Raw genomic sequence first — 57,671 nt, forward strand, 5'->3', positions numbered from 1 at the left:
AATCAATAAAGTCCACTTGTCACCAATAATATCTAACGCATTGGCTATTGGGCAGGGGGAGCGCATTTTTTCTGATACTAATAAATGATTAGGCATAGTGTTTAATCCTGTTTGTTACATAACCTGAATTCGGGATAAGCCGAGCCTCTCGATAACGCTCTTTTTTTGCCTAGCGGCGTTGGATTGTCTAGCAATAACACGTTATTACGTACGAAAATTCGCCTTGCTATACACGAAAATTTTCGTCATCGAGTCATCCTAACCCCAACCATAACTAGAGTAATATTTTTAAGCGATTGAATTCTTTTTAAAACTCAATTTAAAACGACACTCATTATCCCGAGTTCAGGTTACATAGTAATCTAAAAATATAGTGACTTGCAATTTTAAAGTTACTTATTTATAGTGACTTTAAATTTTAAAGTCACTATAAGAAAAAGGATATATTTTCTATGAACGAACCGATTTTCACTTTCTCCCTGATTATTTTAGAAGTCATATTTTCAGGCATATTGTTAACAACACTTTTAAGGGCAGGGTTAAGTAAAGCCATAGCGAGGGTCTGCGCTTTTATATTTGCCCTTTGGTTAATCGCAATCTATTTAGTCCTGAGCCGTGAAGGTTTCTCTGTAATGGGAGTGCAACAAGTCAGTTTTACTCTGGCGATTGTTATCCCTGTAGCCTTGGGGTATGTCGTATCCGTTAACAATCAAAGCTTACGTCAGGCAATAAGTCGTTTTTCCATAAATGAGTTTTTATTTTTACAGTATTGGCGCTCTGTATTTGGTGTGATGTTCTTTTTTACCGCTGAACTACCTATGTGGTTTAAATACCTTGGTGGTATAGGTGATATCGCTGCGGGCATCGGTGCTTTCTTGGCCCACCAAGCATTGCGTAAAGGAAAAATAAATGAACGCCAAGCGATTATTCGCGGTAATGCCGCTGGGATATTAGATTTTATCCTGGTATTGGGTTTTGGCGCGGGAGTGGTGCTCCAACATCAATCTGCAGATATTATGTTTAACCTTATCCCGTTATATGTGGTCCCTTTGTTTATACTACTGCATATTTTTTCATTGCAGCGTTTGGCCGTTTTGCCAAGCTCTAGGTATTGATGTTTTAGTGGTTGGGGAAACCTAAAAGTAGAAAAATTTAAAAAATAGGTGGATTTTGTGACTGCGGCGCATTATTTTACCTAACAAATTTATTGCCTACGATCGGGCGTTTTACACTTAAGGATATAAAGTGAAGAAAGTTTTATTAGTACCATTAATGTTTTTTACATTGTCAGCGCCAACTTTGGCTAATGAATCGCCAATTGATAAATTGTTTAAAGTGATGTCGATGGAAAAACAAATGGAAGGTGGTTTTGAGGCTATGTTGCCTATGATAGAGCAGATGACCGCAAAACTTAAATTGGATGGTGCTGCTAAGGAAGAGTTGAAGGGGATTTTTCGGGCTTGGTTTACTGAAGATCTAGATCGCTCAAAGATTACCAATGAAATTAAAAAACATTATTCAGAGTCTTTTAGTGACGAGGAAATTACTGAAATTACCAAGTTTTATCAAACACCTGTAGGTCAAAAGTTTCTAGAAAAATCGACTCAGCTAATGAAACTAGGTGCACAAATAGGCATGCAAGAAGCGCAAGCTAAACAAGCTCAACTTATGCAAAGACTTTCACCATTCATGATGAAACATGGTGTTAATAAGCCATAAAAAAATGGGTTAATTTAAATGACGTAAACCTATTGAACAGAGCCCATATTTTTTATGGGCTTTTTTTGGGGGGAATAGTTTATTAATCCAGAGTTACGTGTATTCAGAGGTAAGCGCGTTTATTCTATTTTAGAGCTGAGTCGCTTTACTTCATTTAACAATAAAGGCACTGCTGGCTGAATAATGCCGTGGCCATAACCATCAAGCTCCATAATTCTAGTATCTTTGTGGCCATCTACTCGCATCATACGCATCATGTAAGCATTTTCTTCGTACCTGCCAAGTAATTCTAATTCTCTATCACCTGTAATCAACAAAAGGGGAGGGGCATCTTTACGCACATGATATAGCGGCGCCAAGTTGTCAACGACGGCTTGTGTACCTTCGATACCACGTTCTTTGCGCACGGTAAAATGAGTAATGGTGTGGCCACTAAAAGGTATTAATCCAGCTAATTGATTGGCGTCTATCTGATGGGCAGCTAAATAAGATTTGTCTAAACCCACCATGCTAGCCAAATAACCGCCTGCAGAGTGGCCAGACAGAAATATTTTGTTTTTGTCTCCCCCATAACTTTCAATATTCTGAAACACCCAGGCGACTGCCGCAGCTGAATCCTGTATATAAACAGGTGCTTTAACTTTAGGATATAAGCGATAATTCACCGAGATAATGGCGATGTCTTGTTCTAATAACCCTTTAGGGAAATGTTTTCCACCACCGGTTAAGCCACCACCATGAAACCAGACGACAGTAGCAAAACTTTGAGTATTTTTAGGGTAATAAATATCTAACTTACAACGACTTTTTAAGTATTCGTTACTTCGAGTTGTAGCTTCATCGTAATAAGCAATATCACTTTGGGTGACATATTGTTTGTCATTTGCTTGCGCTAAACCGGTGATTAAAAATACCAATATAAATAGTGGTAACTTAAGGTGCCAAATCGATTGTTCACAACGCATAATTCTTCCGTTTAACTAAAGTGCAACAAGCCTTAATATAACGTAGAGAAATAAACTTTGCTTGGGGTTAGAGAGGTTAAAATTTTCTTTGGTAAGTTAGATTTATATTTCGCCCTCTATCTACTACTCCGCCTATTATGTCTGCCCTAGATGCAGTCCCATAATAGGTTTGATCAAATACATTCGATACACCTACTTTGACATTGGATTTTTGCGTTAGGCTCCACTGGGCATGTATTTCAAAACAGGTGCGTGGCTTAAGCACAGAATAAGAAATGATAGAGGCATCTGCGTCTAATTTTTTTGATTGATGATGCGCCAATAACGAATACGCTACATTGTCTGCACTATAACTGAGTATTATGTTGGCGGCTGTTTTTGAGTCCGTATAAAACTCCTCATCGTAATCCGCTAGCGTCATTAGGTTAAACTTAACTTGCCATTGTTCATTAAAAGTATGGGCTAATTCTAGCTCTACACCCGTTGAGCTTCCTGTTCCATCGTTAGTAAATTGAATAGGTGTGGTTTGTAGTTGACGAACTCCGTCGTCTACTTCGTTATAAAACACGTCGATAGAAAATAGAGTGTTATTGGCACTGTATTGCCAGATAAGGTCGAAGGTAGAGAATATTTCAGGTTGAAGATTAGGGTTAGCTGTAAATGCATTACTATTCATTACGCCTGTTTCTAAGCGGTTGGGAGCTCTAAAGGAGTTTCCATATAACACTTTGACAACCTGTTGTGGGTTTACTTGCCAATTTATTCCGATCCTTGGACTGAAATGAGTACCAAAATCATTATAGTTGTCTTGTCTTACGCCCAATATATATTCAATGTTTTCAAACAAGGTATTCTGATATTGAAAAAATACCCCTTTAACTTTTCGTCCCGTTGTTAATGCTTGAGGTAAATATAAATTCAGCGCCCCACTAGTATTTGCATCTGTATTAGTTAGCTTTGGTTGCCGGTATTCTATCCCAATTAAAATGTTCTCTTGTGTCGACACTGAATAACTAGCACTTATTTCAAACCCTTGATCTTGTTCAAGTACTTGCCCTGTAATATAGGTTTCAATAGGCGTTGGAGCAATTTTACCTGTGACTTCATATTTGTGTTTTGACATAAATAACTGAGTTTTTATTTTCCAGTGATCAAACATAACGGTTTGGTGTTTTAATCTAATAAACTCTTGAGTCATGGATAGATAATTATTGGGGTTTGATACAAATCCCACCGCATAAAATTGTTCACTTTGGTTTTTTTGGTGACTAATGTTCAGTTCAATATTTTTCCAGCTGCCTTTAATGTAGAAAAGGTTAGACTGAAAAGGATCTCTGGTATCTTCTAACTGAGTGGTAAAGGGATCGTAAATTTTTACTTCTTCGCCATGATATGTATCGACCGAGGCGAAAGCTGAAATATAACCTTCTTCTAATAAGTGGTTGAATTGTCCATTTATCCTGGCACCACCGTGTTGACTAATAGAAACACTCGTTTCGTTTTGTATGGCTGTAACTATGTTTATGACCCCAGCATAAGCATTTGAACCATACAAAGCAGAGCCTGCTCCTTTAATCACTTCAACACGTTCGACGTGATTTAGAGGAAACTTAGCAAGTAAATGTGTTGCCCCTCCTGTCCAGTCATCATTTAAGCGTTGGCCATCGACTAGTACCAGAATTTCTCTAGCGGAACTGTTCGCTTTTAAACTGCGACTAGAAATAGTTTGACCAAAAGAGCTGACATCAGAACGCTGAACTTGGTAACCCGAAACATAATTAAGTAACGAGCTTAGATCGGAGAATCCATATAAATTAATTTGCTTTTTGGTAATGACAGTAACAGCAGCGGGTACTTTTTGTAGTGTTGAACGTTGTAAGGTAGCCCCTGTAATTTCGACCGATAATAATTCAGCTAAAGAAAGATCAAACAAGCTCATTTGAGCAGGAATGTTTGATGCAAGCGCAGAATTCATGCAAATAAAAAAAGTGACACCAAACAGTTTATGTTGAAAAGAGTTCTTCATAAAAAATACAATTTGCTTGTTATAAGCAAAGTGTAGACTATTTTTCTGACTGATGATTCTTATCAATATTTCTCTTTTTAACCACACAAAAAGAAGAGGTAATAAACGTCAAGACTAGTGCCTCTGCCAACCAAGGGTATTGACTCACTAGAATTATTACGTGGGCTAAATTGATATGGTGTAAAGCTCATAGTATGAATAAAGCCACTGAGGCTTTATTCATACAAAGTGTCTATTAAGACCCCGCTTTTAAGGTGATAGTGATTGCATCGTTAGCTGACAATGTCACTTTTTCCTTTAGATTGATGGTGACTTTATTGCTAGATTGCTCAATCTGGTAGTCAAGTTCTTGACCATTGAAACTGAACGATGAAGTTTCAAGCTTTGCTGGAAATTCAAAGGCAAGTTGCTTAAGTGTTAAAGAACCATACTTCAATTCAATAGTTTCAATCTGCTGATTGGTTGTTTGAATTTGAGCAAAGCTGCCCCAACCTTGGGCCACAGTAAAGGCTGATTTAAAATTATCTTTGGTGATTTTAGGTGCAAAGGCTAAGTAGCCTTTCGGGCCATGATATTCATAACCACTCACCGCGGTAAAATGTCCGTAACTGGCCATCGAGCGGGCATAATGCCCTCCCCATTCAACTTCACACCAAGGATTACGTTTTTCACCATGATAGCGGTCATTATGCATATACCAAATATGGGCCAATGATTGATATGGCATGTCGTGCCACATCATAAGCGATGTGGCCGCGTACTCGTAACCGTTCTGACTTTCATTATTGTAGGCGGCAAAACGTTGGTTACCTTTGCCTAATACATCTTGTCCTCCGTTTGGCCAAGTGCAGGCTAACATACCACCTTCTCCGGGCATGGCATACCAACGGCCAGCGGTAAACTTCTCTCTAAATGGGCCCACGTCAGTAGTGAAGTTATAGCGCCACATAGATTCAAGTGCCGTTTTTACTTTATTCGAATCTAATATCTCTCCTAACCCAACATGATAAGCCCAGCTTTGCCCTAATAATTGGCTGTATTCCAAGCCACTATAAGTGCCTGGTGATTCAGGATGTTCAGGATCTGCTTCATGAATAAAGTACTCTCCATTGAACAAGTTATTTTCAATATAATCACGGCCTTTATTGGCTAATGTCAAACAAAACTCTGCGTATTCATGATCGCCCACTTCTTTGGCCATTTCAGCTGTTGCCCGCAAAGCGGCGGTATAATGCAAACTAAGCCAGGTGACTTTTCCGTACCAGATACCGTCTAAGGTATTATGTTGCGGCCCGGTCAATATGCCATCATGGTCTGCATCATTATGGGCGGTTAAGCCTTGCATGGCTTTTTTAACACCAGGGTAAACACGCTGTAAAAAGGCATCGTTTTTTGACATTTGATGTGACATAAAGGTCCGTAAAATTACACCTGCCTGGCCATCAACAGCCTCTTCAAGTTTATCGGCTAACCAACGATAGCGGATCATGCCGTTGTCATTTAACGACCCACCTTTTGATACGGGGACATAATCTACTTGTTCCCGAAGACTTTTCTCTAAGCGCGGAAACAAGCGACCCATTGCTTTGGCATAACCCCAAACATGAGTAACCGTGCCCGACCCCTGATTATTCCCCTCAGTGCCATAAAATAAAAAGTCATCAATGATAGTAGAGGTAGTACTGGCTAATATAGATGCGTTTAAAAATGTTCTGTCTAAAAACCAATAGGGTAAAGTGGAGTCATACCAAGTATCACGCCATTGTCGTGTTTGGCTGCTCAGTTGAGCGTAATTTTTTAGAATATGATCGGCTACATCGGCCGAATCTTTATACATACGGGCGTAAGTGTTTTCGCTTTTCTTCATCAACACTTTTTTATCGGCCATATTGTATGGCAGGAGATGTACTTTGTGAGTGTTTTTAAAATGCCAAGATAAAATAAAGCTGGCCGTTTTCTGCTCACCGGGCTGTATAGTAAATGCTTGTGACAAGGTACTGGTCAATTGTGTTTTAGTCTGTAAATCAACTTCTTGGTAGGCTTTATCAACAGAGACTTCTCCTCCAAAAGCCGTTAGAGACAATGTACCGTAGTCTAATAAGTCTTTGATTTGGGTTTGACCTTGACTAAGTTCAGCACTGTAAGTAATACGAGCGGCTTCGTTATTGATTATCTCGGCTTGGTTTTTAAGCTTACCGGCTATGTTTAACTTGTTAGAGCTTAAACGTGATTGATGTAAAATCGTGTTTTCTAACCAGCCATTCAGTTCAACTTCAATCGGTTTATCCGAAGTGTTACTTAACGTGTAGTTAAGTACGGTAGCTGGATACATTGATTTTTCTAATGCGAGTGGCACAAACGGCGAAAAAGCTTCTAAATCAATATCAACAGGTAAATCCTGAGCGCGATAACTAACTTCGCCAATAGGGTATTGGCCTAAAAAGGTAATGTCATCAAAACCATCACGATTCAGTGTTTTTTCAACCCACTCCCCATTTTGTTTAACGCGCACAGCAAAGCCTTGTTCGGGTGTATAAACGCCTTTTTGATTAGCGTCACTTCGATTATAAGGAAACTCATAAGCCTCTTCTCCTTTGTGGGAGCCGTGATAATAGTTAAGCCCGAAAATATCCCAAAACCAAAGTTGTCCATCGCCCCCGAGATACAATTGACCTGCACCTATACCACCGATAGGCATGCCAATGTATTCAAAATTTGATGAGTTTTGTTTGTTATATGTGAGTGGCTCCCCCCGTTTGGTTAACACCTGAGGAAAAGAAGCCGGGAAATTTTTAACGGTTTCGGTTTTTCCATTAGGATCTAAGGTTAACTGCGTCATAATTTGGTCGTTAGTTTGTGCCGGTATCAAAAGGTTTGTGTCTTTTTTTTGGCAAGCACTTACCCCCAGTAAAATGACTAAACCTCCAAAGAGGTGAGATACATTGGTGCGCATCTTTGTTAATCCTTATTATATTTTCGTATAGTATTAATACAGGTGAGCTTATTGTTTACCAAAGAAATATCACTCACAAATTTAATTTGTAATGATGTGTCGCAATTTAACAAAGCACCATAACCCACAGGTAAGTCATGGCGGTTTTCGTTATTTTAAGTATGTGTTTGAGGAATAGGGGAGATCATGAAAAAGGTTGTATTTTTAAGTGGAACATATTCAAGCGCTAGATCATTGTACAGCGTTTTAATGACGTAAATATTAGTTGATATAACTATTTACCCCAGTAATTTCGTGATGGCTTCATCCATGGCGTTTGCCCAAACCCAATATTGCTCACTGGTTAAATGGAGATAATCGGGCATGACTGTATCTAGTACCATGCCATCTTCAGTTAAAAACTCTTGGCCTATATCTAACCAAAATATTCGTTGTTCATCGGCAAAGGTTTGGGTCATGGCGTTGGCTGCATTGACACGTTTACGCATGGGGGCGTGAAGGCTTTTGCTGCGAGGGAAGGTGGCTAATAACAATATTTTACTAGTAGGCAGTCGTTGTTCTAGTTCTTGCAAAATAGCTTTTACACCAGCGGAGGTGTCTTCAGGCTCTTCTACTCGGTGACCCGCATTGTTGGTTCCGATTAAAAGCACTATGAGTTTAGGCTTTAAATCGTCTATTTCGCCGTTTTGAATACGCCATAACAGGTGCTCTGTTCGATCCCCAGAATAACCTAAATTAAAGGGTTTTTTATCTGCATAGTATTGTAGCCAAGCGTCTTTGCCTGTGTCTTCCCACGAGTGGGTGATGGAGTCACCTAAAAATAATAAATCTACATCATTATTTAAGGTTTGTTTTTCAGTTAACTTTTGCTGGTGGCGTGTTTGCCACCAGTCTTCATTACGCTCTACAGGTGTTGTCGATAAAAGCTGTTTTGCTGGTGTTTCTGTCATTTTTATTGATTCTATCTTTGAGTGTTGATCCAGTCGTTTACGACATCTTCGAGAACCGCCATAGGTAACGAACCTTGACCAATAACTGTGTCATGAAACGCACGGATATCAAACTTGTTACCAAGTTGCTCTTCTGCTTTTTGTCTTAATTGACGTACTTTTATTTCGCCCATTTTATAAGACAAAGCTTGGCCTGGCCAAGAGATGTATCGATCGATTTGGTCTTGTACAGACTTTTCAGTTAAAGCGGTATGCTCTGCCAAATAGTCAATGGCCCGTTGACGACTCCAACCAAAGGCGTGAATGCCAGTATCCACTACTAAGCGCACTGCACGCCACATTTCAAACCCTAAACGGCCAAAATCGCTATAAGGATCTTGATAAAAACCTGCTTCTTTACCTAGTCGTTCACTGTACAAAGCCCAGCCTTCTCCGAATGCAGAATGACTTAATGTACGACGAAATTCAGGTACATCTAATTCCATGGCAATGGCATTTTGTAGATGATGGCCGGGTACTGCTTCATGTAAGCTCAGTGCTTCTAAGTTGTATAAAGGTTGCTGTGACGGAACCGAGGTTAAAAAATAAGTACCTGGTGTACGGTTATCTGGTGGCGGCATATAAAACGCACCGCGAGTCGCAGAACCTTTAATGGTAAAAGTATTACGGGGTAAATGATTAAAGTAAGTTGGAAGTTTGCCGTACATCTTTTGAGTGATGAAAGCGGTTTTTTCTAATACGTCTTGTTTATCTTGCGCATAAAACTGCGGGTCGGTGGCTAAAAATTGTAAAAAGTCGGCATAACTGCCAGTAAACCCTACTTGGTCAATGATGGCTTGCATTTCTTGTTTAATGCGTTTGACTTCACTTAAACCTAAATCATGAATTTGTTTTGGCGTTGCATCGGTTGTGGTGTAGTAATTGGCGGTGTAGGTGTAATAATCTAGGCCGCCTTTTACGCTACTAATCCCCGGTTCTTTGCGACAATTAGGCATATATTCTTGAGTGAAAAAGTCGTAAAGGTTTTGGTAGGCAGGCACAATACTTTTGCTAATCAAGCTTTTAGCTTTTTGGGTGTAATTTTGTTTTTGCTGTTGACTAAATTGAGCTGGGAAACGAGTAAAAGGTTCAAAAATTGCGCTGTCTTCAGCCTGTTTCACTATGTGTTTTTGCATGGTGAGGTGATAGTGACTAAAACTCTCACAAGCATGCACATAACCCTCTTTTAACCCTGCCTTCATTAGGTCTATTTTTTCTTGGTTAAACCTAGGGTAGTCGGCCAAACTGATTAAAAACTTGTCGTAATCTTGGGTCGTTAAAAAAGCCATGTTTGCAGGGGCTTCAGCAAAATACGTATGCCAACCACTTAAAAAGTTAACCGGGAAATACTTATCTTGAAATAGATGACTTTGTTGTTCAGTCTCTCGTTCGTATTTAAACAAACGGAAATTCATTAACTGTTGTTTATTCAGTTTATTTGGGTTGATATTCTCAAGTTTTTCTAACACTCGGTTATTGTACATTTGTCTGCGTTTAATGGCATCTAAGGTAAATTCCGCTAGTTTTCCGTCCGGTTTCCAGCCATCAGGATCGGTTCGAAAAAAAACTTTTTCAGCGGTTGCATGCTGCCAATGTTGGTCGATAATATTTTTGAGGTCGGCGTTTTCATCAGCCATTAAAGAAAATGAAAGGCTAGCGGCTGTCATCGTTACAGCCAATAAAATTAGTTTGCGCATAAGGATTCTCTTTTAATAGGTGGCCAACAGGCCTAACTCTCTAAGCTTACCAATTTACCAATAGGAGATGCTAGAGATTCTGGAGGATGGGTGAACCATTTCACGCCTGTTTTGTGCATGTAAACACAGTCTTCTAAGCGCACGCCAAACTCTTCGGGTAAATAAATACCGGGCTCATTTGAAAAACACATGCCAGGTTTTAGTGTTTCAAGTTCTCCACGAACAAAGTTAACAGGTTCATGACCTTGCATGCCTATTCCATGTCCAGTGCGGTGGGATAAACCAGGTAATTTGTAATCAGGTCCAAACCCTTGTGTTTGGTAATATTTACGCACTGCATCATCTACTTTACCAGCGGGTTGTCCCAGTTCGGCTGCTTCAAAAGCAACATTTTGACCTTCTCGCACAATGTCCCATATTTTTTGTTGTTTTTTAGTGGGCTCACCAAATACAAAAGTACGACTAATGTCTGACTGATATCCAAGCACACTGCAACCACAGTCCATTAAAATGGTTGAGCCTTCACGTAATTCTTGTTTTTGTTTGGTGCCATGGGGATAAGCACTTGCTTCGTTTAACAACACCATATTCCATGCGCCGCTGCCTCCTAGTTGTTTTTGTGCATGAGACATTTTGGCTTTAATTAATCTTTGGTCTAATCCTGTGGTGCGATGCGGGGCAAGGTAATTCATCCGATTTTGCAGGTGAGACCAGACATATTCGTAGGCTTTTAAAGTGATTTCGTTGGCTTTGTGCATGAGTTGTAACTCATGCTGACTTTTGAACATGCGACAACCACGGGTAATAGGATCGGCACTGATATCTTGCATGCCAGGTAATAAAGTCATAACACCTTGTTGCACAAAATAACGAACAGAACTCTCAAAGGCCACATAACCTTTGGCCGTATTGATTTTACGATCGGCTAAAACTTGTTTGACTCTAACAAAAGGACTTTCGTGCTCTTGCCATACTCTTACATCGTTACCTACGGCTAAGGTTTCGCGAATACTTGGTTCTTCAAAGAAGGGACATACAACTGCAATCTCGCCTTGTTGTGGAATAATTACCGCAGTTAGACGTTCGCTGAGCCACCATTGGATACCAGTGAAATAATCCATACTTGCACCGGGCTCTAGGACCATGGCGGCAATATTATGTCGTTGCATTAAGTTTTGCGCTTTTAATATTCTGCTTTTTCGTTCTTCAATTGATATCGGTTTAATATCTTTGGTGATAGTGGTTAGTCTTTTTTCACGTTCTTCAACCAAAGGTTTCAGTTGATCAACTACAGAATTAGACTGGCTGGCCGCTGTGAATGGCAGGCTGGCTAACATGGCTGCACTGGCTTTTAAAAATGTCCTTTTACTATTGCTCATCAATTAAACCATTTATCAGTATTTGAAAAATTGACTATACAATAATATGTACTTCAACAACTTAGATAATAGTTATAGAAAATTAGGCTTTTATAACCTTAATTATTAAAGGATAAAAAGTTACCTACCGGTTATGCTATTTGTTCTGGGGTTAATTGATGGTGTCTTTTGGATACTCGCCAAATAAAGTAAAATAATCTTGAGAGAATCTTCCTGCATTTACAATGCCGTAGGTGTCTAATAACGGGCCTATTTTATGTGTTCCTTTTTGTAATAGAGCTTTACGTATTTGATGAAGTCGGTAAACCGTAATACAGCGTTTAGGACTAATACCAAGTAAGTTTTTGAAAGTATATTCAAGAGTTCGAACACTGCAAAAACTAGCGACACAAAGCTCCGCAATGGTGATTGGGTGTGGAGTGTGTTGTTCAATATATTCAAGTGAACGCAGTAGAATATTTTGACGAGTTGAAAACGCTCTTTCTTTGAATGATTCTAATTCAGTGAGTGGTTGAATTAGTTGTGACAATAAAATGCCGACTTGGTCACATACATCTTTACTAACACATGATTTTTTCAACGGAACTGCATGCCTAAATAATGTGGAAATATACGATAACAATTGAGATTTTATCTGAATGGTTTGTGGAAACATGATTTGCTTTAGTGACACTTCTTGGCAAATATCTAGCGTCGAAATCCCAATATATTGATGTAGTAAATTTTTCTCAATGGAGACTGCTATTCCACTATAGTTTTGGTGAGTAAGAGCAGAAATATTTCGTGTGTTATCAGAAACAATGATGTGTTGTTCTAACATATCCAAACCACAAAAGTTCAAGGTGCTTCCTGTGTTCGGGAACATAAAGTAATAGTGGTTATTAGCCATTGTGCCGTGATGATGCACCTCCCCAAATATATCTACATGTACAATAGATAAATTCGCAGTACAAAGCGCTTTACGAAACATATCAAAAGAACCGGTAGTAAGCTGAATCGCTTCCATACTGGCTTCTTTTGTAGCTTCTTTGTAACCTTCAATTGTAGAGATAAACTCTTCTGAATAGTGCATATTTAATCACAATGTAAATAAATTCATAGTTGTGTCATATATTGTTATAGCTGTAGTTCGTTATTTTTGAAATTGTGCGACTAAACTTTGTTGTTCTTTCAGCCTATCCAGTAAGGAGCTACTTAACAATACCGCTTCTCGTCCTTGTTTTTCACTTTCTGTGGACATATTTGAAATCGAAATCACGTTTTGATTAACTTGTTTAGCTACAACGGACTGCTCTTCAATCGCTGCTGATATCTGAATATTAATATCAGCAATAGAAGAAACTTCTTCGGTTATTTGCGTGAGTGAAGCGCCTGTTTTTTCAGCAAGTGTCACACAAGAAGATGACAAATTGTTGCCTTTTTCCATCGCTTTTGTTGCATTATCTGATTCAAATTGAAGCTGGCCGAGTAAGCTGCTTATTTCTTCAGTCGATTGCTGTGACCGAAGGGCGAGTGCTCTCACTTCTTCAGCAACCACCGCAAACCCTCGTCCTTGCTCTCCGGCTCTAGCCGCTTCAATCGCTGCATTTAAAGCCAATAAGTTTGTTTGATCGGCAATGCTACTAATTTCCTCTAAGACAGTTTCAATTGATTTTGTGCCTTGAACCAGCTTATTAATGGCCTTATCGACTTCCTGTAATTGGCAAGACAGCTCGTTAATTGATTCAACGGTAGTACCGACTATCGATTGCCCGTTGATACTAATATCTAACCCTTGTTGTGATGCTTTAGACGCTTTTGTAACTACCTGTGCAATTTCTTGAACTGTTGCCGACATTTGGTTGATTGCCGATGCGACTTGGTTGGTTTCGTCTTTCTGCGCAGATAAAACATTAGCAACGTTTGTTCCGCGCTGGGCTGATTGTTGGGCCGTATCCGTAATGGAAATAGAATCGTCATTCACTCTTCCAACTACTGCTTTGAGTTCAGCATCTCTCATTTTTAACGCTAACAATATATTACCAATATCGTCGTTATTACCAGAATACAGGTAGCTCATCAATGGGTTATTAAAAATGCTTTTAGCCTGATTAACTACAACTTTATAACTTCTTCTCCATGTAAAACAAATATAGGAAGCCGTTAAACCGCTTATAAAAAGTGGGATACTAAGCAGTCGATTATCAGCAAAATATATATTGGCTGCCGAGAGTAAAGTGAACATTATAAATAATGATTGGATCCATAAGGTTTTGTCAGTTCGGAATTTGAGTACTCTCGGGGTAGAGCCTGCTGCTAATTGCGGGTAGATTTCGTTGGCTCTTGCAATAACTCTTCTATCGGGATTCGTGCGCACAGATTGATATTCAACCGTATTTCCCGAATCGTCTTTTATGGGGGTAACAAATGCATTTACCCAATAAAAGTCTCCATTTTTACACCTGTTTTTAACAGGCCCCATCCAAGACTTTCCTGATTGAATATATGACCACAGATCTCTGAATGCGTCCTTAGGCATATCTTCATGGCGTACCATGTTGTGGGGTTTCCCTAACATTTCTTCTTGAGTGAACCCCGCTATTTTACAAAAATTTGTATTAACGTATTTGATCCGGCTTTCAAGATCTGTCGTGGATAATAATATTTCTGAATCTAAAAACGTTTGTTCTTTGTTCATGCTGGCCTGTTGCTTAAGAGTGATAGATAGCGGATCTCATATTACCAATTTTGATATTAAAGCCGAGGGGGCTAGGTAAACTTTGCGTTTTTTGTACAAAGCTGAAATTACTGAATAAATTAATGAAATTTATAGGTTTTTTATTTATATAGAATGATAGGAGTGTACAAAATACGCAAATTGATAATCTGCACCTTTCTAAGCATTAACGCCTTAGTTAACCTCGCTTTAATTTTTCAGCTAAACAGAGGTAAATACGTGGTTAAGAGTGAAGAAACAAATATCGGCACTACAAAATTTACAATCAGTGGCCGTTTTGATTTGAAGAGCGGTTTATTATTTAGGGAAGAATATAAAAAGTTACAAACAACAATGTTTAATTATGTTGTGGATTTATCAAATGTGTCTGAAATAGAAATATACGCTGTATGCACGCTTCTTAAGTTGCAAGAATATACTGAGCAAATAAATGGTAATCTCATTGTGATCCGTCCAGTAAATCAAGAAAGTAATTACTTTCTTGAAGCCTGTGACGTGAATAGAGTGTTAACCCTTATTCATTAAGTTTTAGTTTGTTACTCGGCTTGTTTTTAATTGAAGATTTCTATTTTTACTAAAAGCTGGATCAAAGTTTAACAAGCTTTGAAATAGCTAAAATAGTCTTGCTTTACATAACCTTCTGATTGATAAAGACTTTGTGCTTTTACATTAGATGCAGCTGTTACCAAATTAATCCCTTTAGAGTAGGTGTGTTTAGCATGCATTTTAGCTGCTTGTAACAAAGATTTGGCAATGCCTTGTTGCCTATTCTCGGGTAACACGTACAAATCATTTAAGATCCAACTGTGCTGAGCTGATACCGACGAAAAGCTTGGGTATAGTTGTGTAAAACCCAATAATTGTTGGTTTTTTTTTGCCACAAATATCACAGAGTCTTGTTTATCAAGTCTGGCTTCTATAAACCGTTGAGCTAATTTTTTATCACTAACTTGTTTATAAAACACCCGGTAGTCATCAAACAAATGACTTAATTGTGTGATGTCTTGATGACTTGGCTTACATATGATGACAGACATAAATATCTCCTCTAAAATTATTAGTGTTACTTATGGTTTGATAAACCTTGCGTGTTTAATAACTGGCCAATTTTTTGTAACCAATCTTCAAATTTATTCGCTAAGTTTTGATTGGTTTTTTGCTTAACCTTTGTATTTTCTTTAGGTGAATTTAACGTTAAGGTGTTCATGGTTTATTCCTTTCAATTGGAGTAAACAAATTATTCATGTTATTTGTTGAATAAACGAACGATCAATTTTTGTTATTAATATAAGTTAAACTTATGGATAAAAGATTAAGACATATCGCACTATTACGTTGTTTTGACGCGGCGGCTCGCCATCAAAGTTATAGCCAAGCAGCCCAAGAACTGGCAATTACCCAAGCGGCAGTTAGTCAACAGATACGTAACTTGGAGCAACACCTTGGTGTAAGCTTATTCACTCGACAAGGCAGGGGCATGTTACTGACTAAACATGGGAAAACCTTGGCAGATTCGGTGACAAAAGCGTTTATTCAACTATCAGCAGGGTTTGATCGTATACAAGTTGAACCCGAAGCAGGCACATTAACCGTGACGGCGTCTCCGTCCTTTTGTTCTAGGTGGTTAGTGCCTAGGTTGTGGAAGTTTTCCCAGATCTATCCTGATATTCAAGTACGAGCATTAGCGTCGGCACAATATGAAGATGTACGTCATTCAGATATCGATGTTGCTATTCGCCAAGGAGAAGTGCTGACGAGTGAAGTTCATCAAGAAGTCTTAGTGCGTGACCCCGTGTTTGCCGTGTGTTCACCTAGAGTGCTAGAGGAGCATCAACTTACCACTCCTGCACAAGTTAGTAGTTGTTGGTTGGTTGAAGCTATTGGAGTCGGTCGCTCAGGGTTTAGTTGGAAAGATTGGTTTAAGTTAGCCAAGGTGCCCATGCAAGAAGGAAAAATGAGTTGGATGGAAGTCACCACATGGGAAATGGGGATAAATGCAGTGCTAAGTGGGCATGGCATCTTCTTAACATCAGCCTGTATGGTGCAAGACATTTTAGATTCAGGATCCTTAGTTAAACCCTTTGATATTCAAATAGAACCTGGATTATGTTTTTCGCTACTGTATGACGATGAATCTCCCAGAATAGCAAGAATAAAGGTATTCGCAGAGTGGCTAAGACAGGAACTGCGCCAATCCTGATTCAATAAATAAGCTCTTATTCTTTGTGTTGGGACAGTTATTTATGCTTGTCGATATAAAAAGTAAAACTTCGCATAATTACTTGTTTTGCTTCATAATTACCAATATGTTTTCAAATTTTTTGATAATTAAATTGTTAATGAGAGTACTGTTAGCTTTATTGTTATGTGTAAATGTCTGTTCGGCTAAAGAATACCATTTTGTCTCGATTCAAAATTTAGTTGAACAAGAAGTTGGAAGATTAGTATTACCTCAAATCTATCGCAAATTAGGCATTGATATAACCATCACTCCTTTACCAGGAAAGAGAGCGCAAGCGCACGCAACGTCAGGAAAAAGTGATGGAGAAATTATGCGTATCTATAATTATGGTATTGAAAACCCTACAACGCTCCGTGTACCTACTCCCTATTACAGCCTCGAAACAATGGCCTTTGTTAAGGTTGGTAATGGTGTTCGTATTAGCAATAAAGAAGATCTTAGCCGATTTAGATTGGGGAAGGTCAGGGGAGTAAAACATACTAATTACATTACTCAAGGTTTGGATAATGTGACAGATCATGATTCGACTGAACAGATCATGAGGTTGGTTGATAGGGGCATGTTAGACGTGGCGTTAACCAATACCACTGATGGCTTAATGGCGTTGAAAATGTTAAGCATTAGCACTGTGAAACCTATGGAAAAACCTTTAAGAAAGCTAGCTTTATATCATTACATTCATGAAGATCATAAGGCCTTAATACCTTTACTGGATGCCATGATAAAAGAAATGACGCAAACTGGTGAATTGGCATTAATCACGCGTGCTGTGGAAAAAGAAATACTTCAAATACAGCATTAATACCTCTCAGACAAAGCTTGAATAAAATATGGATTTAACTCGTTAGTTGAAGCATTACTTAAAATGAGCCATTATTTGTAAAGCATGTGCGGATAGATAAGCTTTGAATGCTTAACATTGTCAGCAAAGACACTGTTATGTCTTACTTTGGAAATAGACTCGATTTATTGATAGAGACTAAGTCCTTCAAACTATAGTAATACCGGTCATTATGAAAAAAATAATAATATGTTTGGTTTACCTCATTTCATTATCTGTATCGTCTAATACAGTGATAAGTTCTTCATCAGACTTACAAAAAAATAATAAAGTTATATTAACTGTCGCCGTCGAGGACGAAGGATACTACCCCTATAACTATGAGCTGGATGACAAACGAGTCGGGTTTAGTATTGATGTTCTTAACTATTTTGAGCAGCACACAAATTACGAGTTTGAATTTATAATACTGCCATGGCCGCGAGCTATTCATCTTGTATCTGTTGGCAAGGTCGACCTAATTCTTACCTTATTTAAAACATCTAAGCGAGAAGGTGAATATCATTTTATTGAACCCTCGTATGGAGACGAAGCGAATCAATTATTTTCTTTAGTCGACAAGGAAATAGAGTTTACTGGCCAAATACCGGAGCTTGCATCTTATTCCATTGGGACTGTCAGAGAGTACTCTTATGGAGACAGATTTGATCAAGCTAGTTATCTAACGAAGTTACCCGCATTGACCGAAGCCATATTGTTAAAATTATTATTGGGAAATCGAGTGGATGTAGCGATTTCTAATCCGTTAGCATTTAGTAACGTGATATTAAAACATAATGCGCAAAATCGAATTAAAGCTATAGAGCCTTATGTTGAAATTACCCCAGTTTATATGGCGTTGACTAAACAGAGAAGCGATGCTCAAAAAATTAAGGATACCCTCGGCAGAGTGACTAAAGAGTTAAAGTCGACCAGTTATTACCAAACGTTACTCAAAAAGTACAAAATAAACTTTAGATAAACTCAATGATTATTGGGTTTGTTCGGCATGTTGGTTTACATACTCTTTTGCTTCTTCTGAAAGAATTCGATTAGATAAATAAGATTTGCGTTCTCCTTGATAGAGTAACCAACCTTGTTTGGTTTCTTCGATCTTTGTCAAATCACTCCAATTGATCTTACTTTTTACCGAGTACGAACTCGTACTAACGCCTTGCTCGTCAATATTTAATGTTAAATCAGTATTCGCTGCTTTACTGAGCATTTGTCTTGCTAACCACCAAGGCTTTCGAAAACGTATACTTAGTGCTTCTAATACGCCTAAAGCGATAACAAACCAAGAAACATAGGGATCAAGTGGTGTAAAAAGTAAAAGCAAAGCTCCTACAAAACCTAAACCTACGGAAGTTAGGTAAACTTTTTTTGAATTATTAACAACAATAGACTCATCAAAGGTTTCGCTGAAATGACCTTTATCTAATGTATAAGTAGTTGTGTAATTGAATGACATAGTATTTAAAAACAGTAATTAAAATTAGGTGTGAAGCATTATGTAATTGTAACCACTGGCAGCAAACATTGATAGTTGTTTGCACACGAACATAATAGGAGAGCCTTTGTTTTAATAAACGTCATTTACATTTAATGTTTAACATAGTGGAAGGTTATTTGATGTTTTCGAGAATTACCGGACCACTTCCTTGGGCTGCTAACTCGTCTTCAGGATTGTAAATCGGACAATGTTTGAGAGACAAACAACCACAACCAATACAACCTGTGAGTAGATCCCGTAAGTTGGTTAAATATTGTATTTGCTGATTAAGATCTTGTTGCCATTGATTTGATAAGGTTTGCCAATCTTGCCTATCAGGGGTTCTATTTTTTGGCAAAGTAGCAAAGGCTTGTTTAATTCTGTCTAAACTAACACCCATTTTTTGTGCCGCTTTAATAACAGACACTCGCCTTAATACTTCTGGGTGGTAACGTCTTTGATTTCCGCTATTACGCCAGCTAAAAATGAGCCCTTTTTGTTCGTAAAAATGTAGGGTCGACACTTTCACTCCACACCTTTTTGCTACAAACCCAACTGATAACTCTTTTTCCTTTTGCATTTAATTTCTCCAAACTTTTTTTAATATTAATTAAAAAAGTGCTTTACCTCAACTTAACTTGAGGTTTTAACATGGGCATAGAATTTGATTAAGGAGCAACAAAATGCGTTTAGAACATTTAAATTTAGTGGTATCGGATATGGAAGCAACTTTGGCCTTTTATCAAGCGACTTTTCCCCATTGGAGAGTGCGAGGTGAAGGACAGCAAGACTGGTTTGGCGTGTCGAGACAGTGGGTACATTTTGGCGATGATTACCAATACATAACATTTAATGATAGCGGTACCGGGCAAAATAGAGATTTAAAATCTAATCAGTTGGGCTTGGCTCATTTTGCTTATGTAACTGATGATATTGAAGCCGTTATACAGCGATTAAATGAGGCTGGATTTGAGATAGCTAAGGTTGGTCAAAATACCGAGTTCAGGAAGAATATTTACTTCATTGATCCTAATGGTTTTGAAGTGGAGTTTGTCCAGTACTTGTCTGACTTACCTAAGGAGAGAAATGATTATGAGTAGTGTCATTATATTAGGTAGTAGCCGAGGAGATGGCAATACTGCACAAGCAGCGCAACAACTAGCAGGGTACCTCGAAGCTGAAATAGTCGATTTAAACCGTTATACCATCTTGCCATATGATTATGAATTCGAGAATCGAGGTGACGATTTTTTAGAGTTAATTGACCATTTACTCACCTTCGACAATTTAATTTTTGCCTCACCCATTTATTGGTATGCACCCAGTGCCACCATGAAACTGTTTATTGACCGACTATGTGATTTACTTGAGATTTATAAATCACGGGGCAGGGCATTAGAATTAAAATCAGCGGCTGTTTTATCCACAGGTGCTGCGAGTAAAGTTGACGATTGTTTTGAACAAATTTTTGTTAAGACTTTTGACTATTTTAACATGGCCTACAGAGGTATTTTGTATTGCCAATATGCTGAAGAAAACGGAAATATGAGTCAAAATATCAGTCAACCGAAAGTTGAGCTGTTCGCTCAAGCGCTCAGCATTTGAAAGCAATACTAAAATTGAAACCAAGACTTAACAGTGATGACCAAACACTTTGTATTAACGCCTAGTTGAAAGAGTGTTGGTTCATCTTCTTTTATACCAATATGGTATTACCTCACATTAACTGCTTCGGGCACAATCTTCTGCTGACAACTGCCATTTATGTGTAGGTGCCTGATCGGCAAATTCATATCCTTGAGCGCGCATCATAAGAATAAATTTGTCTGTTGCATCTACTGTTCCTTGTCGGGTGCCAAAATCCTTTTGGCCACTATCGTGGAGTAATACCACCGGGTTGATTTCAGTTTTTGATACGTAAGCTGGTTTATTTAACATATTCTTGATTATTTCTTCTGGAACTTGGGTTTCCCAGTCTTTACCCACCATGTCTACAAACATGCTGTTTTTGCCTATTTTGCACAGATAAGATTGACTCTCCTTAGAAACGTTGAGGTATGGTGCGCGAAACAATATGTCTGTTTGACCTGTAATGCCACGAATGATCTTGTCGGTGCGGGAATAGGATTCTGCTATTTCCTCGTAACTCATGTCAGATGCCCGCCTATGAGCGTAACTGTGATTACCTATAGTATGTCCGGCTTTATAGGCACGTTGCACAATTTCAGGATGTTTTTCGGCATTTTCACCGGTGACAAATATAGTGGCTTTCACCCCATGTTTTTCGAGCACATCTAAAAGGTTGGGGGTGAATTGTGGATCAGGCCCATCGTCGTAGGTGAGATAAATTAGCGGCTTTTCTGGCTTTTGAGCGCATGATGTTAATCCGAGTACGCAGACGAACATTAAGAAAATATATTCTAATTTCATATTTACAGCCTCTTACTTAATTTTGCTATTAACTTAACTTGTAGTAGATATTTTATTTGGAACCCATTTCATATAAGTCAAACTGCGCCAAACCCACTCTAACGGACCATATTTAAAGTGTTTAAGCCAATAATAACTAAATGCAATTTGGAACATCAGTATTCCTATGGCAATACCTAAACATTGGAACATGGAGATTTTTGTTATTAATCCTAATCCCCAGTTGAACAAGATAAAGGTACCAATAATAGATTGGCAGATATAACTCGTTAGCGCTGTTCTACCATAGGCACTTAATAGCTTAAAAAGACTTAAACCATTCAAGCGGTTAAACAATAATACAAAGCCAGAAATGTATAAAAAGGTAATGGAGATTGCTTGTAGATCGAATACGGTTCCAATTAACAGTGATGACCAAGTGTTAAAACTCTGACCGAAGATAATCCAAGCGCCACCGATAAAATAGAAATGCAGTGAGATTGTTAGTATCGAAGCTATGATGGATAGATAAAACGTCTTTAAAATTAAAAGTTTATTTTTTTGTATATCTTCTAACCATCCCATACGGCCAACCAGTATACCTAACAGGAAATAACCTAAAGTTACGTAGGCACGGCCTGGGGTTATGTTAATTTGTCTATCAGTCAGATCAGCTGCTCTACCGAATCCAGCTTTAGCCGTATCCCAAAAATCGCCATTAATTATTGTATCTACATGATGTACATAATCAGCCCAGGTATTCGGATAAAACAGAGAAGCACCTTGGGTGAAATAAAATGGAATAATTCGACCCAGACCTAATAATAGTAAAGTGGCCGTAATAAATAATGTTAGGTTACTTAGCTTCCAAAACGGGAGTAAAAACATACCGACAATGGCATAAATAAATAATATGTCACCCGGGAAAAAAATCGCATTAACCAAACCAAATCCGGCCAGTATGACTAATCTCCATAAAAAACGCAGGCCAAAATTGGCTTCTCTTTCTTCCCCTGATTTCATTTGGATAAAAAAACTTAAACCAAACAAAAATGCAAAAATAGAAAAGAATTTTCCCATTACTAACCAATAGTTAGCTTGGTTTATGATGAAAGAAGAGGTGCTAGGCAATAAATTTGGCATCAGCTCTTGTACTAACGGACCTGCAAGAAAGTAGCCTGTGGTATGTGCAATTAAAATACCTATTAAAGCAAAGCCTCGTAAGGCGTCAACAGCGTGGATCCTAGAATCAATTTTCATAGGTTATTAATATCCCAAGTAAGGAATCTATAGTTCTTACCGTAGATAACAACCACTAAATATCATCAAGGTAAGGTTACCGTGACAAATTATTGGGTTTATATCAACCATTTCTATTATTTAGGTATTAGACCCAAACAAAAAGCCAACTAAAAGGCGTTGGCTATTTAAAAATTGCAGTTAGGTACAAGCTGTTTATTGCAAATAACCTAGAGATCTACTTTTGTAAATATCCACCTTGGTAGCCATTTAAGTAGGCCACATGCCAACCGCTTCCCCAACCCGCAGCCCAAATGACGTTAGGGTTGTAGGGATCGGGTTTGGCATCAATAATTTTGTCGTAGTTACCCAGCTGTTTATTAATTTTCTTCCAGCTTTCGCCGCCATCTTGAGACAGATAAATGCCAGGGTTTAAGAATTGTCTGTCCATACGCATTTGGTTGCCAACAGTCAGTACTAACAAATCTGGATTAACCGGTGACGATTCAACTTGTAACACGGTAGGAGCCTTAAATATTTGCTGCCATGTTTTACCATTGTCTAAACTGCGCCAAGCGCCACCATCTTCGTATGCACCTTTATAGAATTCTCCAGCACTGATATAAATGGCTTGGGTGTTTCTATCTATAAATACATTATTGACACTTTTGATGACAGCAGGAATTTCGACTTTTTGCCAGCTTGTGCCTTGGTTTATAGATTTATACAAACCGCCTTGTTTGTCAGTTGCTGCTGCATATAAAGTATTTGAGTCAGCAGGGTCGAAGGCAATAGTTCGCAAACTAGCGTTGGCATGAATACCTGTATTGCTTGGTTGCCAATTAAAGCCACCGTCGGTTGATTTCATCACACCAAAATCACCTTTGGTGGGGTTGCGGCGAGGCGCGCGGTATATCTCAGAAAACGCATCTCTGGTCATAACAAAATACATATTGTCAGGGTTTTGCGGATCGATAATTAACGAGTTTTGCGCCGGCATTAATCCCTTTGGACCTTGCACCACTTGTTTAATGGTTTGGTCTTGGCTTTTGGCAGCATAACCATCAACTTTTTTGATGTCGTTTTCAACAACTGTTGCTATGTTCTGCCATGTTTTACCGCCGTCGGTTGAACGACGTAATTTACCTAAGTGTTTTTGACGCCAAGCTAATATGTATATGATATTTGGATCTTTAGGGTGTACCGCAATAGTGGATATCGACACCATGCCTGTAATGTTGGTTTGGCCTTCTATCTGCTTTAAAGCTACATCTTGCTTGTTTGCTAAATCTGCTGGTACGGTTTCCCATACGCCATGTTCACCACTGGCTAACAAACGTCTTTCAGGAATGCCTGTTTCTAGTAACATAAAACGGCCGGGCAGGTTACTGCCGCCGCGCCCGACCCATACATCACTGCCTTTGGATATTTCATCATCATCGATTTGTTGCCAAGTTTTTCCTTGGTCAGAAGTTCTGTGGGTTTGCTGAGAAATACTCATAAATACTTCGCCAGCGGAGTTGATGGCTAATAACCGGTTACCTTGGTTTTCGGCCGCGTGATCCATCTCGGGTTGAACATGGGCAAAGTCAATATTGGTGTGAGTGGGGTTATTGCGGCTGGCCCAATATTTTTTATCTTTACCACTTAACCAATATTTTCCATGGCGGGCAACGACAATCCAAGTTTGCCCCCCATCAAGGGTGCGCCATACTTCTCCAGGCCCAAAAGTACGATCGTGTTTTTTGTTGTAGGAGATATAAATCTCTTGGCTGTTATTAGGGTTCACCACAATTCGATTGAACACAGGTAATACCGATTTGGGTAATTGTGAATATTGCTTTTTAGCCGCATTGGGGCTGATATCAAACCAATTGGCCAAAGTACGGTAGTAGCGATTAATTTCTTCTGGGTAATGAATTTGAGTTAAGTCTACATGCAGGTTTCCTGTGATGTTCTGCCAGTTTTTGCCACCATCAGTACTGGTATAAATACCGCCAGAAGAGCTGATTGATTTGCCTTCTTGCGTGTAGGTAGTTTGTTCAATTAGATATAAAGTGTATTGACCAGACTTCTCGTCGTAATGATAAGTTAAATCTCGAGGGATATTGTGGGGTAATCCATTGGCACCAAATGTCCAATTTAAACCGCCGTCACTACTATGCATTAAACCACGATTAGTGGCAGCGATGACTTGCTCTGAATTTTTGGGGTGAACTAAAATTCTACCTGTATCTAGATCTTCAGGTAACCCCTTAGAAATTTTTGTCCACGTTTTACCTTTGTCTTGGCTTTTTAACAAATAGCCATAATCTGCATAAGCTAATTTTGTACCTTGAGGTTCACTAATACTACGATGATTTTCTTTAGTGTTCCAAAAGTCTCCTGCACCTATGTACCAAATGTTGTCATTATTGGGATCGACTGACACTTCGGCTAAACGTTTGCCAATTTGTTCGTCATACCAGCCTTTTCTAAAAGCGATTGGATCATATGGGTCAACGCCGACGTCCTTATGGCTACCTGCTAATTCATGTGACTTTGTCCAAGAGCGACCGCGATCAGTGGTTTGATATACCCAACCGTTCCAATCGATTGCCATACCAAAATCAGCGTCTTGCAGAGAAAAGTCTATATCTAATATTCGTTTCATCTCTTGACCAAGTCCGTCTGGATCTTGAATGTTATGCCAAGATTTACCTGCATCCCAACTGCCGTAAGCTACGTGCATATCAGGGCCTAAAAATATTGTTTTAGGATCAGTCGGATGAGTCCATAACTTTTCATTATAACCAGACATGCCCGGCCCAATACTTTGCCATTCAATATTTGGGTCAGAGGCTACTTTTTGTTTTTTTAATGTAGTAAAGAATTGGTCGTTAGATGAGGTATTTGATGTATTGGTACTTTGAGTACATGCAGTTAAAGCACTTGTCAGGATAGAAGCAGACAATAGTAATTTGGCTAAAGGGCGTATGGAAATCATAGGTATTCAATTTAGTAAATGGTTGACAATCAACTTTAATTTACCATTGAATCTGATTTTTTACTATTGAATTTACACTATGTTGACATTGAGACTAGAAACACAGAATAAACCATTTTAAACGAGGCTAAGGAAAGAGGGGAGTGGGTGCTATTTGGCTTTTGCCGCACTACAAGAAGCACAGCAAAAACCAATGGAATTTAGTTGCAAATATGTTTCTAATATTGGCTAAAGGTCTATTACTGACAAAGTATAAGGCTTGCTATGTTTGCTATTTAACATGCCTTTACTGACCATCAAATCAAAGTTAGAAATGATTAATTTGTTTTTATATACAATTAGGTCAGCTGGTTGATCGAGTTGGCCATTACTGCCATTGTTATCTGGGTAATCGGCAATAACGGTTACCTTTTGTTGAGTATCAACTTTTAAAATTTGATTTTGTGAAAAACCTGCTAAATACAAATTACCAGCAGGATCAATCGCCATGCCATCAACCCCAGTTGTATTAGGTACTTGTGCATAAGTTTCTTTGTTTGTAACAAGGCCGTCTTTATTTAAGGTTAAACGGTAAATTGTGCCGTCACCAAAGTCGGTGGTGTACAAACGACCTTGTTGGTCAAACACCAGTCCATCTAATCCAAATTGTCTGACTGGATTTTGTGTTTCAACACTAAAAATAATGTGGGTGTCAGCTAGGGTGTTAGTCATTTTTAGGTTTGAATCTGTGGCCTTAAATCGATACACAGCACTGGTGCTCTTTTTCGATTTTACTTTAGGCATTTTAGGCTGAGTCACATAGATATACCCCTGATGATATCGCAAACCATTAGGATTAAGACCAGACGCAATGACTTGAGTGGATTCGATCTTATTATTATTAAAGGTTAGTCTTAATATTCGGCCATTTTTAGGGCCTCGGCTATCTGCTATGTATAACTCTCCCTCTGGGCCATAGGCCAGTCCCATTGGGTTAGCTTTGTTTTTCTGTTTTAGTTTAGGCACTGTAACCAAGTGGGTCACTAAACCTTCGGCTGATAAACTATATAGTTCACCCTGTAATTTTCGATTGGCGTAATTCGGACAGGTTAAGGTCAAACTGCCGTTGGGCGCAATATCAAATGCATCGGGAGTCGGGCAGTTGTCTGGTAAATTAGCAAACAGTTTAGCTGGAGTGAGCGAGCCGGCCATTATTGAGAAAGGCAACATTAATGCCGCTGTGGTAGCCGATATCAAGGCGAGTTGACGAAATTTTGAAAGCATGGTTTTCCTTTTCTTTAAATGAATAACACCTGTTTTAGTGTAAATAAGGTGTTAAAAAAGACAGATTTAGATTGTTTTTATATCACATTAAACATAGTATGTTTAGTATAATTATATGTATTGAGTGGGTTGATAATGGTAAATAGTCCAGATTCTAATGTAACAAAGTTCGCACTTATCGCTGCTTTTGGTGGTTTTGTATTTGGTTTAGATGCAGCAAATATCTCCGGAGCTATCCGATTTGTGAGTTCTTTATTTGAGCTAGATGCAATACAACAAGGTACGGTAGTAGGTTGTGCATTGTTAGGTGTGATTGTCGCTTTATTTTTTACTGGATCTTTGTGTGAAAAGTTTGGTCGTTCAAAAACGTTACTCGCAATTGGTTTTACCTATTCCTTGTCTTCTCTATTGTCAGCCACGGCCATAAATTATGAAATGTTGGTGGTAGGCCGCTTTATTGGTGGTGTTGCGTTTGCTTCGATAACCGTATCTGCGATGTATATTGGCGAAATAGCCCCAGCGGAGAAGCGTGGTAAGTTTGTCTCTGTTAATCAGTTTATGATTGGTTTAGGTTTGTTATTGGCCTTTGTTATTAACTACTTCTTTATTAAATATATTGATGAGATTAGCTGGTTAAGCAATGACAATATTTGGCGTTACATGCTTGGGGCAGAGCTAATAGCCAATGCCGTTTGGATTGCTTTGTTATTAAAAATCCCTGAATCACCTCGCTGGTTAGTCATGAAAGGGCGTGAAGAAGAAGCGGCCGAAGTGTTTGCTCGTATAGCGCCTAAAGATCAGGTGCAATCTTTGATAGAAAGCGTTAAACAAAGTTTAAGCTCTGAATCGAAACTCGATACTAAAGGTCAACTGAAAGAGTTATTTAGCAAACGTTTACGTTTTGTGCTGTTTGTTGCTGTGGGTTACGCCATAGTGCAAGGCGCTACAGGTATGAATGCTGTGTTGTTCTTTGCCCCCATGGTATTTGAGCAAGTAGGCATGAGTGTCGAAGATACCTTTATGCAAACAATTGCTACAGGCGCTGTGGGGCTTGCTGCAACTTTCATCGCTATTGCCTTTGTCGAAAAACTAGGCCGCCGAGTGTTAACCCTAGCTGGTTTAGTGCTGGTGGTCGTAGCACATAGCTCAACTTGGTACGGATTTAGTCAGGCTAAATATGTGTTTAACGATAAAGCACTAGCCAATATTGAAGTAGAGTTTCAACAACAGGAAATCTCCACTGATAGCCTACAAAGTCTTGTCGGAAAGACTTTTGAAGATGACGTAAGTCTTAAAAAAGAACTATCTAAATTATACAATAAGAAAGAATTACCCATAGTTAGTGGTATAATTATACATAATAGTGTTGTGGGTATTAATGCTCCTTTGGTACTATTCGGCATCTTTGCGTTCTTAGCGGCCTTTAACTTATCAATTGGTCCAATTATGTGGGTGATATTTTCTGAAGTATTTCCCAATTCAGTGCGCAGTGTTGCCTTGCCTTTTGCGGCGTTGGTACAAACTGTTTCGTCATGGTCTATTCAGCAGTTTTTCCCTTGGCAGCTAGACAACATGGGGGTAGCAAATATCTTCTTTATTTACGGCGTAATTGGGTTGATAGGCCTAGTACTGATGTGGTTTACCTTGCCAGAGACAAAAGGTAAGAGCATAGAAGAAATAGAACAAGAGTTAGCACATTCTTAAGGAATAAATTTTACATGAGTGAAGTACAAGTTAGTTATTTAGTGGTTGATTGGGGCAGTACTAATTTCCGAGCATTTGCCATGGATAGTAAAGCTCAGCTAATAGATACTAAAGAAGCCCCTTTAGGTTTGTTGCAAGTGAAAGATGGAAAGTTTGCCGAGACCTTACAAGGTTTACTTGAAGCGTGGTTACCTGCATATCAATCTTTGCCCATTTATATGGCAGGCATGATAGGTTCGTTAAAAGGGTGGGTGAATGTTGATTATGCACCTACGCCTACTGGTACCGGTGACTTAGCCAAGAAAGCTCATCAGTTCGATTTGCCATGGGGACCTAAAGCCACCATTTTGCCAGGTGTTTGTCATAATTATCAAGGTGATAACTATGATGTGATGCGTGGTGAAGAAATACAGTTATTTGGTTTAGCTAAGGTGATCGAAAAAGATTCCTTTGATGCAATCTTACCCGGTACTCACAGTAAACATGCCACTTTCACCGACGGAAAAATCACTGCTTTTGCCAGTTATTTAACCGGTGAGTTTTATTCAATCCTTAGTAAACATTCGTTGTTAGGTAAAGGGTTGCCTGATAACCCACCACAAGATAACGATGCCTTTAAGAAAGGGGTTAGCGAAGGACAAACAGGTGAGTTAACCAATCGTATCTTTTTAGCTTGGAGCCATAGGTTATTCAATAACCTTAACGAAGCGCAGATCCCTGATTACCTATCTGGTTTTTTAATCGGGTATGAATTAAAAGGCTTAAAGAGTAAACACGTATATTTAGTAGGCGGACAAGCGTTAAGCGCTCGTTATCAAATGGCCTGCGAACAACTTAATATTCAAAGTGAAATCGTCAGTGGAAACCAATGTTTCTTGGCTGGCATAACAGATGTAATAGCGGAATTATCATGAACCAGAAGTTTGACTTAGCCGGGCGTTTGCCTTTAATTGCGATTATTCGCGGTGTGACACCTGATGAAGTACTAAATGTAGCTTCAATATTGATTGAAGAAGGCTTTTCTTTAATTGAAGTACCACTGAATAGTCCAGATGCTCTAACGAGCATTAAAAAGCTAGTGGATACGTATGGTCAAGATAATCTAATTGGGGCTGGAACAGTTACCACTGTTGAGCAGGCTGAACAGGTCATAACAACTGGCGCAAACTTGGTTGTAACACCTAATTGTAATACTGAAGTGATCAAAATGGCTGTGGCAGCAGGATGTGCCACTTTCCCAGGAATTGTCACACCTACTGAGGCCTTTGCAGCATTGGCCGCTGGAGCTACTGGCATTAAGTTATTTCCAGTATCTATGCTTGGACTCGACGGTTATAAAGCTCTCAATTCCGTTTTACCCAAAGGTACTTTGTGTTATCCAGTAGGTGGCATCGAACCAACAATCGAGAGCATGCGCGATTATGTGAAAATTGGCGCTGCTGGATTTGGTTTAGGGTCTGCCTTGTATAAACCAGGATTGAGTGATGAACAAATACGTAAAAATGCAAAAGATTACGTGAGTTCTTACCACGCTTGTTTGGATGAAAACGCTAAATAACTTAAACCAGGATAAATATTAGTGAGTTAAATACCGATTACACTGGTAAATTGTTAAATATATAAACATAATACGTTTATAAAGCAGTTCTAATCAAAAAAAGAAAAATATTATGAGTGAGTTAGTCTATTACGATCTAAAACGTGCAGCTAAGATGACACCGAGTTTATCTATTCAGGTAGCACGTGAATTAGGCCGGCGCATTGTTGCGGGAACATTTGAACCTAATAGTTTAATTGAAGACGAAAATGCTTTGGCGGATCGTTATCAAGTTAGCCGAGTGGTAGTGCGCGACGCGGTTAAGATATTAGTCGGTAAAGGGCTGTTAGATGTTCGTCGTGGCATAGGCACTAAAGTTCGTCCTCGTAATGAATGGATTTTGCTAGATGACGACGTATTGGCTTGGCACATAACCGCTACGCCTAAACTCGAATTTATTAGTCAGTTGATGGATGTTCGTTTAGCCTTTGAGCCCAAAGCAGCACGTTGGGCAGCAGAACGCGCTACAGATGAAGACATCAAAGAAATTGATGACGCTTGTATTCGTATGGAGCAAGAAACCGGATCATTAGAAAAGTTTGTTGTAGCGGACGCTTTATTTCATAAAGCTGTACTAAGAGCGGCTCATAATGAGTTTTTAAATGCGATGGAAGGGGTGATTTACTCCGCATTATTAGTTAGTGTGCGGATCACCAATAAAGATCCTCGTAAAAACAGTGATTCAGTGGCGTATCACCGCGAGGTATACGATGCGATTGCAGCAAAGGACGCTGATTTAGCTGAGAAATTGACAGAGAAATTATTAAACGATGCATTACGCCGTTTGAAAGAGTCTTATGGTGATGAATTTAAAGGTTAAATTCTACATTCCGTTCTAAAATATCTTGACGATTTTTAAAGGTCGATTGCTAACTAGTGATCGACCTTTTTATTTTAAAAAATTAAATATTATCGAGGATGTGAAATATGAAGACGTTACTTTTTAGCCTAGTTAGCATACTTTTGAGTGTGCAAATTGTTCATGCACAAGTTGCCAAAGATCAACAAACTCTAACCTTGCTTTCGAAAGCAAAGTGGCAGTGGATGGCAGACAAGAACGTAGACAAATTGGATCGCTTATTTCATAAAGAGTCTAAATTTGTACATATGAGTGGCACTTGGAAAAAAGCCAGAGAATTAGAAATAATTGAATCAGGAAGTATTTGGTACAAACAAGCCGATGTTCATGATGTGGCAGTAGAAATGATTAATGATACTGCTATTTTATGGAATCGAATTACCTTAAAGGCTGTCGTAAGAGGCAATGAAGTGTCAAATGAATTTACAGTGACCGAAGTGTATGTCAAAAATAAAGGTGACTGGCAGTTACTCAATCTCACTTTTAGTAAAGTACGAGATACCCATAAAATAGCACACTAATATTTGACCCGTTTTCTCTACTGAGTGAGTTTAAAAGTAAAGGGCGACTCATAGCCATGCTGCAACTTTTATGGAAGCATATATTTTTCTGTTTCACAGGTTTTGTGAAGTTATGTGTAGGTATGCTAAAAAGAATAATCCCAGCCAATTCTAGAATAGGCAATTATCCTCACTAGTTAACTAACTCGGGTTTATTAATATTCTGTTTTAAATTCTGCTACTCTTGTATTACCAGATAATTACCTCAATAGCTGATGGCAAAAGTACTCAAATTAATATTCTTCAGTGCACTTTTTTTAAGCATAAACTCGAGTTATGCAGAACCACAGATTATTAAATATCATCAACATTCGCGAGATGTGAATAATCCAGTACGCCAGTATTATGCAAAACTATTGATGCAGGCGTTGTTAGAAACTAAGGATGAATATGGTGATTTTGAGCTTAGTCCACGCATGTTTGTATCCTCACAAAAACGCTCCTTACAAATATTAGAAGACACTGACTTTATTGACGTACACTGGACTATGACGTCTGCTGAACGGGAAAAAAAATTGAGAGCGGTTTATATCCCCTTACTTAAAGGATTAATGGGATATAGAGTGTTATTGATTAAGCAAGAAAGTATAAATAAAGCGAAAAAAATCACTGATATTTCAGGACTTAAAAACTTCTCTTTAGGGCAAGGTATTGGTTGGCCTGATTCTGATATTTTATTAGCAAACAATTTGAACGTTACCTTAGGAAATTCAAATAGTTTGCATGAAATGTTAGTTAAAAAACGGTTTGAAGGATTTCCTCGAGCGGTCACCGAAGCGTGGAGAGAATTAGACTATGATCCAAATTTGACCGTTGAATGTTGTTTGTTGTTGCAATACATAGCACCTGTCTATTTTTTTGTTAAAAAGGACAATCAAGTTCTGGCTGAACGTTTGACTAAAGGTTTACAAATAATCATTGAAAAAGGAAAGTTTGACGAATTGTTTTTTAAATACCGTGCTCCAAAGGCGATGTTTGATTTAGTTAAATTTGAGAAAAGAAAAAGGATTTACCTACAAAACCCTGCACTAACAGAAAAAACCAAAGCTTTGTTAAAACATACCCATTTATGGTTTTTTCCCGAAGATACAAAAAAGTTAAGCCAACTCGAGTTTAATAATAAGCAAGAGGTTATTAACAAGTAGAAGCAGCTGTAGAATCTACATAAAGGCTTCAATTCGAGGTTATTTATTTTGATTGTTTAAGAGTTTTTTCAATAGTTTGTTTGGCGTTTTTTAGTTCTTTAGCAATTTCTTGGGTATCACTTTCAGAAATCCATCCAGAAATTGCGATAGCTGAATTGATCGGATTACCAATTGCCACCGCAACGGTGTGGGATGGTCTATTTTCGATTTGAGGTGTGTCTGAGCTCACTTCGACCCTTGCGTACCCTTGTTGGCGAATATTTTCTAAAGCATTTAACAAAGGCGTTATGCCTTCTGGGTAACCTGGAATGGTTTTGTCTTGATAGATGTGTCTTACGGTCTGTTCATCTAATTGAGAAAGCAGCACCATGCCAATGCCGCTATTTGTGGCAGCTCGTAGACCAATTCGACCAATTGCTTCGCTGGAAGACATGCCCGGTTTAGCATGATATAAAAACGATACTGAATCATTCCATAATACACCTAAGGCCACGGTTCGCCCAAAAAACGAAAGTTTTTCTAAGGTGGGCATGGCACTGCGTAAAAGACCGGACGCATATAAGCTTTGTGATGCCAATACATGCATGCCGGGCCCAGGCTGATATTTTCGGCCAACGGTTTGTTGAGTAATACCAATTGAGGCCAATGTTTTTAACAAACGGTTGGCTCTAGTCGTTTCTAACCCTAATTGCTCTGCTAGTTCTTTTCCACCTACTGGTATTGAAGATACAGCTAACGCTTGTAAGACAGCAATGCCATCTACAATGCTTTGGTTGGTCTGTGAGCCGGGCTTTGTAATCATAATGTTTAAATTTCTTGAAGTATCATTGTTAAGTTTTGACATGGTAAGCGAACAAAATATAAATTTCTATAATAGTTGAATAGATAAGTGGATAAATTAGCGATTTTTGTTTTTTAAGTGAGTTAAATCAAGGTTTAAGCCGGTAAACTAAATATTTACATATATCTATAATTGCTATTATTGATATTTGATGTTGTAATGATGTCATCAACAAATTGAATAGCAATTTATAAGCATGTCTGTAAGTAATCATCTAAGTGGGACTTTTCCCGTAATACCTACACCTTTTTCAGCCGAAGGTGATATCGACCTAAAAAGTTTTCAATCTGCCATAAACTATATATTGGAATGTGGTGTAGATGGTGTGGTGTTTCCTGGCTTAGCCAGTGAATACAGTTATTTAACTAGAGAAGAAAGATTAGAAACTACTAAGCTTGTGGGTGAGTTAACCCAAGGTAAAGTTCCTTTTGTAGTAGGAGCCAGCGCCAGTACACCCGAACAAGTTATCGAATATTCGGTGTATGGTGCACAAGCTGGGGCGGTATGTGCCATGGTGATGGCCCCCAACAAATTTGCTGGCGATGAACAAGCCATGGTGACTTTTTATAAAGAACTGGCTGAAAAAGCAAACATTCCCATTATGTTGCAAAACGCTCCTGCTCCTATGGGCGCAGGTTTGGCTATTGAAACCGTAATCAATATTCTTAAACAAGTACCCGAAATACGTTATGTAAAAGAAGAAACCATGCCTTGTGGTCAACGTATGGAACAATTACTTGCTTCGGCACCTGACAGTTTAATTGGCGTATTTGGTGGTGCTGGTGGGCGTTACATAATTGATGAATTAGACCGAAATGCTCTGGGGACAGTTCCTGCCTGTGAATTAACAGAGGTACACAAACTTTTAGTAGATGCCCACAAACAAGGTCAATTTGAAAAAGCGCTAGATTTGTATTGCCAGATGATGCCTATTTTAAATATGCAGGCCATTTATCGTTGTAGTTTAACTAAACAGATCCTACTTGAAAGAGGCATTATTGAATGTGCTCAGGTGCGAGATCCTGGCCCCCAACTAGATGCTAAAAATATTCAAGAATTGAAAAAGTTGTATGCCAAATTAGATGGCTTAATGCCAGCCCTAAAAGCTTAAAAGTACAGGTGTAATAAATGTACAACTTGTCACTAGTAAACGAGGAATATAATCGTGAGTCATTTTGATATCGCCATTGCTTTAGCTTTTTCGGCACTGGTTTTTATTTTAGGTTTATCATTTTCTCGGAGTGGCAATAATGTGAAGTCATTTTTTGCCGCCGGGGGAGCTGTGCCTTGGTGGATTAGTGGTTTATCTTTGTTTATGAGCTTTTTCTCTGTGGGAACCTTTGTGATATGGGGAGCGATAGCTTACAACAATGGTTTGGTTGCAGTGACTATTCAAACCACTATGAGCATAGCGGGTTTTATTGTTGGGTTTTATATTGCGCCAAAATGGAACCGAACTAAAGCACTCACTGCTGCCGAATTCATTACTCAAAGGTTAGGGGCTGGAATACAAAAATTTTACACCTTAATTTTCTTGTTTATTTCTATTTTTGGTAGTGGAGCCTTTTTGTACCCTGTGGGTAAAATGTTAGAGGTCACCGCTGGTGTGCCTTTGTCTACAGCGATTATCATTCTAGGCAGTTTAATAATTTTGTATACAGCTGTAGGCGGCTTATGGGCAGTGCTAGTGACAGATGTATTGCAATTTGTGGTACTTGTTGCCGCAGTGCTGATTGTGGTGCCACTCGCCTTTGAACAGGTTAATGGTATTAGTGGGTTTATTGCTCAATCCCCCGAAGGATTTTTTTCCTTAACCAATGCCGAATATGATCCCTGGTTTATGTTTGCTTTTGGCTTTTACAATATGGTGTTTATTGGTGGAAGTTGGGCATATGTACAAAGATATACCAGTGTAGCGAGTCCAAAAGATGCTAAGAAAGTTGGCTTTTTATTTGGTGGATTATATTTATTAGCACCTATGATATGGATGTTACCCCCTATGATTTATCGCATCATGCAGCCTAATTTATCTAGTTCAGAAGCAGAAGGTGCTTACTTGATGATAAGCCAACAAGTGGTGCCTGATGGTGTGATGGGCTTGATTTTAGGAGCCATGGTATTTGCCACTGCAAGTTCGGTAAATACCACCTTAAATATTGCTTCTGGGGTGTTCACCAATGATATTTATCGAATATTTCGAACTAAAGCTTCGGTTAAAGAAACCATGAGAGTCGCGCGTTTTTCTACTCTAGTATTTGGTTTGATAGCGACGGGAGTAGCACTTATGGTACAAAACATGGGAGGCATAGTTGAAGTGGTGTTTAGTTTAGCCGCTATCACAGGTGCTGCGTTGTTTTTACCGCCTATATGGTCTCTATTTTCAAAAGCGCAAACCGGAACCAGTGTAGTGGTCACCACTCTTGTTAGTTTGTTAGTTAATGGCTTTTTTAAGTTTGTCTCGCCGGTCCTGTTCGATTTTAAATTGGAACGTTCACCAGAAATGTTAGTGGGTGTTTTGGTTCCACTGATATTACTTAGTTTGTTTGAACTACATTTCCGATTAGCTAAAAGCCACAATCAACAATATATTGATTACATGAACAACAGAATCGACAACTCTACATTTGAAAGCCAAGATCATAACGATGATCAACAAAACTTATATGGCAGAAAAATTATCGCCATTGGTATTGGTATGATCGGTTTATTTGTATTGGGATTAGGTTGGATGGCTGATTATGCTCAAGGTGTGTTAGCTATGGTAGGTATGGCAATTTTGGTTTTGGCTTTGTTTGTTAAGCCAAAAGCCGATCTAGCTAAAGTTGAAGGGTAATCTTATGTCTTATCAAACACAGTTGTTCGATTTAACCGCAAAACGCATAGTGGTGACAGGTGCCAATAGAGTCACAGGCATAGGTGCGGCCATTGCCCAAGGTTTGGTTAATCATGGTGCTGAGGTGGTTATTCACGGCCGTGAAAATACCACCGAATCTCAACAAGTCTTAACTAGCCTTAAGAAGGTTAACCCTAAGTGTGAATTGATTATACAAGACCTTGCCGAACAAGGTGCTGGCAAAAGTCTTATCGAAAAAATAGAACAACAAGGACCTATTGATGTCTTGGTAACTAATCATTCATTGCAGGTATTAGGGCCGTTTGCCCAGCTCAGTCAAGACCAAATTAACCAGCAAATGCAGCTGAATTTTACGGTGAATGTTGAAATGTTACAAAGTCTACTGCCTTTAATGGCTAAGCGTAACGGCGGCAGAATTATCAATGTGGGCAGCGTGAATCAAGATTCACCCAAAGCAATAGTGTCTGTGTACGCAGCAATGAAAGCTGCACAACATAATTTGCTCAAAGGATTAGCTCAAGAATATGCTGCACACGGTATATTGATGAATAGCATTGCACCAGGATTAGTCGATACCTACCCAGAAAATCGTGCTGGCGATGAACAAGCTTGCCAAGAGTGGGATGAATATGCCAAACAACTTAATTGGTTAGGCAGAGCAGGAAACCCAGAAGAAATCGCAGGGGCTGCTGTGTTTTTGGCCTCGTCAGCTAGTTCTTTTATGACAGGGGAAACCCTTAATTTAACCGGTGGATTTTAATCTATGCCTGATTTAGTTAAATCGATTCAAGCCTTTGTGGTGACCATTCCACGAGAAGACACACTTTATGGTGGACTAAAAGCGCGACCCGGAGAAGAAGTTAACAACAAAGGTTATTTTGTCAGAGCAGAAAACCGTACTGTTTATCCGAGTAGTGACCGTTCTATTGTGATTAAAATGACTACACAAAGCGGTCTAGTAGGCTGGGGAGAAACCTACGGTATTGTTGCGCCCGGAGCAACCATAGCTCTAATTGAAGAGTTATTAGGTGACTTTGTGATTGGCAGAGATCCCATGGATCGTGAAGCTATTCATGACGACTTGTACGATATGCAACGTGTACGTGGGTACAACGGCGGATATTATTTAGATGCCTTGGCTGGGCTCGATATCGCTCTTTGGGATTTGGCCGCTAAACAAAGTAACTGTTCTGTTGCTCAGTTAATAGGTGGTGTTAGGCGTACAAAAATTCCGGCTTATATTTCAGGTTTACCTAAAGCGACGTTAGCCGAAAGAGCACAATATGCCAAAGAATGGCAAGGCAAAGGGTTTAACTGTTTTAAATTTGCCTCTCCGTTTGCGACAGAGGGCGTAGTGCAAGAAGTACAATCCTTACGTGACGCCTTAGGTGAAGACGCTAAAATTGCATGCGATTTGTTATGGGCTTATAAAGCTCACGATTCAATATCTCTGATCCAAAAAATGGCTAAACACGATTTATGGTTTGCCGAAGCACCTGTACCCAGCGAAGACATTGAAGGTTTAGCTAAAGTGGCAGACAAAGTCGACACGGCTATTGCTGTAGGGGAAGAGTGGCGGACCGCTTATGACGCAATAGCCCGTATTAGCCGAAATGCTTGCAGTATAGTGCAACCAGAAATGGGCCATAAAGGCATCACTGAGTTTATGCGAATTGCCCGATATGCTGAAGCTCACCACTTAGAAGTGATCCCTCATGCCACTATAGGTACAGGCATCTTTATGGCGGCAAGTTTGCAGGCTAGTGCTGCGATTGCTGCGTGTAGCTATCACGAATTTCAACATCAAGTCTTTTTGAAAAACCTTCGTTATGTGAAAACAGATATGGCCTGTGAAAACGGCTTTTATTCGTTGCCCTCAGGGCCTGGACTAGGTGTGGAGTTAGACGAGCAGGCAATTTCGCCATATGTTTCAAAAGTAATTTCAATTTAAATTAGGTAAAAATAATGTTTATAAGCAAAACAATAAAAACCTCAAGTGCTCTGCTTTTTTTATTACCATTTTGTGCCTTGGGAACTGGCCAAGGTGTGGATCCAGCGAGTGATCCTAAACAGCAACCCTATTCAGGAACCGATGTAAGTGGTTACAAACTCACTTGGTCTGACGAATTTTCAGGTGACAAGGTTGACGAAAAACGTTGGCACTACCGATTAGACTGCAAACATTGGAGCCAACAAAAAGCTGAAAATAATGTAGTAGTGGGCGGTGTTTATCGTATTTTGTTACGAAAAGAAACATTACCTTGCCCGACTAATCACTGGTTACAACCCGGCCAAAAAGAAGGTGATGAGCCTGCTCGAGAAGTGCAATACACAGGCGGCGGCATTATCTCTAACGACTTCTTACAGTACGGCTATTATGAAACACGGATGAAAGTACCTTCAGGTGCTGGTTGGCATAGTTCTTTTTGGATGATGGTTGATTTAACAAAAGATAAAGATCCTAGTGATTTAGAATTTAATCCTTTAGATAATCCCGAGCTAAAAAGTCATCTAGAACTTGACCCATTTGAAAATGATTCCATCGATTTACATCATTACCAAACCGATGCTCATCAATGGAAACCTAAACCTGGTACAGAAGATCCCGGCCGCACTCAAAATAAAGTGGGCACTAAACAAATTTATTTTAAAGACGGCACCTCTTTAGATCAATTTCATGTGATTGGGTTTGAGTTTACCGAAATGAAAGTAAGATATTTCTTTGATGGTAAATTGGTAAGCGAAGCTGATTTTGCTGCAGACAAATATAAACACAATGCGGTAAATGTTTGGTTCACAGCCATTGCCAGCTATCTGCGTAAAACTAAAGCCGTGGATGATTCAAAGCTACCCGATGAAGTACAAGTGGACTACGTGAGGTTTTTTGAAAAGTAAATAAACATATTCGTATTAATCTCGAATGACTAAACTAAAGGCAATAACATAATGTTATTGCCTTTTTTATTACCTTGAGCAATGTAATGTTGTTGATAAATGAATCACTAATTATCCAATTTGATTTCGACCTTCAATTCAAGTGATTGATTTGGCTCAAGGGCAGTGAAGCCATTTTCCGGGTTTTCTATGTGCGATAAATTCAATTCTTGAGTAATAGGTTCTAGGCATATCGTGTCAGCGTTAGCCATTCTATATACACCTAAAAAGAGTCGACTATTGGAGTTGGCACTGAGATTCATATTCCGTTCCGGGGAGGTGATGGCAATATGTCCGTCCCAATCTCGTACCGTATAACATTCATCATTAATATTGCCATGGACAATATTCAACCTAGCCTTTGGACTATTGTTGACCTGTATTTGCATGTTTTTAGTCAGCTTAAAGTAAGGGTGTAAACCTAGGCTTGCCGGTGCAACATTGTTGGCCATATTGATATATAGTAGTGTAATGCTAATTGAGTCGGCATTTAATTCTATCTGCTGAGTCAGTTTATATGGCCAAGGCCAATCTTTATGAACTGGGAAGGATAGAATAATAGAATTGGGGCTTTGTTCAATTAGGTCACAACAACTTTGCCAAGCGTAACCATGCACCGCGGGTTTGTCTTTTAATAAATTACTGGCTTGTTGAAAGTGTTGACCTTGCCAGTCAAACCCTTGTTCTGGTAACCAGCTACAAAAAGGCGCCATCACAAAACAGGCTCCTTTCCTTGGATCTGTCGCCCCTAGGTTGGACTGCATAATAGGCTGACTGTTGTAATACACTCCAACAATAGCGCCACCTAATTCAGGGTTTACAAATGCTTCAAGGGCACCTTGCTTAAGGTGAATTAAGTTATCTGTAGTTGCATAGTTACTTGTGGCCAAACAAACTACTCGTTAAACCGTGAGTGTTAGTTTGATAACTTAACAAACTACCAGAATAAGGATATTGTTTTTTATTTTCTGGGCTTATTCCATAATTAGCGGTAGTGATAAATAGGGTATCTAAGTCCTTGCCGCCAAAGGTAACACTGGTAGGTCTTGCTACTGGTACTTTAAGTGATTCGACTAACTTTCCTGCTGGATTAAATTGTTTTATTGCCCAACCATCCCACATGGCTACCCAAACATGACCTTGTTCATCAACTGTCATGCCATCGGGTTTTCCTTCTGATTCTACAAAAGTGGTAAAAACTTGTTTGTTAGATAATGCTCCACTGCTTAAATCAAAGTCGTATTGGTAAATAGTCCGTGAAACCGTTTCTACTAAGTAAAGTTTATCTTGCTCAGGCGACCATGCTAAGCCGTTGCTAACAGCAAACCCTTGGTCTTTGTTATGCATTTGAAGAAACGGGTCTAAACAATACAAATTCCCACTGGCTTCACTTAGGGTCTTATTCATGGAGCCTAGCCATAAGCGTCCAACGCCATCTACTTTGGCATCATTAAACCTGTGTTGCTCATCTAATGCCTGACATTCAAAAATGGCTTGAGTACGACCACTGTGAAAATCAAATTGCACAATGTCGTGTTCAGTCACTAAATATAGTCTGTGATCTTGCCCTTCAAAAATAGCTGAAAACGCAAAAGAAAGCTGTTTACTGGAATGTTCTGTGTGGCCATAACTATTAAGTGGCATGTAACGATGCACGGTCTTTAAACCTACATCTACCCAATACAAACACTGTTCTCGAACTGACCAAACAGGGCTTTCACCTACACTGTTTTCAATATTTAAGACTTGGTTCATTATTTAATATTAATAATAGCAATTTGTGGTTAATATATTAACAGCTTACTTATCTTCTTCCAAATAGGTATTTATTGTTACATTATTTTCTAAACGTTAATTTATATTCGTAAGTTATTGTATTTGTTTTTATTTGTTTAATATTTTTCATGTTTATCAATGCTTTTAAAAATTTAAATTTACACTTAAGTAACAATAAATTAAAAAAACACTTTCTTTTCTCTTTGTTAAATTGCTATTGTAGCATTTTGCTATTATGGCAATTTGAGAATGTACACATCACATAAATATAATAAAGGGGCATAAATTGATTCCAAATACCAAAAATCAACACGGAACTTTTTCATTGACATCTATTGCTATGGGCGTTGTTTTAGCTATAGGGACGACGACATTATCCGCACAAGAAAATGATAAAGAATTAGAAGTAATTGAAGTTAAAGGTTTTGTTCAAGGGTTAGAACAAGCTAGAGCGATTAAGCGCGAGAATACACAATTCGTAGACGCGGTTATGGCTGAAGACATTGGTAAATTACCAGATGTAAATGTGGCAGAGTCTTTACAGCGTGTGTCAGGTGTACAACTTGATCGCGGTATTGGTGAAGGTACGTCTGTCAGTATTCGTGGATTTAGAAATAACGTGATCCTAGTGAATGGCCGTGAAATTATTGATGGTGGCGGCCGTGGTTCAAATGGGCCGGATACACTAAATACATCAACTTACAGTCTATTGGCTTTGTTACCTTCAGAAATGATTTCCCGCTTAGAAGTGACTAAACAAGCTGGTTCTGAGGAAATAGAAGGCTCGATCGGTGGTGTGATAAACATAGTGACCCGTAAACCTTTAGCAAATAAAGGCTTGCAGGCGTCGGGTGGTGCTTCAATCACTTATGGTGACTTGGCAGATAAAGCCAATTATAAAGGCTCATTCTTAGTCTCGAATACCTTTGCTAACGACACTGTTGGTTTAATGTTGGGTGCAAATTTTGATACGCGAGAAGTAAGAGAGGATGGTTTTAACACTTTCTCTGGATATAGCCGACTAACTCAAGGTGGGCCTTTTAACTTTTTAGACATTGATGCTGGTAATGCGGCTACCGATCCGAGCGGCAATTTATTGAACCCTGATCCAAATGGCGATGGGGTGAATGGTTTGATCCATCAAGAGCCACGTGTTTGGCAAATTAACGATGAACGAGACAGAACGGGTTTTAATTTTGTTGCACAATGGCAAGCTACACCGGATTTAGAGTTCAGCTACGATTTGTTATCAAGTAAGTTGGAATCAGACCGTCAACGCCGTTGGATAGGTACCTTTATTCCATATGCTCGATTAAAAAATGCAGTATTAAATGAGAATGAAGTCTTGGTTAGTGGCACCTCAGTTCGAGAAGCACAAACTAATGTAGAGTTTAACGGCTCTTCGTCTGAAGTAACATCTCAAGCTTTAGCGATGGATTGGACGGTATCAGGCTCATTGTCAGTGACTGCCGAGTTAGCTTTTACCGATGCTGAAACCAGCCTTCATCAAACTTTCGCTCGATTATTAGGTAACCAAAAAACTGATATCGATTTTGACTTTGGTCCTGAAGTGCCGGTTATTAGTTTCGATGCGTCTGCACTCAATGACTTAAGTCAGCTTAATTTGTTCCAGTTTAACGATAACATTACTCTCAGTAATGCTGAGCATACCTCTTTTAGAGTCGATTTTGATCAAGACTTAAACGATACCTTGTCGTTAGAGTATGGTGTCAGGTTATCCAATGTTGATACTGCGTTAACTGAAGTACAAAGAGCAACAGTAAGACCTAGAACACCTGGTGAACAACTAGGACAATTTGTTGAAACTTGGTCTAGTCCTGATTTCTTTTCAGGCGAGTTAGAAGGATTGCCAAGAGACTATTTAGCTTTTTCTCACCAAGCCTACAGTGCAGGCGGTTGTACCGTATTTAAGGACTTTTTCTTAAATCATCCTGATCCTGCCCAAACAGCGGCATTTACCAATGGCTTAAATGGACAAAGTTGTACTAATAGTGATCATTTAGATGCGCCTGCCGAAGTTGAAGAAGAGTTTCAATCAGCATATGCGAAGTTAAATTTTTATGGTGATGTAGGTGACATGGAATATTCAGGAAACTTAGGTTTACGTTATGTAGATCGACAGCTGACTTCTATCGGAACCCAATTAAATGCAGATAAAACTAAAACACGTTTGGTGACTAAGTCTGATAACCAAGAAGTATTGCCTTCTGCCACATTAAAACTAGAAGTGACTGAAGATCTAGTCGCGCGTTTTGGGGCGGCAAAAGTATTGGCTTACCCTAATAATGCTGACCTACGTAACCGTTTATCAATTGCTGGTAACGGAACGGGAACAGCGGGCTCTCCTGACCTTAAACCCTTTAAAGCTGATCAGTTAGATATCTCTCTAGAATACTATTTAGAAGATGCTTTATTGTCTGCCGGTTATTTTACTAAGTCCATTGATTCATTTGTGGTGAGTTCAACAGCATTGTTGCAAATCCCAGGATATGTTCATCCTGATAATGGCTCGGACCAAGCCTTGATTAGACGAAATATTAACGGTGACGGTGGTTCGGTAAATGGGCTAGAGTTAATTTATCAACATACTTATAGTTTTTTGCCTGCTCCGTTTGATGGTTTAGGTACTTCAGCCACATACTCTTATATTGATAGTGAAACGCCATTTATCGATATAGAAGGCAATAATTTACCTTTACCTGGTTTGTCTAAGAATAATATTAACTTGGTCACTTTCTGGGAAAAAGGGCCGTTTGGCTTCCGTATTGCTTACAACTGGCGTGATGAATATTTAGATCGTTTGGGTTTTAGCGGCTCAGGTGTTTTTGCCGATGATTACAAAGACTTATCTATGACTGCTAGATGGGATATAGATGAAAAAATGTCATTAGATTTTCAGGCTACTAACTTGTTAAATTCTCGTCAGCGATTGTTTAACACCTATGAAGAGGCGACACGCAGTATTGTAGAATACGGTTCTTCTTATAGTTTAAGTTTCAGAATGTCTCTGTAGTAGACACTGTTTAAACTAAGTAAAAGCTCTATCCTAGTGATAGAGCTTTTTTTTGAACATTGATTAAAGTTTGGAGGGAACTGGCCTTAACCTAATCCTAAATAAATTATAAATTCAAAATAGTTTAAATTTCTAATATAGCAATTTTGTTCCGTATGTGTTTTAATATTGTTAATTATTTGAGTGTAAGTTGAATTTAGGTGTATTTATGCAAAGAATCATTTTAAGCGTAGCTACGGCTTTGTTGATTTCATGTACTGGTGAAAATAGTAGTCAGGATAAACAGCAATCCGTTGAAAACAATATTCAGTCTAGTAGCTCGGCTAAAAAGCCGCATATTTTGTTTATTTCCATTGACGATTTTCGTCCAGAGTTAGCCAGTTATAATTCGGGCATAGCCGTCACTCCAAATATCGATGAAATTGCCCACAATGGTGTACGTTTTTTGAATGCCCATGCACAACAGGCTATTTGTGGTCCGTCTCGCGCCAGCACTATGACAGGTTTGAGGCCTGATACATTAGGCGTGACACATAACTACGTGAAGTTTCGTCATAAACTCAAAGACGTGAAAACCATACCGCAACACTTTATGGATAATGGTTATGTGGCAACACACGTCGGAAAAATATTTCATCACGGTGATAAAGATGCGGACGTATCTTGGAATTACCCTGCGGCCTACGACAAAATCAGCCATATTAAAAAACCAAGTCGTTATGCGTTGCAATCTAATATGGATTTACAAACCAAACAACGCAAAGAGATGTTTGCTAAATATGGGGAACAAGCCAAATTTGGTTTAGGTAGTGGTCCTGCTTTTGAAAAAGCAGAAGTAGCAGATACAGCCTATGAAGACGGATATAACACTGAATTAGCCATAGCGACTTTGAAAGAATTGTTAGCCAAAAAAGATGATAAGCCAATTTTCTTCGGTTTTGGTATGAACAAGCCACATTTACCTTGGGTTGCTCCGAAAAAATATTGGGATTTGTACGACCCTGCTCAAATCGAATTATCTGCTCAAACTGAAGGGCCAAAAGGTGGTGCCGCTATGGGTTTACATGCCTCTTTTGAAATGCGTACTTTTTCAAATGTACCAAACGCTGGGCCCATTCCAGACGATCTAGCTGTGGAGCTAAAACATTCTTACCTAGCTAGTGTAAGTTATATAGACGCTCAGATAGGCAAGATAATGCAAGCGTTTGAAGAGGCGGGTGTTTTAGACAATACCATAGTCATGTTGTGGAGTGACCATGGGTATCATCTTGGCGAAATGGGCATTTGGGGTAAAGCCAGTAACTACGATATTGCTACACGTGTGCCACTTATTCTATCGACTCCAGACATGACAAAATCCCAAAAAGGCTCAGTGAGTGAAGCGTTAGTGGAGCTAGTGGATATGTATCCTACTTTATCTGAACTTGCCGGGCTTGATGTGCCAAGTCATCTAGAAGGCCTGAGCTTAGTTCCTTTATTAACTCAGCCAGACCTTCCTTGGAAACAAGCAGCCTTTAGTCAATTTCCTTCGCCAGCGCTAAGAGAGTGGGGAGCTTTCCCATTACGTAAAGGTATGCGCGAAACCTATTTTGGTCCCTTAATCGAAAATGTTGAATCAAGAATTCAAAACCAGCAAGGTGACAAATGGGACAGAGAATTATTTGAGCACCATTTAATGGGGTATTCAATGCGAACTCAACAACATAGGTTAGTGGCGTGGAAAGATACTCGGGATGTGACCAAAGTCCCCTTGTTTGTTGAGCTGTTTGATCATCATACGGATCCAAACGAAACAGTGAATATCGCTGCACAACATCCAAAGGTAGTGGCAAACTTACTGCAACAACTTAATGCAGGATGGAATAACAATAAGGTTCAATTGAATTGAGCCTTATTGTAGTTAGCCTTAAACTTCTGATTTGAATATTTCATGTAATTAGGTACTTTATTAAGACTATTAATTTTTAGGGTTTCTTACACAAGGATGATTTACGATGATTTTTACTAAATTTACTCGCAATGTTAAAGCCCAAAATTGGTTAGGTGTTGTTTTAGATTTTTTGGTGGTGGTCATAGGTATTTTTGTTGGCTTGCAAGCGGCAGATTGGAATCAGTCTCGTTTAGACAAAGAAGAAGAAAAGTATCATCTTCAATTTTTATATGAAGAACTGGTGCAAAATGAAAAGGATTACCTTGAAGAGTTAAAGGGGATACAAGGCACTCTTGATAAAAGTTTTTTAACGAGTCAGCTATTAACACAAGATTCGTGGGATCAAGAACAACGAAAACAGTTTGGCCAGAGCCTTTTTGCGCTTTTTAGTTTTTGGGGAAAAACTTTTAGGCCTGTATCACTTCGTCGAATGGTGGATGACGGAAAGTTAGATTTAGTAGCATCAAAACCCTTACAAAAGGCTATTCTAAAATTTGAAAATGCGTATTTAGAGGCGATTAAGCAAACCAATTATTCACAGGGCATGTCTAAGGTTATTACACCAAAAATTTCTGCGTCAATAAAATTTGTAGGAATGAATATTGTAAGCACAAATGACGCTTTACTTGATAGTTCCGTACTTCGCAGCAGTGTACGAGACAAAGCTATACTGCAACGCATTCAATTAGATACCTTAAACTCTTTGCAAAAAGAGCGAATTAAGCTGATTACTGTTTTAAAAGATGTGGTGTCTTTATAATGTATTATTTAAAAGCAAGTTCAGGGTAAATAAAACATGTAAGGTATTCAACTCAAAGTAACTTTGTTACATTTATTCCAAATATTCAACGAAATAGTCAAAATGTTATTAGAGGGAATCGAGACCTTATTAGTGTTGGCGCAAGAGTCGACCATGAGTCGTACAGGTAGCCAGTTTTGTTTCGGTCACGCTATTAGTTTTCACTGTCGCCCATAGTTATTGATCTGCGGTGTAAAAATGCTTAACGACTTTATTACACCGTGGACTAAAAATATTTAAGTTACGCTTATGTTTTGCGTGTTAATAAACGTGTCATTTCATTGATCATTATATTTCGAATAAAAGGATTTAACTTGAAAAAAATAATACTATTTTGTCTTCTTACTTCTGCTTTTGTGTTCGCAGAAAAGGTCGATCTGAAACAGGTTCTTATAGAAGCTGTGAAAATAGATAATCAAATAAAAGAACAGACGAAAGACAAAAGTTTAGTTGAGAAAATTTTATTTATTGAAAACTTTGCGAAAGAGTATTCTAACAACCCCATTGTTTTAGATTTAATCATGCAAGAGCTTAGTGCTGTGTACTCTTTTGCTGGTTCACATAGAAAAACATTAATTGCTAGAGATGCAACAGTTGAAATCGACACTTCAGGCTTTGAGAATTTAACCGGCTATCAAGAAAAAGACGCTGTTGTAGAAATTTTAGAGCGCGCCAAAAATCATCAAATTGTTATGGTAAATGAAGCCCATGATATTGCACAACACCGAGTGTTAACTTATAGGCTACTCCAAGGCTTGTGGAAACAAGGATATCGTTATTTCGCTGCAGAGACGTTAACCCCCATGTCTTCAGAACAAATTGATAAAGGTTTTATTACTTCCCAGGTAGGGTATTACACAGATGAAGCTTTGCATGCAAACCTAGTGTTAAAAGCAAAGGAAATAGGTTTTGAAGTCGTTTCATATGATCAACACAAACCAAGCGTAATGAACACTACTGATGAACGTGAAACTCACTCGGCGCTGACCATTAAAGAAAAGGTATTTGATAAAGATCCGAGTGCAAAAATTGTTATTCATGTTGGCTACTCCCATATAAATGAAGAAAAATGGTTAGCAAGTAAACTTAAAAACATTACCAAGCTAGAGACTCTAACTATTGACCAAACTACACGAATAGAACGAAGCCAAGTTAAATATGAACATCCAACCTATACGAATGTTGTTAAAAGTGTGAACTACCGGAAGCCTTTTATTTTTGTAAAAGGCAATGAAGTTTGGAGCTCTGATAATAAGTGGGACATATCTGTTTTTTGGCCAAGAACTCGATACCTTAATGGACGTGCGGAGTGGGCCACTTTGAATAGAAAGCCATACATATCAGCGTCGAAGCATTGCAAAAACTTGTACCCGTGTATGATTGAAGTGTTTAAATTTAATCAGCCATATGAAGTGCCCTTAGATAGAGTCATAATATCGTCTAAATCCGAACCAAAGGCCGTATTCTTATCTCAAGGGGGTAATACTCTTGTAGTCAGTGATGGTCGTGGAAATCAGATTGCAAAAATCACCTTACAAAATTAAAGGTAGCTACCAATGGCGTTTGGGTCTAATAAGGCTGCCACGTAGTACGTGTATGACATTTTAGAATCTTACAGTTGGGATCGTTTCAATCTCTATTCATAATACCCTAGCTATTTTGCCGCTCTGTCTATACTCATAATATCGCTCAACAAGTTATCAATCAAAAAGAGTTAAAAATTTAATAAATCTATTTGCAGATAATGTTCCGCAGCTAGCTTTAACGCCATAATCGAAGATATAGTGATAACCATGGGGCGGATCATTTTTTGTCCTTTAGTGATGACCATTCTGGCACCTACTTGAGCACCAATAAAACTGCCGATTGCCATAACAATCCCCACTTTCCAAAGGATCAAGTCAGCAATAATGAACATACAAAGTGCACCAATATTTGAGGTGAAGTTCAGCACTTTAGTGTGTGCGGTTGCATGCACAATACTCATGCGCATCATAGTGACATAAGCCACCATATACAGAGCGCCAGCGCCCGGGCCAAAGAAACCATCGTAAAAACCAATACCCGTGCCAAATACCAAAGCGAAACAAGCTTCAGATATTTTTGCTTTGCCGGTTTGATTGGTCATAGGAGGAGCAAAAATAAAATACGCTGAGATGGCCAATAGTAATATTGGGATAAGCCCTTTGAGTGCTTGATTATCTATGAATTGAATCAACAAAGATGCACATGCCGAACCAATAAAAGTAAAACCAATGGCCACGCGCATCTTACTAATACTCACTAAGCCATTTTTTATGAAATATAAACTAGACGAGAAACTGGCAAAAGCTCCTTGTAACTTATTGGTGGCAAGTGTTTGTGCTGGTGGAATTCCTGCGGCAAGTAAAGCGGGTACCGTAATTAAACCGCCACCACCGGCAATTGAGTCTACCCATCCAGCAATGGCAGCAACGAGAAATAATAAAGCTAAGACTTCTAAAGATAATTCCATTCTTTTCCCATTAACTGTGAATATACCGATGGCGGCAAATTTAACAGTATGTATAGAGCTTATACAGCGAAAAAGTAGAATTTAACTCATTCTTATTTGGAATGGGTTGGGCTGGCTTACGTTACTAAGTAAGCCTGCTTTATCAAACAGGCTTTATTTACAAGTTCATATACAAGCTTAAAAAAGTCAGCTTATTTTTTTGAGGTATTCTGCATGACTAGGCAATTGATTGACCTTCGCATTTATGTCGTTTTCTATATTGTCTAAGAACTCTTTTAATTCTTTTTCAGGTAACTCGTCTGCTAATGGGTGGTGTTGTTCTGGGATCAAACCTTGACCAATCATCACTTGTAACCAAGAGTCGACAAATATCTCGTTCTTGTTTTGTACAAAACGCCCGGTTTTCTGAAACAAATCCATTCTTCTGCGAAGTGAACTTGGGATTTGCATATTTTTACAAAACTTCCAAAAATCTGAATCTTCTCGTTCTGTTTGGCAATAATGTAAGATAATGAAATCTTTGATTTCGTTGTAATCGTTGGTCATATAGTCGTTATATTCGGCTACTTCTAGATCGTTGATACCATACGTAGGGAAATATTTAACCAGTTGCATAATGCCTTGCTGGATAATATGAATTGCAGTTGATTCAAGCGGTTCAATAAACCCACTGGCTAAACCTAATGCTACACAGTTTTTATTCCAAAGTTTTTCTCTATAGCCCGTTTTAAATTTGATTTTTCGGGTGGGGGTCAGGCTTTTTCCTTCAACACTTGATTGCAAAATTTCTTCAGCTTCATCATCAGACATATATTGGCTGGAATAAACAATACCGTTGCCCATGCGGTGCTGCAGAGGGATCCTCCACTGCCAGCCTGCATGATGTGCGATAGACCTGGTAAAAGGCGCTGGATCTTCAGTGAGTTCTGTTTGAACGGTAATGGCTGAATCCATAGGCAACCAGTGAGATAGGTCAACAAAAGGCGTTTTTAGGGTTTCATTGATTAATAAACCTTTAAAACCAGAACAATCCACAAAAAAGTCACCCGTTACCACAGTGCCATTTTGTAGCTCTAGTGACGAAATATATCCCTTGTCGTTCTGGCAATTAACTTTCTCAACTTTGCCTTCGACTCTGGTGACACCATTTTTGATTGCTTCTTGTTTAAGCATTTTTGCATATAAACTGGCATCTATATGGTACGCAAAGTTCAGGCCTTTATCGTCATGGGCAAACTTATGCATTTCAGCTGCTTTAGCTTCAAGATTATAGTCACTGAATGGTTTGCTAATACCTAAGGTTTTTCCTCGACTCCAGTACTCATGAAAACCAGCAGCCCACATGCCAAAACCTGTTGTGCCAAATGCATGGAAGTAACTGTGATCTTTTTTCTGCCAGTTTTCGAATTGAATGCCTAACTTAAAACTACCTGAGGTGTTTTTTACAAAATTTGAGGAGTTACAACCTAATAAATCATTAAAGAAATGTAGACTCGGTATCGTCGCTTCACCTACCCCAATAGTGCCAATTTCATCTGACTCGACTAAAGTAATATCTAACTTAGTCAAAGATTTAGATAAAACAGCTGCTGCCATCCAGCCAGCTGTTCCACCACCTAAAATGACAACCTTTTGTATTTCTTTACCCATGATCTTCTCTTTAGATTTAATAACGTTATTCACCAAGGACATTAATTCTTAGCTAATACACTCATGAAATGAGTGTACCTTAAAAATTGTACATTGTTTACAATTTGCTGATTTACGACTCACAGTGTCTATAAGTTAATAGATAACGTATGACAAGAATACATTTTTGTTTAATCTCGTTTTTACTTTCAAATAATTCCACTTCAACATGGCTAGTAGGTAATTGCTTAGTAACGATGATTGCAAAATGCTTTTACTCTGCGTGCAATCATTCCTTTGGTGGCTGATGTTAAAGCATCGTTTGAGATTTGTTGTGATTCTGGTTGTAATTTTTGTTGTAATTCATAAACATCATATGTTTAAATAGGTGTTATCTGGTGGGATCAAGTGCCATAGGTAGATTGATAACGGTCATTTGTATTTAGGCTTAAGGTATCAACCTAAACACGTATATGTACCATAATAAAAAATAGTGGTTAATTAGAATTGAGGCGTACAACATGGTTTCAAAATTATTAAAAGGCTCTTTCGTATCATTATGCTTACTGAGCCAACTGGCTTGTAATGCTCAGGTGACAAGTCCAAAGCAAGTGTTAAACAAAAAGCCTAATGTATTGGTTTTAATGTTTGATGATATGCGTTTTGACACCTTTTCGTATCGAGGTGGTCCTGTTAATACGCCCAACATTGATGCCTTAGCCGCTGAGTCAGTACGTTTTAATAATGCAATGACCACAACAGGTTTATGTTCACCTTCTCGTGCAGCAATGTACACGGGACGCTGGGGACATAAAACAGGATTAGACGACAATGTTGAGTTGTACCACACGCGTATCGCAGAGCTTGATCCAAAAGAAGGCGGACTGATCCGCAGAGCATCTGATGCTGGTTATCTAGTCGGTCATGTTGGTAAATGGCATCTTGGTGCCCGTGGCACAGAAATGCGCGGAGCAGAAATTGATTTGGGGCATGGACATGAGCCACGTGAACGTTTTAGCCGTGTGTATACGCCTTACGCAAAAATTCCACAAGTGGAAGGGTATTACCAAGGCAAGTTAGACAAGGGCAACGAAAAACACGAATATTTTCGTACACTAGATGGCACCTACCAAGACACCAACGCTTATAAAAAAGTGGTGCATGGTCAAGCTATGATCAAAAAAATGGCACAAGATGATCGTCCATTTTTTGGCATCGTAAGTTTTAATCAACCTCATCCTGCTTATCGCGTTCCTGAGCCATATGCCAGCATGTATGACCCAGCCAGCTTAGAATTGCCGGGTAACCATTTGGCCAAACGTGTGAATAAACCGTTAGCTCAAGATGGAATTTGGTGGCCTTGGCATGATGTAGGTCACATGAGTGATATGGATTGGCGTAAATCACGTGCATTTTATTACGGTGCAATCGCTATGGTAGATCGAATTATAGGTGACCTAATTAATACCGCTAAAGAAGCAGGGGTCTATGACGATTTACATATAGTGTTAGTCGGCGATCAAGGCAGTATGTTGGGCGAGCATGGTTTATATGACAAAGGTCCTTATGCCTATGACGAGTTGATGCGTATGCCTTTATTGATCCGTAATCCACAAGTGGCACCTAAAACAATTAATCGTCAGGTGTCTATGCTGGATATCACACCGACACTGGCTGAATTAATGGCATTAAAAAGTGATGGTGACGTAGATGGGCATACTCTTAAACCACTAATGGAACAAGGTGATAAGGCCGAAGATGGACAGCCTGATGCAGCACTTTATGCCTACGAATGGTACAACGGTTCTTGGTTTGGTATTCGTGCTATTCGTACGCCAGAGTATAAATTTGTATGGAATCCAGGCGACAACCGAGATGAATTTTACGACCTGACAAAAGATCCGTTAGAGATAACTAACTTAATAAAAGATAAGGCTTACAAAAAGCAGAAAGCTGAAATGGTGGCTTTACTCAAATCTGAGTTAGCTAGAGTGGAAGATCCCTCACTAAAAATGTTAAACCATCATGCAAAAGCCTATTTAACAGACAAACAACCTAAACAAGCACACTAGTATATTTGGAAATATGAACATGATTAAACAAACGTTAATTAAATCTGTATGTGCCTTGTCGGTGCTCTTGGCCAGCGCAGCATGTGTTAGCAAACCTGCAGAAAGGCCCAATATATTGGTGATTTTAACCGATGATATGGGATATGCCGATGTTGGCTTTAATGGCAGTACTGATATCAAAACGCCAAATCTAGATGAGTTGGCTGCTAACGGAACTATCGTTAAGTCTGCTTACAATGCTCACCCATTCTGTGGGCCAAGTCGCGCAGGTATTATGACAGGCCGGTATCCTCATAAATTTGGCTCTCAATTTAATTTACCTAGAGTAAGTCGCTCTGGTGGTTTAGGCATTCCTATTGAAGAAACCTATATCAGTAAAGTACTACAGGATTCTGGATATTATACTGGCGCCATAGGCAAATGGCATTTAGGTGAAGAGTCAGATTATCATCCAAATAATCGCGGATTTGATGAGTTTTATGGCTTCTTAAATGGTGGCCATGATTATTTCCCAGAAAAGTTTGTTCCAGCCTATGCAAGGCAAAAAAAGCAAGGGCTCGATCACGCTATATTCGGCTATTTGCGACCATTAGAAAGAAATGGCAAAGAGGTGCAAGAAACAGAATACGTGACAGATGGCTTATCCCGAGAAGCTGTTAATTTTATTCAAAAAGCCGGAGAGGATAAAGCCAATCCTTTCTTTTTATATGTTGCTTACAATGCGCCTCATACACCTATGCAGGCCAAAGCTGAGGATATGGCGCAGTTTCCAGAAATTAAAGATAAGAAGCGTAAAACCTATGCAGGAATGGTGTACGCCGTAGATCGTGGTGTTAAACGTATGGTTGAATCACTCAAGGCGACGGGACAGTACGACAATACATTAATCGTGTTTTTCAGTGATAATGGTGGTAAGCCTAAGACTGGCGCTGATAACTCACCGCTAAGTGGCCGCAAAGGAGACGTATTAGAAGGCGGTTACCGAACCCCTATGTTTTTCCATTGGCCGCAAAAAATCCCAGCGGGCCAAGTGTTTAGCCACCCAGTTTCAACTTTAGACCTATATCCAACATTCTCTAGTTTGGCCCATGCTGACATTCCAAAAATTAAAAAACTAGATGGTAAGGATATTTTTAATAGCCTAGTGGAAAACACCAGTCCTAGACCCGGTGAAATGATCTATGCAGTACGTCATCGATATGGTTTTTCTGAAGCGGCTGCTCGTCAAGACAACTGGAAAATAATAAAACGAGACAAAGAATGGCAGTTATTTGATGTTGATAAAGATCCAGCTGAAAAGTTTAATTTGGCAGCTAAACACCCCTTCTTAGTGCGAGAAATGGTGGCTGAAATGGAAGTGTGGAGTTGGAGTAATGTGCAACCCAAATGGTTCCATATTCATAAAGAGGGGACTCAATGGCGAGAAAAAGCCATGCCTAGGTACCACGAAACCTTTAGTTTAGAGCAGCAAAATTAAATAATCTCTAAATTAAACCTGCAAATGAAGCAGCCTTATAGGCTGCTTTTTTATTTCATATACTGCTACCAATTATTTACTGTATTTGGTTTTACTCCTAAAACACTACCCGATCCATACTCTTTAATAACTCTCAGTTGTGGGTGTTTTTTTGCACCAAAGAGACTTAAATTGCACTAATAGAAATTATTTATGTTAAATCTCTGTTATTAAAGTATTGCAAATGCAAACATCATATGTTTATATTGATTTAATTAATCGGGAAATCAATGTTTAACTTAACGGATCTTTAATGTTGATCCTTAATTTAGAAACTAAGCTTTGAACATTTTCCTATTATTTGAAGTTCGTAAACACAAAAACACAGACGCCGCTTAGGCGGAATTATAGGTATACGGGATTAACTACACCGAATACCAAGACAAATGATTTGAACGTGGAGAGACCACATGAAGTACAACTTTAAACTAAATGCAATATCAGCGGGTGTGATTGCGTCATGTATGGCTTTGCCATTAATGGCTCAAGAAGTTGCCTCGCAATCCAATGCATCTGCTCCAGAAGCGACAGATGATATTGAAATTATCGAAGTTTCTGGATTTAAAACCAGTTTACAAAAAGCAATTAACGCAAAACGTTTTGCTGAATCGGTATCAGACTCAATCCACGCTGAAGACGTGGGTAAATCAACAGATCAAAACATTGCTGACGCACTATCTCGTGTAACAGGTATTTCTGTACAAGAGTCAGATGGTGAAGGTACACGTATCTCTATTCGTGGTACTAACCCAGCAATGAACCAAATTTCAATGAATGGTGTAGCTTTGACAGGAGGCCTAAGTAGCGATACAGGCTCTCAAGACAATAGTGTTGATTTAAGTACTTTCTCTGCTGATATTTTGTCTTCAATTGATGTGGTTAAAACAGCTTCAGCTGATCAAGATGAGGGCTCACTGGGTGGCAGCGTTCAATTAAGATCTGTGAAACCTCTTGGATTAAATTCCAATAGACGCTCCTTCACCGTGGAACAGCGCGTCAATGAATTTTCTGATGAACAAGATAGTCGTTTAGTGGGAAGTTTTTCACATAAGTTGTTCGATGATTCTTTTGGTTTCATAATCACCGCGTCACATGATAATCAAAAAACACGTTCAGACCGTATCAACACTGATTTTGCAAGCGGAGCTTGGCAGTTTGATGACTGGGGTTCAGGTTCACGTAATGCCACAGACTTGAATGGCAACCAAATTCGTATCGCGCCTTTCCAACGTATTAACGCTAGTACAACTGGTGATGTATTTGACCAAAACGGTAACTCCGTAACTTATTTAGACGATTCTGGCTCACTCATTGGCGACCTTGCAAACCAAGTCATTTACGATGGAAACGGTAAAGCACTATATGATATTCCAGCAGGTTTAAATCCTGAAAGTATGCCAGAAGGTCAAACATTACATTATGGTGACTTATGGGCCGGAGCAAGGGATTTTGTAGGGTTTAACTTAAATACCAATGAACGTAAACGTACGTCAATTAGTACTGGTTTTCAGTGGCGTCCAACTGACACTTTAGATATCCAGCTTGATATTACTAAAACTCAACAGGACTTACATACCGATAATCAAGGTTTACGTTTAAACCTGACTGACATTGCCTCATTGGTACCGGAAACTGACGAACACGTTATTGACTTGTCGACTAATACAGTTGAAAAGATGACAGGTCGTCGTTTTACCGGCGTATTTAACCGCCAATCTGGTCTTAGAGAAATTGATACTGATGTTGTGTCATTTACTGTTGATTATGACATTACCGATAATTTAAGTATGAATTTTATTGCCGGATACTCTAAAACAACAGACGAAACACCAGACGGCGGTGATAACCAAAATGTGGTCATGAACACTGCTCAGTGGGGAACTGCGGGTAAAGATGTTGTCATGGGTATGCCTGTGGAAGATTATGAGAAAGTCGGATACGACTGTACTAGAGGCAGTTTGGCAGATTGTAGTTATCTAACTGGGTCTACTGTTGGTGTATTTGATGCTTTAGACGGTTCAGCCATTGATGTACGTAGCCGTTTCAACCCTTATGATCTGCAGCATAACCACCTTGGCGGTTTTACTTTCCGAAATAACAAATCGTTAGATGAGAACAAGTCTTTATTCTTAGACTTTGAATACTCACTAGACAGTGACTACATCACCTCAATTGAGTTTGGTGGTAAATACGCTGAACGTTTAAGAGATATTCAAATTAGTAATGTTCGTATTGAAAATGCGAACGGTATTGCCACGTCAGATGAAGACGATGGCAGTGCAAATACTGAAGGACCGAGAGGCTTCGCTGACATCAATGTCATAGATATATTGTCTGGAGAAGCATTTCCTTACGATAATTTTGGTGAAGACATTCAGTCGGATCGCAGCACCCCCTTCTTTAACGGTTGGCCTATGTTGAGCCATGAAAAGGCACTTTCCCTTATCACTGGTGAGAATGCGGGTGACTTTAATCCTCGTGTGGATATTGGCCAAACCCGTAAAATAGAAGTGGACACTAAAGCTGTATATTTAAAAGTGAATTTTGAAGCTTTAGATGGCGCGTTAACAGGTAACATTGGTGTTCGTTACGTTGAAGACGCAAGACAAGCCACTGGTGTAGGCGGCATCAACTACATGCGCCAACCTTGGATTGTTGATCCATATGAGTTGTTGGTTGAACGTAACTTAACCGATGAAAATAATCCTGCTTGCCCAGAACCTGTTTGGCAAAACCTAGGCACAAACGGTAATTTGGACTGGCGTAATTCCCCAGCAAATGCTGATGAATTCCAAGATTGTTATGCATGGCAAGTGGCAACCGCATACAACTTTAACAATATGCCTTTAACACAGTTAAATGGTAGCCCTTGGAGGGGAGCTGGTGCCTTTGATGCGACAACCAGTACCTTACCGGCAGATTTATCTGACCCTCAAGCAAACCGTATTGTTTGGATGAATTTTGATGACAATGGCCGCCCAACGACCATAAATAGATCACTTGCAATTGAAGACATGCCAGTGATTGATGCC

Annotated in this window: 47 protein-coding genes (1 of these 47 running past the window's edge); 26 read left to right on the top strand and 21 right to left on the bottom strand. The window is 39.0% G+C overall.

Translation table 11 applies throughout. The annotated features are described in order from the left end of the window. The first annotated feature begins 452 nt into the window (after positions 1-452). Entirely contained in the window at positions 453-1,115 is a 663-nt protein-coding gene (locus tag ACSHXM_RS03775; protein WP_435687394.1) for a hypothetical protein, read from the top strand. A gap of 130 nt (positions 1,116-1,245) precedes the next feature. After that, positions 1,246-1,719 carry a DUF2059 domain-containing protein gene (locus ACSHXM_RS03780; RefSeq protein ID WP_435687395.1) on the top strand — a complete coding sequence of 158 codons (474 nt, stop codon included), beginning with the start codon at positions 1,246-1,248 and terminating at the stop codon, positions 1,717-1,719. 119 nt (positions 1,720-1,838) lie between these two features. Here the strand turns inward: ACSHXM_RS03780 and ACSHXM_RS03785 are convergent, their stop codons facing one another. The 8 genes from ACSHXM_RS03785 to ACSHXM_RS03820 all read right to left on the bottom strand — a co-directional run bounded on the left by ACSHXM_RS03785 (position 1,839) and on the right by ACSHXM_RS03820 (position 14,405). Next, positions 1,839-2,684 (bottom strand): alpha/beta hydrolase, encoded by an 846-nt coding sequence (locus ACSHXM_RS03785; protein WP_435687396.1) that lies wholly within the window; start codon positions 2,682-2,684, stop codon positions 1,839-1,841. Between the two features lie 76 nt (positions 2,685-2,760). After that, the gene (locus ACSHXM_RS03790; RefSeq protein WP_435687397.1) at positions 2,761-4,710 is read right to left on the bottom strand and encodes a TonB-dependent receptor plug domain-containing protein; all 1,950 of its coding nucleotides are present in this window, start codon (positions 4,708-4,710) and stop codon (positions 2,761-2,763) included. Between the two features lie 235 nt (positions 4,711-4,945). Continuing rightward, positions 4,946-7,663: a GH116 family glycosyl-hydrolase gene (locus ACSHXM_RS03795; protein WP_435687398.1), complete on the bottom strand. Its 2,718-nt coding sequence runs from the start codon at positions 7,661-7,663 to the stop codon at positions 4,946-4,948. Between the two features lie 278 nt (positions 7,664-7,941). Then, positions 7,942-8,613 carry a GDSL-type esterase/lipase family protein gene (locus ACSHXM_RS03800; protein ID WP_435687399.1) on the bottom strand — a complete coding sequence of 224 codons (672 nt, stop codon included), beginning with the start codon at positions 8,611-8,613 and terminating at the stop codon, positions 7,942-7,944. Positions 8,614-8,624: 11 nt separating this feature from the next. Next, entirely contained in the window at positions 8,625-10,319 is a 1,695-nt protein-coding gene (locus tag ACSHXM_RS03805; RefSeq protein WP_435687448.1) for a DUF885 domain-containing protein, read from the bottom strand. 62 nt (positions 10,320-10,381) lie between these two features. Then, positions 10,382-11,728: a M24 family metallopeptidase gene (locus tag ACSHXM_RS03810; protein WP_435687400.1), complete on the bottom strand. Its 1,347-nt coding sequence runs from the start codon at positions 11,726-11,728 to the stop codon at positions 10,382-10,384. Positions 11,729-11,879: 151 nt separating this feature from the next. Further along, the gene (locus tag ACSHXM_RS03815) at positions 11,880-12,800 is read right to left on the bottom strand and encodes a helix-turn-helix domain-containing protein (RefSeq protein ID WP_435687401.1); all 921 of its coding nucleotides are present in this window, start codon (positions 12,798-12,800) and stop codon (positions 11,880-11,882) included. A gap of 60 nt (positions 12,801-12,860) precedes the next feature. Continuing rightward, complete coding sequence (locus ACSHXM_RS03820; protein ID WP_435687402.1) at positions 12,861-14,405, bottom strand: methyl-accepting chemotaxis protein; 1,545 nt, start codon at positions 14,403-14,405, stop codon at positions 12,861-12,863. Between the two features lie 258 nt (positions 14,406-14,663). Here ACSHXM_RS03820 and ACSHXM_RS03825 point away from each other — a divergent pair, with 258 nt between their 5' ends. Further along, complete coding sequence (locus ACSHXM_RS03825) at positions 14,664-14,969, top strand: hypothetical protein (RefSeq protein WP_435687403.1); 306 nt, start codon at positions 14,664-14,666, stop codon at positions 14,967-14,969. A gap of 68 nt (positions 14,970-15,037) precedes the next feature. On the opposite strand, the gene ACSHXM_RS03830 is transcribed toward ACSHXM_RS03825, so the two are convergent. Continuing rightward, positions 15,038-15,481, bottom strand: coding sequence for a GNAT family N-acetyltransferase (locus tag ACSHXM_RS03830; protein WP_435687404.1), 444 nt, complete (start codon positions 15,479-15,481; stop codon positions 15,038-15,040). A gap of 26 nt (positions 15,482-15,507) precedes the next feature. Continuing rightward, positions 15,508-15,651 carry a hypothetical protein gene (locus ACSHXM_RS03835; RefSeq protein WP_435687405.1) on the bottom strand — a complete coding sequence of 48 codons (144 nt, stop codon included), beginning with the start codon at positions 15,649-15,651 and terminating at the stop codon, positions 15,508-15,510. Positions 15,652-15,744: 93 nt separating this feature from the next. On the opposite strand from ACSHXM_RS03835, the gene ACSHXM_RS03840 reads away from it, so the two are divergent. From ACSHXM_RS03840 to ACSHXM_RS03850, 3 genes are all read left to right on the top strand, one after another. After that, a complete protein-coding gene (locus ACSHXM_RS03840; protein ID WP_435687406.1) occupies positions 15,745-16,644 on the top strand; it encodes a LysR substrate-binding domain-containing protein in 900 nt (299 codons plus the stop codon). Positions 16,645-16,783: 139 nt separating this feature from the next. Then, the gene (locus tag ACSHXM_RS03845) at positions 16,784-17,488 is read left to right on the top strand and encodes a substrate-binding periplasmic protein (RefSeq protein ID WP_435687407.1); all 705 of its coding nucleotides are present in this window, start codon (positions 16,784-16,786) and stop codon (positions 17,486-17,488) included. Positions 17,489-17,699: 211 nt separating this feature from the next. Then, positions 17,700-18,488 (top strand): substrate-binding periplasmic protein, encoded by a 789-nt coding sequence (locus ACSHXM_RS03850; RefSeq protein ID WP_435687408.1) that lies wholly within the window; start codon positions 17,700-17,702, stop codon positions 18,486-18,488. A 9-nt stretch (positions 18,489-18,497) separates the two neighbouring features. On the opposite strand, the gene ACSHXM_RS03855 is transcribed toward ACSHXM_RS03850, so the two are convergent. Continuing rightward, positions 18,498-18,977: a YcxB family protein gene (locus ACSHXM_RS03855; RefSeq protein ID WP_435687409.1), complete on the bottom strand. Its 480-nt coding sequence runs from the start codon at positions 18,975-18,977 to the stop codon at positions 18,498-18,500. Between the two features lie 154 nt (positions 18,978-19,131). Then, entirely contained in the window at positions 19,132-19,578 is a 447-nt protein-coding gene (gene soxR, locus ACSHXM_RS03860; RefSeq protein ID WP_435687410.1) for a redox-sensitive transcriptional activator SoxR, read from the bottom strand. Positions 19,579-19,681: 103 nt separating this feature from the next. On the opposite strand from soxR, the gene ACSHXM_RS03865 reads away from it, so the two are divergent. Both ACSHXM_RS03865 and ACSHXM_RS03870 read left to right on the top strand, forming a co-directional pair. Continuing rightward, entirely contained in the window at positions 19,682-20,098 is a 417-nt protein-coding gene (locus ACSHXM_RS03865; protein ID WP_435687411.1) for a VOC family protein, read from the top strand. Continuing rightward, entirely contained in the window at positions 20,091-20,603 is a 513-nt protein-coding gene (locus ACSHXM_RS03870) for a flavodoxin family protein (RefSeq protein WP_435687412.1), read from the top strand. The genes ACSHXM_RS03865 and ACSHXM_RS03870 overlap by 8 nt, the downstream gene beginning before the upstream one ends. Before the next feature lie 117 nt (positions 20,604-20,720). Here the strand turns inward: ACSHXM_RS03870 and ACSHXM_RS03875 are convergent, their stop codons facing one another. The 4 genes from ACSHXM_RS03875 to ACSHXM_RS03890 all read right to left on the bottom strand — a co-directional run bounded on the left by ACSHXM_RS03875 (position 20,721) and on the right by ACSHXM_RS03890 (position 26,895). Beyond that, positions 20,721-21,404, bottom strand: a complete 684-nt coding sequence (locus ACSHXM_RS03875) for a polysaccharide deacetylase family protein (RefSeq protein ID WP_435687413.1) — start codon at positions 21,402-21,404, stop codon at positions 20,721-20,723. A gap of 57 nt (positions 21,405-21,461) precedes the next feature. Continuing rightward, positions 21,462-22,667, bottom strand: a complete 1,206-nt coding sequence (locus ACSHXM_RS03880; RefSeq protein ID WP_435687414.1) for a DUF418 domain-containing protein — start codon at positions 22,665-22,667, stop codon at positions 21,462-21,464. A gap of 217 nt (positions 22,668-22,884) precedes the next feature. Further along, on the bottom strand, positions 22,885-25,632 hold the full coding sequence (locus ACSHXM_RS03885; RefSeq protein ID WP_435687415.1) for a WD40/YVTN/BNR-like repeat-containing protein: 2,748 nt from the start codon (positions 25,630-25,632) through the stop codon (positions 22,885-22,887). A gap of 228 nt (positions 25,633-25,860) precedes the next feature. Then, positions 25,861-26,895 (bottom strand): SMP-30/gluconolactonase/LRE family protein, encoded by a 1,035-nt coding sequence (locus ACSHXM_RS03890; protein WP_435687416.1) that lies wholly within the window; start codon positions 26,893-26,895, stop codon positions 25,861-25,863. Between the two features lie 135 nt (positions 26,896-27,030). On the opposite strand from ACSHXM_RS03890, the gene ACSHXM_RS03895 reads away from it, so the two are divergent. From ACSHXM_RS03895 to ACSHXM_RS03920, 6 genes are all read left to right on the top strand, one after another. Then, entirely contained in the window at positions 27,031-28,599 is a 1,569-nt protein-coding gene (locus ACSHXM_RS03895; protein ID WP_435687417.1) for an MFS transporter, read from the top strand. A gap of 14 nt (positions 28,600-28,613) precedes the next feature. Beyond that, entirely contained in the window at positions 28,614-29,513 is a 900-nt protein-coding gene (locus ACSHXM_RS03900; protein ID WP_435687418.1) for a 2-dehydro-3-deoxygalactonokinase, read from the top strand. After that, the gene (locus tag ACSHXM_RS03905; protein WP_435687419.1) at positions 29,510-30,157 is read left to right on the top strand and encodes a 2-dehydro-3-deoxy-6-phosphogalactonate aldolase; all 648 of its coding nucleotides are present in this window, start codon (positions 29,510-29,512) and stop codon (positions 30,155-30,157) included. Before ACSHXM_RS03900 ends, ACSHXM_RS03905 begins: the two co-directional genes overlap by 4 nt. Before the next feature lie 112 nt (positions 30,158-30,269). Next, a complete protein-coding gene (locus tag ACSHXM_RS03910) occupies positions 30,270-31,016 on the top strand; it encodes a FadR/GntR family transcriptional regulator (RefSeq protein ID WP_435687420.1) in 747 nt (248 codons plus the stop codon). Between the two features lie 107 nt (positions 31,017-31,123). Further along, a complete protein-coding gene (locus ACSHXM_RS03915; RefSeq protein WP_435687421.1) occupies positions 31,124-31,576 on the top strand; it encodes a nuclear transport factor 2 family protein in 453 nt (150 codons plus the stop codon). A 359-nt stretch (positions 31,577-31,935) separates the two neighbouring features. After that, positions 31,936-32,760, top strand: a complete 825-nt coding sequence (locus ACSHXM_RS03920) for a hypothetical protein (protein WP_435687422.1) — start codon at positions 31,936-31,938, stop codon at positions 32,758-32,760. Between the two features lie 43 nt (positions 32,761-32,803). Here the strand turns inward: ACSHXM_RS03920 and ACSHXM_RS03925 are convergent, their stop codons facing one another. Next, a complete protein-coding gene (locus ACSHXM_RS03925) occupies positions 32,804-33,562 on the bottom strand; it encodes an IclR family transcriptional regulator (protein ID WP_435687423.1) in 759 nt (252 codons plus the stop codon). Positions 33,563-33,797: 235 nt separating this feature from the next. Between ACSHXM_RS03925 and ACSHXM_RS03930 the strand changes: the two genes are divergently transcribed. The 5 genes from ACSHXM_RS03930 to ACSHXM_RS03950 are packed head-to-tail and all read left to right on the top strand — an operon-like array spanning position 33,798 to position 39,350. Next, positions 33,798-34,712: a dihydrodipicolinate synthase family protein gene (locus tag ACSHXM_RS03930; RefSeq protein ID WP_435687424.1), complete on the top strand. Its 915-nt coding sequence runs from the start codon at positions 33,798-33,800 to the stop codon at positions 34,710-34,712. A gap of 54 nt (positions 34,713-34,766) precedes the next feature. Continuing rightward, a complete protein-coding gene (locus tag ACSHXM_RS03935; RefSeq protein ID WP_435687425.1) occupies positions 34,767-36,434 on the top strand; it encodes a sodium:solute symporter family protein in 1,668 nt (555 codons plus the stop codon). A gap of 4 nt (positions 36,435-36,438) precedes the next feature. Further along, the gene (locus tag ACSHXM_RS03940) at positions 36,439-37,215 is read left to right on the top strand and encodes an SDR family NAD(P)-dependent oxidoreductase (protein ID WP_435687426.1); all 777 of its coding nucleotides are present in this window, start codon (positions 36,439-36,441) and stop codon (positions 37,213-37,215) included. A gap of 3 nt (positions 37,216-37,218) precedes the next feature. Continuing rightward, complete coding sequence (locus ACSHXM_RS03945) at positions 37,219-38,406, top strand: mandelate racemase/muconate lactonizing enzyme family protein (RefSeq protein ID WP_435687427.1); 1,188 nt, start codon at positions 37,219-37,221, stop codon at positions 38,404-38,406. A gap of 14 nt (positions 38,407-38,420) precedes the next feature. Then, a complete protein-coding gene (locus ACSHXM_RS03950; RefSeq protein ID WP_435687428.1) occupies positions 38,421-39,350 on the top strand; it encodes a glycoside hydrolase family 16 protein in 930 nt (309 codons plus the stop codon). Between the two features lie 107 nt (positions 39,351-39,457). On the opposite strand, the gene ACSHXM_RS03955 is transcribed toward ACSHXM_RS03950, so the two are convergent. Then, positions 39,458-40,279, bottom strand: a complete 822-nt coding sequence (locus tag ACSHXM_RS03955) for a hypothetical protein (protein ID WP_435687429.1) — start codon at positions 40,277-40,279, stop codon at positions 39,458-39,460. Then, a complete protein-coding gene (locus tag ACSHXM_RS03960; RefSeq protein ID WP_435687430.1) occupies positions 40,266-41,144 on the bottom strand; it encodes an SMP-30/gluconolactonase/LRE family protein in 879 nt (292 codons plus the stop codon). Before ACSHXM_RS03960 ends, ACSHXM_RS03955 begins: the two co-directional genes overlap by 14 nt. A gap of 307 nt (positions 41,145-41,451) precedes the next feature. On the opposite strand from ACSHXM_RS03960, the gene ACSHXM_RS03965 reads away from it, so the two are divergent. The 4 genes from ACSHXM_RS03965 (at position 41,452) to ACSHXM_RS03980 (ending at position 48,472) form a co-directional block, all read left to right on the top strand. Beyond that, complete coding sequence (locus tag ACSHXM_RS03965) at positions 41,452-44,199, top strand: TonB-dependent receptor (protein WP_435687431.1); 2,748 nt, start codon at positions 41,452-41,454, stop codon at positions 44,197-44,199. 208 nt (positions 44,200-44,407) lie between these two features. Beyond that, entirely contained in the window at positions 44,408-46,087 is a 1,680-nt protein-coding gene (locus ACSHXM_RS03970) for a sulfatase (protein WP_435687432.1), read from the top strand. 106 nt (positions 46,088-46,193) lie between these two features. Beyond that, the gene (locus tag ACSHXM_RS03975) at positions 46,194-46,889 is read left to right on the top strand and encodes a hypothetical protein (protein ID WP_435687433.1); all 696 of its coding nucleotides are present in this window, start codon (positions 46,194-46,196) and stop codon (positions 46,887-46,889) included. A 353-nt stretch (positions 46,890-47,242) separates the two neighbouring features. Beyond that, the gene (locus ACSHXM_RS03980; protein WP_435687434.1) at positions 47,243-48,472 is read left to right on the top strand and encodes a hypothetical protein; all 1,230 of its coding nucleotides are present in this window, start codon (positions 47,243-47,245) and stop codon (positions 48,470-48,472) included. A 170-nt stretch (positions 48,473-48,642) separates the two neighbouring features. On the opposite strand, the gene ACSHXM_RS03985 is transcribed toward ACSHXM_RS03980, so the two are convergent. Both ACSHXM_RS03985 and ACSHXM_RS03990 read right to left on the bottom strand, forming a co-directional pair. Continuing rightward, complete coding sequence (locus tag ACSHXM_RS03985) at positions 48,643-49,422, bottom strand: TSUP family transporter (protein WP_435687435.1); 780 nt, start codon at positions 49,420-49,422, stop codon at positions 48,643-48,645. A 186-nt stretch (positions 49,423-49,608) separates the two neighbouring features. Next, the gene (locus ACSHXM_RS03990; protein WP_435687436.1) at positions 49,609-51,072 is read right to left on the bottom strand and encodes a tryptophan halogenase family protein; all 1,464 of its coding nucleotides are present in this window, start codon (positions 51,070-51,072) and stop codon (positions 49,609-49,611) included. 500 nt (positions 51,073-51,572) lie between these two features. On the opposite strand from ACSHXM_RS03990, the gene ACSHXM_RS03995 reads away from it, so the two are divergent. From ACSHXM_RS03995 to ACSHXM_RS04005, 3 genes are all read left to right on the top strand, one after another. Continuing rightward, positions 51,573-53,123 (top strand): sulfatase-like hydrolase/transferase, encoded by a 1,551-nt coding sequence (locus ACSHXM_RS03995; RefSeq protein WP_435687437.1) that lies wholly within the window; start codon positions 51,573-51,575, stop codon positions 53,121-53,123. 19 nt (positions 53,124-53,142) lie between these two features. Next, the gene (locus tag ACSHXM_RS04000; protein ID WP_435687438.1) at positions 53,143-54,600 is read left to right on the top strand and encodes a sulfatase-like hydrolase/transferase; all 1,458 of its coding nucleotides are present in this window, start codon (positions 53,143-53,145) and stop codon (positions 54,598-54,600) included. 449 nt (positions 54,601-55,049) lie between these two features. Next, a protein-coding gene (locus tag ACSHXM_RS04005) for a TonB-dependent receptor domain-containing protein (RefSeq protein ID WP_435687439.1) crosses the window boundary here: on the top strand, positions 55,050-57,671 show its 5' portion. The gene runs 1,236 nt beyond the window's last position; only the first 2,622 of its 3,858 coding nucleotides appear in the window; its start codon is at positions 55,050-55,052; its stop codon lies off the right edge, out of view.

This window comes from Paraglaciecola sp., from assembly GCF_051252315.1.
In the GTDB taxonomy this organism is placed as follows: Bacteria; Pseudomonadota; Gammaproteobacteria; order Enterobacterales; family Alteromonadaceae; genus Paraglaciecola.

Excerpts from the sequence above, each read along its gene's own strand:
- ACSHXM_RS03775 (WP_435687394.1), top strand. The coding sequence starts at position 453 with ATGAACGAACCGATTTTCACTTTCTCCCTGATTATTTTAGAAGTCATA.
- ACSHXM_RS03785 (WP_435687396.1), bottom strand. The coding sequence starts at position 2,684 with ATGCGTTGTGAACAATCGATTTGGCACCTTAAGTTACCACTATTTATA.
- ACSHXM_RS03790 (WP_435687397.1), bottom strand. The coding sequence starts at position 4,710 with ATGAAGAACTCTTTTCAACATAAACTGTTTGGTGTCACTTTTTTTATT.
- ACSHXM_RS03795 (WP_435687398.1), bottom strand. The coding sequence starts at position 7,663 with ATGCGCACCAATGTATCTCACCTCTTTGGAGGTTTAGTCATTTTACTG.
- ACSHXM_RS03800 (WP_435687399.1), bottom strand. The coding sequence starts at position 8,613 with ATGACAGAAACACCAGCAAAACAGCTTTTATCGACAACACCTGTAGAG.
- ACSHXM_RS03805 (WP_435687448.1), bottom strand. The coding sequence starts at position 10,319 with ATGACAGCCGCTAGCCTTTCATTTTCTTTAATGGCTGATGAAAACGCC.
- ACSHXM_RS03810 (WP_435687400.1), bottom strand. The coding sequence starts at position 11,728 with ATGAGCAATAGTAAAAGGACATTTTTAAAAGCCAGTGCAGCCATGTTA.
- ACSHXM_RS03815 (WP_435687401.1), bottom strand. The coding sequence starts at position 12,800 with ATGCACTATTCAGAAGAGTTTATCTCTACAATTGAAGGTTACAAAGAA.
- ACSHXM_RS03820 (WP_435687402.1), bottom strand. The coding sequence starts at position 14,405 with ATGAACAAAGAACAAACGTTTTTAGATTCAGAAATATTATTATCCACG.
- ACSHXM_RS03830 (WP_435687404.1), bottom strand. The coding sequence starts at position 15,481 with ATGTCTGTCATCATATGTAAGCCAAGTCATCAAGACATCACACAATTA.
- ACSHXM_RS03835 (WP_435687405.1), bottom strand. The coding sequence starts at position 15,651 with ATGAACACCTTAACGTTAAATTCACCTAAAGAAAATACAAAGGTTAAG.
- ACSHXM_RS03840 (WP_435687406.1), top strand. The coding sequence starts at position 15,745 with ATGGATAAAAGATTAAGACATATCGCACTATTACGTTGTTTTGACGCG.
- ACSHXM_RS03845 (WP_435687407.1), top strand. The coding sequence starts at position 16,784 with ATGAGAGTACTGTTAGCTTTATTGTTATGTGTAAATGTCTGTTCGGCT.
- ACSHXM_RS03850 (WP_435687408.1), top strand. The coding sequence starts at position 17,700 with ATGAAAAAAATAATAATATGTTTGGTTTACCTCATTTCATTATCTGTA.
- ACSHXM_RS03855 (WP_435687409.1), bottom strand. The coding sequence starts at position 18,977 with ATGTCATTCAATTACACAACTACTTATACATTAGATAAAGGTCATTTC.
- soxR (WP_435687410.1), bottom strand. The coding sequence starts at position 19,578 with ATGCAAAAGGAAAAAGAGTTATCAGTTGGGTTTGTAGCAAAAAGGTGT.
- ACSHXM_RS03865 (WP_435687411.1), top strand. The coding sequence starts at position 19,682 with ATGCGTTTAGAACATTTAAATTTAGTGGTATCGGATATGGAAGCAACT.
- ACSHXM_RS03870 (WP_435687412.1), top strand. The coding sequence starts at position 20,091 with ATGAGTAGTGTCATTATATTAGGTAGTAGCCGAGGAGATGGCAATACT.
- ACSHXM_RS03875 (WP_435687413.1), bottom strand. The coding sequence starts at position 21,404 with ATGTTCGTCTGCGTACTCGGATTAACATCATGCGCTCAAAAGCCAGAA.
- ACSHXM_RS03880 (WP_435687414.1), bottom strand. The coding sequence starts at position 22,667 with ATGAAAATTGATTCTAGGATCCACGCTGTTGACGCCTTACGAGGCTTT.
- ACSHXM_RS03885 (WP_435687415.1), bottom strand. The coding sequence starts at position 25,632 with ATGATTTCCATACGCCCTTTAGCCAAATTACTATTGTCTGCTTCTATC.
- ACSHXM_RS03890 (WP_435687416.1), bottom strand. The coding sequence starts at position 26,895 with ATGCTTTCAAAATTTCGTCAACTCGCCTTGATATCGGCTACCACAGCG.
- ACSHXM_RS03895 (WP_435687417.1), top strand. The coding sequence starts at position 27,031 with ATGGTAAATAGTCCAGATTCTAATGTAACAAAGTTCGCACTTATCGCT.
- ACSHXM_RS03900 (WP_435687418.1), top strand. The coding sequence starts at position 28,614 with ATGAGTGAAGTACAAGTTAGTTATTTAGTGGTTGATTGGGGCAGTACT.
- ACSHXM_RS03905 (WP_435687419.1), top strand. The coding sequence starts at position 29,510 with ATGAACCAGAAGTTTGACTTAGCCGGGCGTTTGCCTTTAATTGCGATT.
- ACSHXM_RS03910 (WP_435687420.1), top strand. The coding sequence starts at position 30,270 with ATGAGTGAGTTAGTCTATTACGATCTAAAACGTGCAGCTAAGATGACA.
- ACSHXM_RS03915 (WP_435687421.1), top strand. The coding sequence starts at position 31,124 with ATGAAGACGTTACTTTTTAGCCTAGTTAGCATACTTTTGAGTGTGCAA.
- ACSHXM_RS03925 (WP_435687423.1), bottom strand. The coding sequence starts at position 33,562 with ATGATTACAAAGCCCGGCTCACAGACCAACCAAAGCATTGTAGATGGC.
- ACSHXM_RS03930 (WP_435687424.1), top strand. The coding sequence starts at position 33,798 with ATGTCTGTAAGTAATCATCTAAGTGGGACTTTTCCCGTAATACCTACA.
- ACSHXM_RS03940 (WP_435687426.1), top strand. The coding sequence starts at position 36,439 with ATGTCTTATCAAACACAGTTGTTCGATTTAACCGCAAAACGCATAGTG.
- ACSHXM_RS03945 (WP_435687427.1), top strand. The coding sequence starts at position 37,219 with ATGCCTGATTTAGTTAAATCGATTCAAGCCTTTGTGGTGACCATTCCA.
- ACSHXM_RS03950 (WP_435687428.1), top strand. The coding sequence starts at position 38,421 with ATGTTTATAAGCAAAACAATAAAAACCTCAAGTGCTCTGCTTTTTTTA.
- ACSHXM_RS03960 (WP_435687430.1), bottom strand. The coding sequence starts at position 41,144 with ATGAACCAAGTCTTAAATATTGAAAACAGTGTAGGTGAAAGCCCTGTT.
- ACSHXM_RS03970 (WP_435687432.1), top strand. The coding sequence starts at position 44,408 with ATGCAAAGAATCATTTTAAGCGTAGCTACGGCTTTGTTGATTTCATGT.
- ACSHXM_RS03975 (WP_435687433.1), top strand. The coding sequence starts at position 46,194 with ATGATTTTTACTAAATTTACTCGCAATGTTAAAGCCCAAAATTGGTTA.
- ACSHXM_RS03985 (WP_435687435.1), bottom strand. The coding sequence starts at position 49,422 with ATGGAATTATCTTTAGAAGTCTTAGCTTTATTATTTCTCGTTGCTGCC.
- ACSHXM_RS03990 (WP_435687436.1), bottom strand. The coding sequence starts at position 51,072 with ATGGGTAAAGAAATACAAAAGGTTGTCATTTTAGGTGGTGGAACAGCT.
- ACSHXM_RS03995 (WP_435687437.1), top strand. The coding sequence starts at position 51,573 with ATGGTTTCAAAATTATTAAAAGGCTCTTTCGTATCATTATGCTTACTG.
- ACSHXM_RS04000 (WP_435687438.1), top strand. The coding sequence starts at position 53,143 with ATGATTAAACAAACGTTAATTAAATCTGTATGTGCCTTGTCGGTGCTC.